The sequence below is a fragment of the Kitasatospora sp. NPDC028961 genome (assembly GCF_055564815.1).
On record NZ_JBVHVO010000010.1, the window covers coordinates 156764 to 206526 of the forward strand.

At 73.4% G+C, this 49763-nt stretch carries 39 protein-coding genes; 22 read left to right on the plus strand and 17 right to left on the minus strand.

Translation table 11 applies throughout. From position 1 onward, the window contains the following. Nucleotides 1-113: 113 nt before the first annotated feature. A complete protein-coding gene (locus ACZ4UX_RS20190) occupies nt 114-1136 on the minus strand; it encodes an alcohol dehydrogenase (protein ID WP_465707642.1) in 1023 nt (340 codons plus the stop codon). A gap of 347 nt (nt 1137-1483) precedes the next feature. On the opposite strand from ACZ4UX_RS20190, the gene ACZ4UX_RS20195 reads away from it, so the two are divergent. Together ACZ4UX_RS20195 and ACZ4UX_RS20200 are read left to right on the plus strand one after the other, a co-directional pair. Further along, complete coding sequence (locus ACZ4UX_RS20195; protein WP_465707643.1) at nt 1484-2668, plus strand: zinc-dependent alcohol dehydrogenase; 1185 nt, start codon at nt 1484-1486, stop codon at nt 2666-2668. A gap of 80 nt (nt 2669-2748) precedes the next feature. Further along, entirely contained in the window at nt 2749-3738 is a 990-nt protein-coding gene (locus tag ACZ4UX_RS20200) for an SDR family NAD(P)-dependent oxidoreductase (protein WP_465707644.1), read from the plus strand. A gap of 127 nt (nt 3739-3865) precedes the next feature. On the opposite strand, the gene ACZ4UX_RS20205 is transcribed toward ACZ4UX_RS20200, so the two are convergent. The 6 genes from ACZ4UX_RS20205 to ACZ4UX_RS20230 form a co-directional block, all read right to left on the minus strand. Then, a complete protein-coding gene (locus ACZ4UX_RS20205; protein WP_465707645.1) occupies nt 3866-5035 on the minus strand; it encodes a hypothetical protein in 1170 nt (389 codons plus the stop codon). Between the two features lie 169 nt (nt 5036-5204). After that, the gene (locus tag ACZ4UX_RS20210) at nt 5205-5693 is read right to left on the minus strand and encodes a GNAT family N-acetyltransferase (protein WP_359808530.1); all 489 of its coding nucleotides are present in this window, start codon (nt 5691-5693) and stop codon (nt 5205-5207) included. A gap of 116 nt (nt 5694-5809) precedes the next feature. Then, nucleotides 5810-6169: a nucleoside triphosphate pyrophosphohydrolase family protein gene (locus ACZ4UX_RS20215; protein ID WP_465707646.1), complete on the minus strand. Its 360-nt coding sequence runs from the start codon at nt 6167-6169 to the stop codon at nt 5810-5812. Between the two features lie 239 nt (nt 6170-6408). After that, nucleotides 6409-7284 (minus strand): hypothetical protein, encoded by an 876-nt coding sequence (locus ACZ4UX_RS20220; RefSeq protein ID WP_465707647.1) that lies wholly within the window; start codon nt 7282-7284, stop codon nt 6409-6411. Nucleotides 7285-7294: 10 nt separating this feature from the next. Next, nucleotides 7295-7858, minus strand: a complete 564-nt coding sequence (locus ACZ4UX_RS20225; protein WP_329485435.1) for a papain-like cysteine protease family protein — start codon at nt 7856-7858, stop codon at nt 7295-7297. A gap of 456 nt (nt 7859-8314) precedes the next feature. Then, nucleotides 8315-8800 carry an NUDIX domain-containing protein gene (locus ACZ4UX_RS20230; protein ID WP_465707648.1) on the minus strand — a complete coding sequence of 162 codons (486 nt, stop codon included), beginning with the start codon at nt 8798-8800 and terminating at the stop codon, nt 8315-8317. Between the two features lie 786 nt (nt 8801-9586). Between ACZ4UX_RS20230 and ACZ4UX_RS20235 the strand changes: the two genes are divergently transcribed. After that, nucleotides 9587-12286: an SdrD B-like domain-containing protein gene (locus tag ACZ4UX_RS20235; protein WP_465707649.1), complete on the plus strand. Its 2700-nt coding sequence runs from the start codon at nt 9587-9589 to the stop codon at nt 12284-12286. Nucleotides 12287-12411: 125 nt separating this feature from the next. Continuing rightward, on the plus strand, nt 12412-13320 hold the full coding sequence (locus ACZ4UX_RS20240) for a hypothetical protein (RefSeq protein WP_465707650.1): 909 nt from the start codon (nt 12412-12414) through the stop codon (nt 13318-13320). 92 nt (nt 13321-13412) lie between these two features. On the opposite strand, the gene ACZ4UX_RS20245 is transcribed toward ACZ4UX_RS20240, so the two are convergent. After that, nucleotides 13413-14582, minus strand: a complete 1170-nt coding sequence (locus tag ACZ4UX_RS20245) for a right-handed parallel beta-helix repeat-containing protein (protein WP_465707651.1) — start codon at nt 14580-14582, stop codon at nt 13413-13415. A gap of 289 nt (nt 14583-14871) precedes the next feature. On the opposite strand from ACZ4UX_RS20245, the gene ACZ4UX_RS20250 reads away from it, so the two are divergent. Further along, a complete protein-coding gene (locus ACZ4UX_RS20250; protein WP_465707652.1) occupies nt 14872-16029 on the plus strand; it encodes a Dyp-type peroxidase in 1158 nt (385 codons plus the stop codon). A gap of 161 nt (nt 16030-16190) precedes the next feature. Here the strand turns inward: ACZ4UX_RS20250 and ACZ4UX_RS20255 are convergent, their stop codons facing one another. From ACZ4UX_RS20255 to ACZ4UX_RS20265, 3 genes are all read right to left on the minus strand, one after another. Continuing rightward, nucleotides 16191-18116 (minus strand): family 20 glycosylhydrolase, encoded by a 1926-nt coding sequence (locus tag ACZ4UX_RS20255; protein WP_465707653.1) that lies wholly within the window; start codon nt 18114-18116, stop codon nt 16191-16193. A 278-nt stretch (nt 18117-18394) separates the two neighbouring features. After that, nucleotides 18395-20200, minus strand: coding sequence for a hypothetical protein (locus tag ACZ4UX_RS20260; RefSeq protein WP_465707654.1), 1806 nt, complete (start codon nt 20198-20200; stop codon nt 18395-18397). Between the two features lie 232 nt (nt 20201-20432). Beyond that, a complete protein-coding gene (locus ACZ4UX_RS20265; protein WP_329485424.1) occupies nt 20433-21182 on the minus strand; it encodes a FadR/GntR family transcriptional regulator in 750 nt (249 codons plus the stop codon). A 225-nt stretch (nt 21183-21407) separates the two neighbouring features. Between ACZ4UX_RS20265 and ACZ4UX_RS20270 the strand changes: the two genes are divergently transcribed. From ACZ4UX_RS20270 to ACZ4UX_RS20305, 8 genes are all read left to right on the plus strand, one after another. Next, nucleotides 21408-22982 (plus strand): amino acid permease, encoded by a 1575-nt coding sequence (locus ACZ4UX_RS20270; RefSeq protein WP_465707655.1) that lies wholly within the window; start codon nt 21408-21410, stop codon nt 22980-22982. After that, nucleotides 22979-24334: a glutamine synthetase family protein gene (locus ACZ4UX_RS20275; protein ID WP_465707656.1), complete on the plus strand. Its 1356-nt coding sequence runs from the start codon at nt 22979-22981 to the stop codon at nt 24332-24334. Before ACZ4UX_RS20270 ends, ACZ4UX_RS20275 begins: the two co-directional genes overlap by 4 nt. Nucleotides 24335-24455: 121 nt before the next feature. Further along, on the plus strand, nt 24456-25193 hold the full coding sequence (locus tag ACZ4UX_RS20280) for a gamma-glutamyl-gamma-aminobutyrate hydrolase family protein (RefSeq protein WP_465707657.1): 738 nt from the start codon (nt 24456-24458) through the stop codon (nt 25191-25193). Then, a complete protein-coding gene (locus ACZ4UX_RS20285) occupies nt 25190-26563 on the plus strand; it encodes an aldehyde dehydrogenase family protein (protein ID WP_465707658.1) in 1374 nt (457 codons plus the stop codon). The genes ACZ4UX_RS20280 and ACZ4UX_RS20285 overlap by 4 nt, the downstream gene beginning before the upstream one ends. Then, complete coding sequence (locus ACZ4UX_RS20290; RefSeq protein WP_465707659.1) at nt 26560-27336, plus strand: 3-oxoacyl-ACP reductase; 777 nt, start codon at nt 26560-26562, stop codon at nt 27334-27336. Before ACZ4UX_RS20285 ends, ACZ4UX_RS20290 begins: the two co-directional genes overlap by 4 nt. 528 nt (nt 27337-27864) lie before the next feature. Continuing rightward, a complete protein-coding gene (locus ACZ4UX_RS20295) occupies nt 27865-29955 on the plus strand; it encodes a transglycosylase domain-containing protein (RefSeq protein ID WP_465707660.1) in 2091 nt (696 codons plus the stop codon). 125 nt (nt 29956-30080) lie between these two features. After that, nucleotides 30081-30698: a hypothetical protein gene (locus tag ACZ4UX_RS20300; RefSeq protein WP_465707661.1), complete on the plus strand. Its 618-nt coding sequence runs from the start codon at nt 30081-30083 to the stop codon at nt 30696-30698. Next, nucleotides 30695-31462: an isocitrate lyase/PEP mutase family protein gene (locus ACZ4UX_RS20305; RefSeq protein ID WP_465707662.1), complete on the plus strand. Its 768-nt coding sequence runs from the start codon at nt 30695-30697 to the stop codon at nt 31460-31462. Before ACZ4UX_RS20300 ends, ACZ4UX_RS20305 begins: the two co-directional genes overlap by 4 nt. A gap of 75 nt (nt 31463-31537) precedes the next feature. On the opposite strand, the gene ACZ4UX_RS20310 is transcribed toward ACZ4UX_RS20305, so the two are convergent. Beyond that, nucleotides 31538-32797: a pyroglutamyl peptidase gene (locus ACZ4UX_RS20310; RefSeq protein ID WP_465707663.1), complete on the minus strand. Its 1260-nt coding sequence runs from the start codon at nt 32795-32797 to the stop codon at nt 31538-31540. A 165-nt stretch (nt 32798-32962) separates the two neighbouring features. On the opposite strand from ACZ4UX_RS20310, the gene ACZ4UX_RS20315 reads away from it, so the two are divergent. Further along, on the plus strand, nt 32963-34186 hold the full coding sequence (locus tag ACZ4UX_RS20315; protein WP_465707664.1) for a saccharopine dehydrogenase family protein: 1224 nt from the start codon (nt 32963-32965) through the stop codon (nt 34184-34186). Between the two features lie 59 nt (nt 34187-34245). Here the strand turns inward: ACZ4UX_RS20315 and rph are convergent, their stop codons facing one another. Further along, nucleotides 34246-36843, minus strand: a complete 2598-nt coding sequence (rph, locus tag ACZ4UX_RS20320; protein ID WP_465707665.1) for a rifamycin-inactivating phosphotransferase — start codon at nt 36841-36843, stop codon at nt 34246-34248. Between the two features lie 781 nt (nt 36844-37624). Between rph and ACZ4UX_RS20325 the strand changes: the two genes are divergently transcribed. Then, nucleotides 37625-37855 (plus strand): hypothetical protein, encoded by a 231-nt coding sequence (locus ACZ4UX_RS20325; RefSeq protein WP_465707666.1) that lies wholly within the window; start codon nt 37625-37627, stop codon nt 37853-37855. A 134-nt stretch (nt 37856-37989) separates the two neighbouring features. On the opposite strand, the gene ACZ4UX_RS20330 is transcribed toward ACZ4UX_RS20325, so the two are convergent. From ACZ4UX_RS20330 to ACZ4UX_RS20340, 3 genes are all read right to left on the minus strand, one after another. After that, nucleotides 37990-40179, minus strand: coding sequence for an alpha-N-acetylglucosaminidase (locus tag ACZ4UX_RS20330; protein WP_465707667.1), 2190 nt, complete (start codon nt 40177-40179; stop codon nt 37990-37992). A gap of 200 nt (nt 40180-40379) precedes the next feature. Then, nucleotides 40380-41300: an HD domain-containing protein gene (locus ACZ4UX_RS20335; RefSeq protein WP_465707668.1), complete on the minus strand. Its 921-nt coding sequence runs from the start codon at nt 41298-41300 to the stop codon at nt 40380-40382. Between the two features lie 155 nt (nt 41301-41455). Continuing rightward, nucleotides 41456-42391: an oxidoreductase gene (locus ACZ4UX_RS20340; protein WP_465707669.1), complete on the minus strand. Its 936-nt coding sequence runs from the start codon at nt 42389-42391 to the stop codon at nt 41456-41458. 161 nt (nt 42392-42552) lie between these two features. On the opposite strand from ACZ4UX_RS20340, the gene ACZ4UX_RS20345 reads away from it, so the two are divergent. The 6 genes from ACZ4UX_RS20345 to ACZ4UX_RS20370 all read left to right on the plus strand — a co-directional run bounded on the left by ACZ4UX_RS20345 (nt 42553) and on the right by ACZ4UX_RS20370 (nt 47183). Continuing rightward, nucleotides 42553-43167, plus strand: a complete 615-nt coding sequence (locus tag ACZ4UX_RS20345) for a TetR family transcriptional regulator (protein ID WP_359808940.1) — start codon at nt 42553-42555, stop codon at nt 43165-43167. A gap of 84 nt (nt 43168-43251) precedes the next feature. After that, nucleotides 43252-43944 carry an HAD family hydrolase gene (locus ACZ4UX_RS20350; RefSeq protein ID WP_465707670.1) on the plus strand — a complete coding sequence of 231 codons (693 nt, stop codon included), beginning with the start codon at nt 43252-43254 and terminating at the stop codon, nt 43942-43944. Between the two features lie 323 nt (nt 43945-44267). Continuing rightward, nucleotides 44268-44975: a response regulator transcription factor gene (locus ACZ4UX_RS20355; RefSeq protein WP_465707671.1), complete on the plus strand. Its 708-nt coding sequence runs from the start codon at nt 44268-44270 to the stop codon at nt 44973-44975. Then, a complete protein-coding gene (locus tag ACZ4UX_RS20360; protein ID WP_465707672.1) occupies nt 44972-46414 on the plus strand; it encodes a sensor histidine kinase in 1443 nt (480 codons plus the stop codon). Before ACZ4UX_RS20355 ends, ACZ4UX_RS20360 begins: the two co-directional genes overlap by 4 nt. A 95-nt stretch (nt 46415-46509) precedes the next feature. Further along, the gene (locus ACZ4UX_RS20365) at nt 46510-46911 is read left to right on the plus strand and encodes a hypothetical protein (RefSeq protein ID WP_465707673.1); all 402 of its coding nucleotides are present in this window, start codon (nt 46510-46512) and stop codon (nt 46909-46911) included. A gap of 11 nt (nt 46912-46922) precedes the next feature. Beyond that, on the plus strand, nt 46923-47183 hold the full coding sequence (locus ACZ4UX_RS20370) for a hypothetical protein (protein ID WP_465707674.1): 261 nt from the start codon (nt 46923-46925) through the stop codon (nt 47181-47183). Nucleotides 47184-47355: 172 nt separating this feature from the next. Here ACZ4UX_RS20370 and ACZ4UX_RS20375 read toward each other — a convergent pair whose 3' ends face one another. Continuing rightward, entirely contained in the window at nt 47356-48585 is a 1230-nt protein-coding gene (locus ACZ4UX_RS20375) for a serine hydrolase domain-containing protein (protein WP_465707675.1), read from the minus strand. Between the two features lie 556 nt (nt 48586-49141). Between ACZ4UX_RS20375 and ACZ4UX_RS20380 the strand changes: the two genes are divergently transcribed. Then, a complete protein-coding gene (locus ACZ4UX_RS20380; RefSeq protein WP_329485404.1) occupies nt 49142-49570 on the plus strand; it encodes a peptidase inhibitor family I36 protein in 429 nt (142 codons plus the stop codon). Nucleotides 49571-49763: the final 193 nt, after the last annotated feature.

Below are 49763 nucleotides of genomic sequence, written 5' to 3' on the forward strand. Positions count from 1 at the left end.
ACCCCCCCCCCCCCCCCCCCCCCCCCCCCCCCCCCCCCCCCCCCCCCCTCCCCCCTCCTCCCCCCCCCCCCCCCCCCCCCCCCCCCCCCCCCCCCCCACGCGGGCGCCACGGGTCAGCCGGTGGTGACGACCATCCGGAAGCGGGCGGCGCCGGCCAGCATCCGCTCGTAGGCCGCGGTGATCCCCTCCAGCGGCACCGTCTCGACCATCGGGCGGATGCCGTGGAGCACGCTGAACTCCATGGTGTCCTGCACGTCCCGCGCGGTGCCCGAGGGATGACCGCGGATGATCTTGCCGCTCATCAGCAGCTGGTTCGGGCTGATGCCCAGCGGTGCGGCGTCCGCGCCGATCACCACCAGCTCGCCCCGGGCCGCCAGACCGTCCACGGTCGCCGTGATGGCCTCGGAGTTGGCGGCCGTGCCCAGGACCACCTGCGCGCCGCCGAGCGCCCGCAGCGCCTCCCCGACGCCGCCGCCCGCCGTGCTGTCGACGTAGTGGTGCGCGCCGAGCTCCTTGGCGAAGTCCGCCTTGGCGGCCCCGCGGGCGATGGCCACGGTCTCGAAGCCCATGGCGACGGCGTACCGCACCGCCAGGTGCCCGAGGCCGCCGATGCCCAGCACCGCGACCAGGTCGCCCGGCTCGGCGGAGCTGCGCCGCAGCCCGTTGAACGTGGTGACGCCCGCACAGCCCAGCGGGGCAGCCTCGGCCGCCGACAGCCCGTCGGGGATCCGGGCCAGGGCGTCCACCGGCACGACCACCGCGTCGGCGTAGCCCCCGTCGTAGGCCCAGCCGGGCACCTTCAGGGTGTCGCAGACGATGAAGTCGCCCTGCCGGCAGCGCCGGCAGTGGCCGCAGCTGCCGCCGAACCAGCCGACCGCGACCCGGTCGCCCACCTGCCAGCCGTCGTGGACGGCCTCGCCCACGGCCTCGACGCGCCCCGCGATCTCGTGGCCCGGCACCAGCGGGAAGCGCACGCCGGGCAGCAGGGCGTCCACGAAGGCGGTGTCGCTGTGGCAGATCCCGCAGGCCTCCACCGCCACCCGGACGTGGCCCGGGCCGGGCTGCGGCACGTCCCGCTCGACGATCTCGAAGCGACCGCCGGCGGCCGGGACCTGCGCGACTCGATAGGAACTCATCCGGACCTCTCCCAAGCACTGGCACGACCGGGTACTGATGCGCACGACCGGGTACGGGCACGACCAGGTACGGGCACGACCGGGTGCGGGTACGGCATCCCGTGCGGAAGGCACATCCGCACCCAGCAGAGCAGTTTCGGCCCGATCGCGCACGGCGGGCGAGGGCGTAGGCGGCGACCCGCACCCCTGCGCGGGGGCGTTTCACCTCCCCGTGCCCGGGCAGGCGCGGGCCGTGCGGGACGGCGGGCAACAGTCGCCTCCCGGTGGGCGCGCACCGGCGATCGCGCGTCCGCGCGGCTCGCGTGCGAGCCGCGGCGCCGAGGGGGGATCCCGTGAGAGGAGTGGCCGTGAAGGCTCTGACCTGGCAAGGAAGGCGGGACGTACGGGTCGAATCGGTGCCCGATCCCGTGGTCGAGGACCCGACCGACGTCATCGTGAAGATCACCACCACCGGACTGTGCGGATCGGACCTCCACCTCTACGAGGTCCTCGGCCCGTTCCTGGATCCGGGCGACATCCTCGGCCACGAACCGATGGGCGTGGTCCAGGAGGTCGGCCCCGAGGTGACCGCCGTCCGGCCCGGCGACCGGGTCGTGGTGCCCTTCAACGTCTCCTGCGGCACCTGCTTCACCTGCGCGCAGGGTCTGCACTCGCAGTGCGAGACGACCCAGGTCCACGAGTACGGCACCGGGGCGTCACTGTTCGGGTACACGAAGCTCTACGGCCAGGTGCCCGGTGGGCAGGCCGAGCTCCTGCGCGTACCGTTCGGCAACACGCTGCCCATCAAGGTGCCGCAGGGCCCACCCGACGACCGGTACGTCCTGCTCTCCGACGTCCTCCCGACCGCCTGGCAGGCCGTGGAGTACGCCGACGTGCCCGACGGCGGCAGCCTGGTCGTCCTGGGTCTCGGGCCGATCGGCGACATGTGCACCCGGATCGCCGCCCACCGCGGCGCCGGCCAGGTGATCGGGGTGGACCTCGTACCGGAACGCCTGGAGCGGGTCCGCGCCCGCGGGACCACCGTCCTCGACCTCGACCGGCACGGCAAGGGCCTGGCCGACACGATCCGTGAGATGACCGAGGGCCGCGGCCCGCACGCCGTCATCGATGCCGTCGGCATGGAGGCGCACGGATCGCCGGCCGCGACCCTCGCCCAGCAGTCCACGGCCCTGCTGCCGAGCGCCCTGGCCGCCCGGCTCATGCAGCACGTCGGAGTGGACCGCCTCCACGCCCTCCACCTCGCCATCGACATCGTCCGCCGCGGCGGCACCATCTCCCTGTCCGGGGTCTACGGCGGCATGACCGATCCGCTCCCGATGCTCACCCTGTTCGACAAGCAGATCCAGCTGCGCATGGGCCAGGCCAACGTCCACCGCTGGTCCGACGACATCCTCCCGCTGCTCTCCGACGACGACCCGCTGGGCGTGGAGGCCTTCGCCACCCACCATCTCCCGCTCGCCGAGGCGCCCGACGCCTATCGCCTCTTCCAGAAGAAGCAGGACGGTGCCGTCAAGATCCTCTTCAACCCCTGATCCCCACTCCCGCTGATCCCCGTCCCCGACTGATCCCCGTCCCCGACGCCGCACCGGCGTGACCGCTCCCGGGAGCCCCCATGTCCCGAACGCCGCACCGCTTCGCCGACCGGACCGCCCTGGTCACGGGCTCGTCGCGAGGCCTCGGCCTGCTCATCGCCCAGGAACTCGCCCGGCGCGGCTGCCGGGTGATGCTCTGCGCCCGCGACCCGCGCGAGCTCGGATTCGCCGAGAGCCGTCTGCGTGCCGAGGGCGCCGAGGTGGCGTCCGTGGTCTGCGACATCACCGACGAGTCCGCCCCGCGCGCGTTGCTGGACGCGGTGCACGACCGCTTCGGGCCCCTGGACGTCCTGGTCAACAACGCCGGCATCATCCAGGTCGGCCCCTTGGACGCGTTGCGGGAGGAGGACTTCCGCGAGGCGATGGAGACGATGCTCTTCGCCCCCTTGCGGCTGACCCTCGCGGCCCTGCCCGACCTGCGGGCCGGTACGGCCGGCACGCTGGTGAACATCTCCTCCGTCGGCGGACGCATCGCCGCACCCCACCTGCTCCCGTACGCCACCGCGAAGTTCGCCGCGGCCGGTCTGTCGCAGGGACTGCGGGCCGAACTCGCCGGAGCGGGAGCCGGAGCCGGAGCGGGCAAGGGGGCCGGGGTCAGTGTCACCACCGTGCTGCCCGGCCTGATGCGAACCGGCTCGCACGCCGCGGCCCGCTTCCACGGCAGGCCCGGCGCCGAGTACAGCTGGTTCGCCGCGGCCGCGTCGCTCCCCCTGCTGTCCATGGACGCGGAGCGCGCCGCCCGCGCCATCGTCCGGGCCGCCGAGCGCCGCAGGCCCGAACTCGTCCTCACCCCGGCGGCCAAGGTGGGCGTCCGGCTCCAGGGCCTCGCTCCCGCCACCACGACCCGCCTGCTCGGCCTCGCCGCACGGATCCTGCCGGGGCCGGGGCAGGACCCGCGCCGCAACGTCCGCGGGTCCCGGGCCGCGGTCGACTCGCCGCTCCCCGCAGCCGTCACCGTGCTCGGCGACCGCGCGGGGCGCCGCTACGGCGAACCCGGACCCGGCCGCTGACGAGCTCCGGGCGGCCCGCCGATCCCGGCGGCGTGTCTGGTCCGTCGCCGCCGGCCCGCGCCGGCCCGCGCCGGGTCGCGCCGGCGGGGCGGCCGCCGCCGGTGGCGGTTCGGCGGCGGCTGCGGCGTCAGACCAGCCGGTCGCGATCGCGGGCGGCGACGGCGCGCACCCGGGCGGCGAACTGACCACGGCTGCGCTGCTGGTGCAACTCCTCCGCGGCCTCCTCGTCGTCCTCGTGGGCGGGGGTCTCCGGGGTCGCGTCCTCGTCGTGGTCGGCGTCGGTGTACTGGTCGTGGAGGAGCCAGCAGCCGTGGATGCCGGCGAGGAGGTCTTCGAGGAGGTCGCGGGCGGGGCGCCGCGGGTCGAGGGGGGTCAGGCGCACGCCGGCGTCCTCCGGGTCGAGGCCCCCGTCGCCGTCGTCCTCCGAGTACTCGGCGAGGGCCTCCTCGAAGTCGTTGAGCTGGTCCCGCAGGGCGGTGGGGTCGGGCAGCAGACCGTCGGCCACCTGCAGGGCGTGCCGGACGAGCCCGGCGACGGCGTCGTGCGGGGACGCTCCGGCGTCGATGAGTTCGAGGACGAGGGTGGGGGTCTCGTGGGCGAGGGCCTCGATGGCGTCGGCTTCGAGCACGACGGTGGCGCGGTCGTGGCCGGAGGCCTCGGCGGCGATCTCGGCGGCGGCGGTGAGCCAGTGGGCCGCGGCGACGGCCGCGGCGGTGGGGTCGATGCCGGAGAAGAGCTCAGCCGGGCCGAACGGGTCCTGACGGAAGAGGTGGTCGGCGGCGGCGACCTGGGCGGGCGAGGCGTCCTCGCGGCTGAGCAGGACGGCCTGCTGGGCGCGGCCGGAGAGGTCGCCGAGTTCGGCGCTCTCCACGGCGGCGAGCTCCTGGGCGGCCTCGGCCAGGACGGTCGCGGTGAGTTCCGGGTCGCCCAGGGCCACCAGGGCACGGCCGATCCGGTTCGCGGACTCCACCAGGGGGCTGTAGGAGACGGTCAGCATCCCGCCCTGGGGCAGGTTGGGGCGGGCGACGGCGGCGGCGACCTCGGCGAAAGCCTCGCGCTCCCGCTCGCGCCGCCACCCCTCGCTGCCGGACTCCAGGGAGTCGGCGGCGCTGGCCGGGTGGGTGTAGGTGCGCCAGGCCGCCTCGGACAGCTGGGTGAGCGTGCCGGCCAGGCGCAGCAGCGCGGCGGTGTCGGCCTCGGCGGGAAGGACGGCGACGCGGGCGGAGAGGTCGCCGCCGCCGGTTCCCCAGGCGGCGATCAGCTCGTGCCGGGCGGGGTCGACACTGTAGCGGGTCATGGCGGCGCTCCTTCGGATCGTGTCGGCGCACCGACTGGCCTGAGGTGATTCTGGCGTGCGCCGCGGCCGGGGGTGAGCTTTTCCGCCCGGTGACGCACCGCACGAGGACGGGGTACTTCGGCGGAGCCTGCGGCACCCAGCCGACTTCGTCGGTGCAGCCCGCCCTCGGCTACGTCAGGTCCTTGCGCATCAACGTGCACACGGTCTCGTACCGTTCGACCGAGCCCTCCGCAGTCTCCACCTCCCAGGAGTCCGGTTCGCGGCCGTAGGCCCGGTAGCCGAGCCGCTCGTAGAGGGCGCGGGCCCTGGGGTTGCCCTCCTCCACGCCCAGTTCGGCCACCGTCAGGCCCCGGGCGGTGATCCGGGCCTCCGCGGAGGCGATCAGCAGGGTGCCGATGCCGCACGACCGGAGCGCCGGATGGACGCCGAGCTGCCAGAGCGTGCCGGCACCGCTCCGGACCGTGTAGTCGACGCCGCCGATCGCCACCGGCAGGCCGGCGGGCCCGTGCACGGCCAGGTAGTCGACCTCACCGCGCTCGGCCCGCCGCACCTGGTCGGCGAGCCGGCGCACGTGCAGGGCGGAGCCCGCCCAGCCGCACGAGGGCAGGTCCTCGTGGGTGAGATCGCGCACGGACAGCGAGACCCTGATGTCGGTCACCTGGACCACCTCCAGCCTGAGAGGCTCCACCACATGGCGGCGAGGCGCAACACCATTCGAGGCATCCAACCCGGGGCGGGGCGTTCGTCGCTCGTGCCGCGTGGCGCCCGGCTGGGTCAGGGCGCGGCGGGAGGCGGCGTCGCTCCCGTGGTGAGCTGCGCGCGGACCCGGGCGGCGAGAGCGGACATGTCGGCCGGGAACCGGGCTTCGAGGTCGATGCCGGTCTCCTCGGCGATCACCAGGAGGGAGAACAGGCAGTCCGACAGCTCGTGGGCGAGCAGCTCGCGGCCGCCCGCCACGTCGGTGCGGTGGCCCTCGTGGGCCATCACCAGCTTCGCTAGGTCGCCCACGTCGCCCACGAAACCGAGCGCGTAGTCGGTGAGGTCCCACCGGCGGCCGAGCCGCTGCTCGTTCAGCCGGTCGTAGGACTCGCGGACTTCGCGCACCGCGTCGTGCAGCCGCTCCCGCTCGGACATGGCCGGCTCCCGTAGGACGGCGCCGGGCATGCGTCGTCATCACGTCGACGCGCGCCCGGCGATTCACCTGGGTTGCTGTCAGCCGCCTGTTATATGACGCCCCATCAGTTCTGGCAAGTCGGTTCCCGGCCGAACCTCTCCCGAGGGATTCACCCTGCGGTACGTCGGGCAGTCCCATGGCATCGCGGGTTTCGCCCCGACCCCGGTCGGCGGCGGGGTCGGGGCGACGGTGGCCGCGTTCAGGCGACGCTGTCGCGCCGACGGCGGCGGAGGAGGGCGAAGGCGCCACCCGCGAGCGCCAGTGCCACGCCCGAACCGCCGACGAGCACGGGTGTCGAGGAAGGGGCGGCTGCCGACTTCTTCGCTACGCCGTAGCCGCTGGACATGCCCGCGGTGTCGTACACCGAGCCGGGCAGCTTGTCGGCGTACCGGGCCTTGACCAGCTTCTGGTAGGTGCTCAGCGAGACCGCCGACTGGCCGTCCAGCCCCTGCCGCGCCTGGTCGTTGAGCGGTTCGACCGTGGTGAGCTTCAGCTGGTACCAGCCGCGGATCTGCGGCTCGGAGAACACCAGCGTCCCCACCGTGGCCCTGCCCGCGAACGTGGCGTCGCTGTCGCCCTCGCGCACGGCCGCCAGGTGCCACCCGCCGCCCTGCGTGGGGGCGAGCATGACGGTGGCGTTCCGCCCGTTGACCGGGGCGTTCAGCGCGGAGACCAGATAGCTCAGCTTGACCGCCTCGGTGGCGATCGGCAGGGACGTCCCCGCGGCGAAGCCGGGAGTGATCTCGTTCAGCGCCAACGGGTCCTTGACGGTGAACGCCGGCAGGCCCTCGCACGGGTCGGCCTTGTCGGGGATCGCCTGCGGTGCGCCGACCGCGTCCCCCTGGGGCACCGGCACGCTGAGGAAGCGGCAGACGGTGGCGCGGACGTCGGCCGACTTCACCAGGTCGAGGGCGGCCTGGTAGTCCGGGATGTCCGCCGGGAGCGGGTCCATGGGCGCGGTCGCGTGGGCGGGGCCTGCGACTGTCAGCAGCGCAGCTGCGCTCAGTACCAGGCCGGTGGTCAGGCGGGAGCGGCGGGATGCCGCCCGCTTGCTGGACATTCTTGCTCGGTGCATGCCGCCTGCCTTAACGGGAGATGCCGATCCGGGAGTGGGTCCACTTGAACGAGCTGTTGCTGACGTAGTCGTTGTAGTTCCACCACGTGTAGGTGGCGGTGTCCGGCCACGGGTCGGCGACGCCGATGGTGTTGTTCGACGTGTCGAAGCCGTAGACGACGTTCATGTGGCCACCGCCGGACGTCCACCCGATGCGGGCGGCGACCGGGCGGGCCGCCTTGACGTCGGTGTAGACCTGGTTGAACGTGGCCGCGCTGTTCAGGCCCGAGCCGGGGTGGGCCATGCCGAGGCTGTTCCAGCCCCTGGCCATGTCGTCGAGTGTGGCGGGCTGGTTGTTGCAGCCGTAGGAGGGCTGGGCCCGGGTGCAGAAGTCCGTCTGTGTGCTGCCGTAGCCCTGGAACTTGGCGATCGTCAGCCCGGAGGCGACCCAGCACCACTGGGTCTTCTCCTGTTTGTACATGCCGATGTTGTCCTGCCCCGCCTCGGCGTGGGCCGGGCTCCCTACGGCGGCGAGCAACCCCGAAACCGTCAGTGCGACGGCCATCGTCGTGGCCGCGAACGTGGATCTGCCCATCTTCCTGCCTTCCCGCGAAGGTGCGATGCGTGCCGGGGGATCTGGCGCAGCTATGACAGCACGAATTCGCGCTGTCACCCATGGTGTGTATAGAAACTGCACCTACAAGGATGAATCGTCATATATGCAGGGCCGACGACGCCGAGGACCTCACACCGGGGGAGGTGATCCCCGCGGTGCGGTTCCACGGCAGGGCCGGGGCGGGCGCGGGCGTCATCGCGGCTCACCCGGCCGGCGGGAGAGCGGGGGCGGCGGGGGATCGAGGCGGACGAGGTGGTGGTCGACTCCGCCGTCCGGCCGGTGCACCGTCCGGTAGGCGTACGGGGGCGGCGCTGCCGGGGAGGACGGCGACGCCCTCCTCCACGACGTTCTGCTGCCGCGCGATCGCGCGCAGCCGCAGGTCGGCGTCGTCCGGCAGGTGCGGGTCGGGCGGTCGGCGGTGTCGGCCCACCGGTCTCACGCGCCGACGAGCGCACGGGGGTCGGACCCTTCGCCGCCCCAGCCGTGGGTGGAGAAGCCGCGGCCCCCTCCCCGGTAGAGCGTGAGGGCGGCGTGGGCGGTGGCAAACATCGGCAGCGGTGGCGCGTCGACCGGGGACCAGTGGGCGCCGAGGTGCTTGTCCGGCTCGGAGTTCGTCAGTTCACCGCTCCAGGCGGTGGCGAGGAACACCGACAGCAGGAACGGGCCCTCGCCGTCCCAGCCCTGGCGGACCTGGATCGTGTGCACGAGCCGTAGGCCCGCGGGATCGGTGATCAGCCCGGTCTCCTCCCGCAACTCGCGGGCGGCGGCCTCGTCGAGCCGCTCGCCCTCCTCGACCTTGCCGCCGGGGATCGTCCACGCCGGCGTCGCGCGCCAGCCGTGCGCGGCGTAGCGGAGAGTCGCGACCAGATCTCGGTCCTGGTCGTGGACGATGACGGACACGGCCTGGCGAAGGATCTCCACGGTGCTACCTCCGGGACTGCTCGGCTGACGGGGACTCGCGGTGGTCGGCGGGGTGCGGCGGCGGGCCACCCGTGCTCAGGCCGGCCGGCGCGCCGTCTGGCCGGCGGTGAGCGTCAAGTGTGCTATGGGTGTGTCGAGTTCGCGCGGTCACCTCGGGTCGGGTGGCGTCTGATGATGGTGCTGTTCGAGTGCGGCGTTCAAGCGGATTTCCGTCGGGCGTGCCCGGGGCGAACGGGGACTCTTCGAGCACCGTGCGCGCTTCCGGGGACGCCCCGAGGTGGTCGCGAGGGAGTGCGGCGAGGGTGGCGGAGCCCAGCGCACAGGCGGCGAGCGCGCGTTCGAGCGCTGGCGGACCGTGCGGCTTCGCGCCGGTGGCGGGTGCTCGTCGGGTGAGGGGGGTGCGCGGCGGACAGTCGTCGGCGGATTCACCCGTTCGGCTGGCGAGCTGCCCGGGAAGGTTTGGGGCGTCGGCATGTCGGGGTCGGCGGTCGGTCCGCAGACGTACCGCCCGCGGACCTCCGGGTCGCCGCCGAGATCGGGGACAGTCACCTGATGGAGCGTCAAAATGACGATTGTGCCCGCACCTTCCTTACGACACCTTTAAGCTTCCGCTGAATGGCGGGTGCTCCGTCACTCCACACGGCTCCTCACGCGGCCGGGCGCAGGCCCTCGACGATGAGAGTGGGAATGACATCTACAAGTGATCGGTTGAACGGCTCCGCGCGCGGGCCGGGTTGGGGGCGGTCGGGTTCGCCCGGCCGCCGGGCCGTGGCGAGAACCGCGGCAGTGGCACTGGGGATCGCGGGCTGCTCGCTGGCCGTCGCGCCGGCGGCGTTCCCGCAGTCCGGCGACGGGTCGGTGACGGTCCGGGTGGTGCGGGCGGTGGACACGAGCGGGGTCTGGACGCCGGCGCTGGAACCCGGGCTCGCGGGTGTCACGGTGACGCTCACCGATGACGCCGGCACCGCGGTCCAGGGGGCGACGGCGGCGGACGGCACGGTCACCCTCGCCCCGGCGGCGAAGCTGTCCGGCGGCAAGTACCGCGTCCAGGTGGTGAACCCGAAGCCGGGCGTGCTGTACCCGGCCTTCGCCTCCCGGGAGGGACTGGACGGCGCTCCGAACAAGCTGAGCAGCAACGAGGAGTTCGTCGACCTCTCCGGCGGCAAGAACGTCGCGTTCACCACGGGGCTGTGGAACCCCGGTGACTACTGTCAGAAGAACGCACCGCTGGTGACGACCTGTCAGCCCGCCGCGCGCGAGGGCGGCGCCCAGCGCACGCTGGTGTCGTTCCCCTACAGCGCGCGCGGCCAGGACGGCGTGGACGTGAACGCCACGGACATCGCCACCGACGCCGAGACCGGCACGCTCTACGGCATCGGGTGGAACCGGTCCGACCGGCGGGTCTTCTCCTCCGCGCTGGCCAAGCGCACCACCGACTACGGTCCGGGCGGCGCCGGGGCGATCTACGTCACCGACCTCGCCCAGAAGAGGACGACCCTGTTCACCACCGTCCCGGAGGCCGGTGCGACGGTCCACGGCGGTGGCACCGACGACGCCTTCCTCGGCGTGCCGGGCAAGGAGAGCCTGGGCGGCCTCAAGATCACCGACGACGGCCGGGACCTCTTCGTCGTCAACCTCAACGACCGCAGGCTCTACCGCTACGACGCCACCGCGCCCACCGCGGCGGCGCCGAAGGCCTCCTACGCCGTCCCGGATCCGGGCTGCCCGGCGGCTGGGGACTGGCGCCCGTTCGGCCTGGGCCTCCAGGACGGCAAGGGCTACCTCGGCGGGGTGTGCTCCGGCGAGTCCACCGGCAAGGTCGCCGACCTCCGGGCGGTCGTCCTGCCGTTCGACCTCGCCACCGGGGTGTTCGGCAAGCCGGTGCTGGACCAGCCGCTCGACTACCCGCGGCAGTCGACCGTCGGCGGTGGCCCGTGCGACGGCGCGGGCTGGTTCCCGTGGACCAGCACCTACCCGACGTCGCAGAACGGCAACCCGTGCGGCGCCTCCACCATCGCCAACCCCGAGCCCGAGCTGGGCGAGATCGCCTTCGAGACCGACGGCTCGATGCTGCTGGCCTTCCGCGACCGCTTCGGCGACCGCGCCCCGGCCGCCCCCGCACCGGGCTCCGTCGCCGTCGTCATGTCCGGCGGCGACCTGAACAAGGCCTGCCCGGCGGGCGGCACGTTCGTGCTGGACACCAACAACGGCTGCGGGCTGTCCCCCCGGGGCACCCGGTTCTTCGACACCAGCTGGGGCGGCCACCGCAACACGGCGTTCGCCGGCATGGCGCTCTCCAAGGCCGAGAACACCATCGCGGTCTCCGCCTTCGACCCCAACCACACCGCCTTCGGGTACGGCACGTCGTTCCTCCAGCGCGACGGGCAGCAGGACCCGAAGTTCGGCCTGCGGCTCAACCCGCCGGGAACGGTGGCCCCGTTCGGCAAGGGCGCGTCGATGGGCGACCTGGAGGTCCTCTGCGATCAGGCGCCGCTGCAGATCGGCAACCGGGTCTGGTACGACCCGGAGCGCACCGGCGTCCAGCGGCCGGGCCAGCGCCCCGTCCCGGGCGCGACCGTCCACCTCTACGACGAGTCGGGGAAGCTCGTCGGCACGACGAGGACGACCACCCGTGGCGAGTACTACTTCGACGACTCCGACGTGGACGGCGGCCTCAAGCCGCGCACCAAGTACACCATCAGGCTGGACAACCCGGCCGACTACGCCAAGGGCGGCCCCCTGTACCAGTGGGTGCCCACCGACGCGGACGTCGGCGACAACCACTTCATCGACTCCAAGGGCGTCGTCCCCGACGGCGGACGGTTCCCCGAACGGGCGCTGACCACCGGCGGGCCGGGCGAGAACGACCACACCTTCGACTTCGGGTTCCGCCGGCAGGAGGGCGTGCTGCGCCTGGTCAAGCACGACCAGGACGGCAAGCCGCTGGCGGGGGCGAGGTTCCAGCTGTGGCACGAGACGAACGGCACCGACGGGCTGCAGCCCACCGGTGACAAGCCGGACGCGAAGCTGGGGAGCCCGTGCACCACCGGCGCCGACGGCCTGTGCCGGGGCGCCGGTGAGCCGGGGACGTACTACTGGCAGGAGCTCAGCCCGCCCGAGGGCTACGCGGCGCCGGACACCACGGTGTTCGGTCCGCTGGTGCTGACGTCCGAGAACCTCGCGGACGGCGTCTCGGTCACGGCGGTCAACCGGCTGCTGCCCACCCCGTCGCCCACCCCCACGCCGACGACGCCGGCCGCGACGCCGACCCCGACGGAGACGGCCGGCGTCCCGCCCGCGTCGAACCCGCCGGAGCCGCCCGTCGTGCCGGCCGCCGCACCGGGCCCGCCGCGGCCCGCGCCGGGTTCGCCCCTGGCGAGCACCGGCACGGGGCCGCTCGTACCGATGGCCCTCGTCGCCGTGGCGCTCACGGCGCTCGGCGGGGTGCTGGTAGGACTGCGCGGGCGTAGGGCCCGGCACCGGTAACACCCCGGCCCGGCCGTCGGAGCCCGACGGGCCGGCGGCCGGCAGGGGCGGATCGGGCGGGTTCGCGGACCATCGGGTCCGCGAACCCGCCCGAGTGTGTCACCGACGTGAGAGAAGGCACGGTCATGGCCCGGAGCAAGTCCGGCGACAAGACGGCCGGGCGGAAGCCCGGTGACAGCACGGCCGGGACGAAGCCCGGCGACAAGACGGCCGGGAGGAGGCCCGGCGGTTTCACGGCCCGGTGGAAGTCCGGTGGCGCCCGCACGCCGCCGCGGGCCGGCTGGCTCAGGGCACTGCTGGCGGTCGCCGTGTGCGGGGCCGCCACGGGCGGCGTGGTCGTCTACCGGAACGTGTCCGACAGCACCACCAGCCGGCCGGTGACCGTCGACGAGGCATCGCGCATCGCGGTGTCGCGCCTCAACCTGTACCAGGCGAGCCCGGCGACGGTGACCCTCACCGCCGCCGAGGGCGGTGGCGTGGTGGTGCGGGTGGAGGGGGTCGTGGACTACCGCACGCACCGGGCGGCGGGCAGTTACCGGGTCACCGGGCCCACGGGTGAGCTGGACCACGGGCTGATCGTGTGGGACGGCGCCGGCCTGGGGCTGGCGCGGCAGGCGGGTGGTGGCGGCGGCGGGCCGGCCTGGCAGCAGGCCGAGCACATCCCCCGCCCGGGCTGGTCGCCGCGCGGCTACACGGCGGACCCCCTGGACTCCGGCCTCCAACTGCTGATCCAGCTGGGCGCGGACCGGCCCGACAACCCGTTGCTGCTCGCGCAGTCCGGTCCGCGATGGCTGGGCCGCGACCTGATCGACGGCCGGAGCTACGACCGGTTCTCCGGGCCGCGCTCCGGCGACGCCGCGCACGGGGCGGGGGCCGACGGTGAGTTGTCGCCGCTGACCTACTGGATCGACGGTGACGGCGGTCTGCGGCGGGTGACGATGCGGATGCCAGGCCTCGGCACCCCGACGACCGTCGAGATCACCGGGCGCGACGAGGCGGCGAAGCTGCCCGAGGCACCCTGGGCCGCCGGCTGACACGCCGATGCCGGCCGGGCGCCGCCGGGTCCCCCCGGGATCCCCGAACGGCGGGCAGCGCTGTCGGCCGGCCGGGCTCAGGCCGGTCCGGCTCAGTTCGGCTGCGGCATGGCGGCGACGTCGGTCGGCAGCGGGTAGCGGTTCGGATCGACCGGGCCGGGCAGGTCCGTCGCCGGGCGGCCGGGCGCGGTCGGATCGGGCATCGACGGCTGGGCGGGCGGCACGGGCACGGAGTTGAACGGTGTGCCGGGCGGTGGTTCGACGGGGGCCGGCCGCCCGGCCGGGACGGCCTGGCGCGCGGCGGCGCCGCACCCGGCCACATCCTCCAGGCCGTTCGGGCTCTGCGTCGCGGGCGAGTTGCCGGTGAAGCAGTTCGCGGGATCGGTCGAGGCCAGCACGAGGTCGACGCCGTTGGCCGTGGCGTGGTTGCCCTCGACGCGGTTGCCGACGGCGGGGTGCCCGGGCGGGTCGGTGATGACGACCCCGGCCGCGCGGTTGTCCCGGACGAGGTTGCGCAGCACCTGGTTCGCGGTGCCGCCGCCGATGCCGATGCCGATCCCGAAGCCGCCGTCGGCCTGCTCGGGCGAGTCCGCGGCGTTGTTGCCGGCGATCACGTTGCCGGCGATCACCGCGCCGTGCTGCGGGGCGAGGGCCTCCAGGTCGTTGGAGTTGACCGTCACGCCGACGCGGTTGCCGACCACGCGGTTGCCGAGCACCGTCAGGTTGTCCGAGGCGTTGGTGATCTCGATGCCGACCGCGTTGCGTTCGACCGTGTTGCCGCGCACCAGCGTGTCGCAGGGCTTGCACTGGCCGACGTAGATGCCGGAGTCGGCGCCGCCGGAGGCGTAGGAGTCCTCGATGACGCCGCCGCGAGCGTCGAAGGCGTAGATGCCGTAGAGCCCGTTGTTGTACGCCGTCACCCGGGAGGCCCGGAAGCCCTGCACCGGCGGGAAGCGGACGGTGTCCAACGGGTCGTAGGCCGAGCCGCCGGCGCCGTGGCGCTGCAGTTGGTCGTCGGTGACCCCGGTGAACAGGACGCCGTTGGCGAGGTAGCCGCGGACGGTGAGGTTCTCCACCACCGCGCCGGCGCCGGTGACGGTGATGCCGTTGACGAGCCGCACCCCGCCGTCGAGGACCACCGCGTTCCGGTCCGTGCCGCGCACGACCACCCGCGGCACGGTGACCCGCACGCTCTCGCGGTACACCCCCGGCTGGATCAGCACGGTGTCACCCTCGCGCGCGATGTCCACCGCCTGCTGCACCGTGGCGAAGTCCTCCGGTACGCGAACAACGTTCCCGGCCGGATGCGGTTTCCCGGACGGCTCGGAATCCGTCGCCGAGCACCCCGTCGCCGCCACCGCGACCAGGGTGACCAGCACCGACAGGCGTCTCGGCAGCGAAGCCCGGAATGCGGCGGGCCGGGCGGCCCGAGCGGACGACAGGCGCTGAGGAGAGGGGATTTGCATGATACGTGTTCTATCGTCTCCAATATCGGCCATGCATACCGAACCGGGAAATCCGCAGGAACCGGCACGACCAGCCGCGGCCGGTTTGGGACGCAGGGCCGTGCTCGCGGCGGGCGCGGTGCTGGCCGCCGGGATCGGCGCGGCCGCCGAGGCGCTGGTGGGCGACGTCCTGACGCCGGACGACCGGTCGCACCCCGCCGGCCCGCCGCCCGGGTCGGCGGTCCCCTTCCACGGGCCCCGGCAGGCCGGGGTGACGGAGCCTCAACTGCCCGTCGCACAGCTGCTGTCGTTCGGCCTCCCGGCGACCACCGCGGCCGCGGACCGGCAGACCCTCCGCGCCGTCCTCGACGCGCTGACCCGCACCCTCTCCGGCGCGGCCGCCGGTACGCTGCCCGACCCGCGCCTGGGGACGGGCGTGCCGGCCCGGCTCGCCTCCCTGGTCGGCGTGGGTCCCGGACTCGCCTCCCGGCTCGGCCTGAACGTGCCCGCCGGACTGGCCGACCTGCCGCCGTTCCCCGGCGAGCGCCTCGACCCGGCGCGCAGCCACGGCGATCTGGTGGTCCAGCTGTGCGCCGCCGACCGCTGGACCCCGACCGTCGTCGCGGAACTGGCCACCGCCGCCGCGAAGGCCGCCGGCCTCGTCCCCCTCTGGACCCAGTCCGGCTTCCTGCCCCTCACGCCCCGGGGCGTGACACCGCGGAACCTGTTCGGCTTCAAGGACGGCACCGCCAATCCCGACGACGACGCCGCCCGGCAGTGGGTCTGGGGCCCGCCGGGGCCGCACGAGAACGGGACCGTCCTCGTGTACCGCCGGATCCGGATGGACGTCGACGGCTTCGCGGCGCTCCCCGGGGAGCGGCAGGACGCGGTGATGGGCCGCCGCGGCGGCGACGGCGTCCCGCTCACCGGTAACGCCGAGCACGACGACCCGGACATCTACGCCAAGAACCCGGACGGCTCCTACGTCATCCCCGCGTCCGCGCACGTCCGCCTGAGCAGCCCCCGTCTCGACGGCGGCGCCCGGATGCTCCGCCGCAGCTACAGCTACGACGACGGCCTCGACGACCGCGGCCTGCTGTTCTGCGCCTTCATGCGCGATCCCGCCCTGTTCACCCGGGTCCAGAACCGCCTGGCCGAACGCGACGCGCTGGGCCCGTTCGTCGAGCACCGGGCCTCGGCCGTGGCCTATGTGCTCCCCGGCGCCGCACCGGGCGGGACGCTCGGCGAGCAGCTCTGGGCGTAGGGCCGCCGGCGGTCGCGCCCGCCGGGGCCGGGTGAGAGCTCCGGCCCCCGGCACATCGCCGGGAGGACCGGCGACCGGTCCTCCCGGCTCTCGCCCGCCCTGACCCGGCTCCGGGCCCGGAAGAGGCGCAGGGCCGGGACGAGACACCTGACCAACGCCGGCTAGACGCCGCGGACTTCGAACTCCCAGAGGGAGTAGCCCCAGGTGGTCGCGCGCTGGGTGGCGTACATCCGGATGTAGCGGCCGGTGCCGTCGAGTCCGGTGAGGGTGCTGGTTCCACCGGTGCCGGTGGTGGTGGAGTAGACGGTGCGCCAGGTGACGGCGTCGTCGGAGACCTGGATCTGGAAGGCCCGGGCGTAGGCGGCCTCCCAGGTCAGCTTCACCTCGTGGACGGTGCGGGTGGTGCCGAGGTCGACCTGCAGCCACTGGGGGTCCGCGTACTGGCTGGACCACCGGGTGCCGTAGCTGCCGTCGGTGGCGCCGGTGGCCGGCAGGCCCGCCGTCTCGGTGGAGGACGCGGTGGTCGGCCGGTTCAGCGCCAGGTCACCCGGACCGGTGTCGGTGGGCTGCCCGGGAGCACCGCCGACGGCCGCGATCACCTGCTGGAACCCGGTGTAGGAGGCCGCCGGCTTCGGTGATCCCCAGGTCTGCTGGGCCAGGGCCCGCAGGGGGTTCCTGATGCCGGCCGCGATCTGGGTCGTGGTCTCCGCGTCGGGCCGGTCGCACCACACGTGCAGGAGCGACCCGCTGTTGCGCGAGCGGTCGTCGATCGTGCCCCCGTTCTGGAAGATCCCCGGGTTCCACTGCTCGTACATGTAGGTGGTGTTGGGCTTCGCGCCACCGAGGACGTAGTAGGTGGGCGTCCAGGAGCTGTTGACGATCCGGTGGCCGGTGTTCAGCAGTTGCTGGGGGGTCATCCCGAGGTTGTACCAGTAGTCGACGGTGATGTCGGCGTTCACGGGGATGGTGCCGTCGCCGCCGCTGATGCCGTCGTTCCACATGCGTGCCGTTTTGCCGCCGGCGCGCACGATGCCGTCGGCCCACCGCACGAACCCGTAGTAGACGTCCTTGGCCTTGGCGTTCGCGCCGTACTGCTGCCTGGCGTAGGCGAGCAGCTGGGGGTAGGACCCGTAGTCGACGCCGTACTCGTCGGCGCCCAGGTGCCAGGTGCCGTGCGGGAACAGCGGCATGAACTCGGTGATCAGGTCCTTCATCAGGACGTAGGAGGCGGGGTTGGAGAGGTCGATGTCGCTGCCGTCCGGGGTGCTCCCGTTGGCCGCCCGGAGCTTGAGCTCGGGGTGCGCGGCGAGGACGGCGTCCATGTGCCCGGGCATGTCCAGCTCGGGCAGGACGGTCACGTGGTACTTCGCGGCGAACGCGACGAGGTCGGTGATCTCCTGCTTGCTGTAGTGGTCGGCGGAGACGATCTCCGGGTGGGTGGAGCTCTCCAGACGGAAGCCGAACGTGTCGTTGAGGTGCAGGTGCAGGGTGTTGAGCTTGGTGTACGCCATGTCCCTGATCTGGTTCCGCAGCCAGGGGATGGGGAAGAACTTGCGGCCGGTGTCGACCATGAGGCCGCGCTCGGGGTAGGCCGCCCAGTCGCGGGCGGTGCCGGCCGGGATGGTGGGGGAGAGCTTCAGCAGCTGCAGCACCGAGCGGGTGCCGTAGAACGCGCCGCCGTCGGTCGCGGCCTGGATCCGGACGGACGGGCCGACGGTGAGCGAGTAGCCCTCGCTGCCGAGACCGGTGTCGGCGGATCCCAGCGTCAGGAAGATGTCGCCGGCCGCGACCGAGGCGGCCGATCCGGTGGTCCGGGCCACGGGGATGCCGGTCAGCGCGGCGATGTCCTCGGCGAACACGGCGGATTCGTCGGCCAGTTGGGAGGCGTAGGCGCTGTCGGTGACGATCCGCGAGCCGGTGCCGAGCGTGTACGAGGGGCCGGAGCCCGCACTCCACTGCTGGAGCGCGGGGATCGTCTGCGGGGCGGTGCCCGCCGCGACCGCCTGCGGCGGGGTGGTGGCCGTCACCCCCGCGACGAGCAGAGCGAGTACGCCCAGTAAGCGTACCGGGAGTCGAAGACCCTTCATGGGTGATCCTCCTTGGTGGGGCAGGGCGTTGTCACGCCCATGGTCTAGACCAATGGCACGCACCTTGCGTCGGAAGTACAGTGCAAGCTCCTGATCGATGTCAATGGACTACGAGCAACAGTTGGCATTCATTGATCAACATCCGTCATTCGGCTGGTTCTGGTCCATGGGAAGGCCCCCGGTTCCGGCACATGAGGCGCATGAGGCACATGGGACGGCCCCGCCCCCCGAGACCGCGGGGGCGGGGCCTGGCGCCGGTCAGGTGTCGAGAGGGTTCCTCACAGCTCCCGGACCTGCGGCGGGTTGCCGCCGGAGGAGACGGAGAGCGTCCCGTGCTGGATCTGGAGGTTGCTGTTCCTGACCAGCATCCCGTTGCCCTTGGCCATCGAGACGCTGCTGTCGCCGTAGGTGACGGCGATGCCCTGGGCGAAGGTCACCCACTGCGTGAACTCGTTGATCCCGTAGAAGAGGATCCGGTCCGGCATGGTGACGAACATCCGCTCGCCCTCGTGGTAGAGCTTCATCCCCCCGGTGGCGGTGAGCAGGCCCTTCACCCGCACCCCACCGGTGACCCAGGCCTCACCGGAGACGCGGGCCTGCTCGGTGTGCAGCACGCTGAGATCGGCCTCGCCGGCGGTGACGGTGCCGAGTTCGTGGCCGCCGTCGCGCAGGACGCGGACGCCGTTGGCGGGGAATTCTATCCAGCCGTCGGTGGTGCTCCGGCCCTGGACCCACTTGGTGTTGATGCCGTTGAGGTCGGCCTTGTCGGCGGCGATGACGCCCCATTCCTGGCCGCCGTCCTTGTGGACGTCGATGCCGTTCTGCAGGAAGTCGATCCAGCCCTTGCCGCCGTCGCGGTCGCCGACCCACGTGGTGTTCAGGCCGTTCAGCTCGGCCTTGTCGGCGGTGAGGGTGCCGAGGTCCTGGTTGCCGTCCTTGTGGAGGGTGGCGCCGGGCTGGGTGAAGTCGATCCAGCCCTTCCCGCCGGCCCGGCTGCCCGCCCACGTGGTGTTGACGCCCTCCACGTCGGCCCGGGCGGCCGTGAGGACGCCGAGGTCGCTGTTGGTGCCGTGGTACACGTTGACGCCGATGTCCGGGAAGGTGATCCAGCCGGCGCTGTCGGTCCGCCCCTGGACCAGCCGGGTGGTCACGTTGTCCACGTCGACCTTGTTGGCCCGCACCGTCCCCAGGTCGCGCTTGGCGTCGCGGACCTCCAGGCCGCCCGCGGTGAAGGTGACCAGGGCCTTGTTCGCCGTCCCCTCGATCCACGGCGTGCGCGTCCCGCTCTCGAACTCGGGGACGAGCGCGTGGACGGTGGTGGTGAGGAAGTACCCGCGCTGCTGCCCGCCGCCGGGGGCCTTGGCGACCAGGGTGTACGTGGTGCCGCGCTTCGGGGCGGCGGTGGGCCAGCTGTAGTCCCGGTGCGCCCCCGCGGCTCCCTGCACGGCCGGCTCGCGGTGGACCTCGGCCCCCGTCGGATCCAGGATCGCGTAGTCGAGACCGGTCGGCCCGTCCCACTGGAGCACCAGGGTCTCGCCCGCGTCCCCGTTCACCAGGGACCGCTGCGCGCGGAAGTTGCGCGGGACCCTCGGCGTCTGCTTCACCAGGCCCAGGGTGGTGGTGCAGTGGTCCCGCCGCATGGGTTCGTTGGCGTCGCCGCCGCCGGCCTTCTCGCGGATCTCCAGGAGGGTGAGGCCCGCGCCCTCGGAGACCGGGATGTTCTCCAGCTTCAGGATCAGCGCCCCGTGGCTGCTCAGGAGCGCGTTCTTCCTCGTCGGGGGCTGCGCCTGGGAGAGCTGCGCCCGGAAGTGGCCCTGGGCGCTGTCCCAGCGGAACTCCAGCGCGTCGTCGAACGGGCTCTGGTACGTCCGCTCGACGCTCGCGGTGACCGCCGCGGCGTTGTCCGTCAGGTCGGAGGACATGGCGAGCAACGGCATCACCACGTCGATGTACTCCCACTCCACCTGGGACTGGTGCGTGTTGGAGACGATCACGTAGACCGTCCCCAGGGAGGGTTCGTCCTGGAGCGACGCCTGGAGGGACGTCGGATCGGCGACGAGCTCGTAGTGCAGCAAGGATGACACAGCGCGGACTCCCTACCTCGGTGTTCCACACGACGGGGCGGCCGACAGGACGGGTGCCAACCGACCCGTCGACGGTAGGCACCGCCCTGCGGCCCGGGTGTCGCGATTGCCCGGAGCTGGCCCGAACCGGCCGTCGTCTGGCCTGAACTCCCTTGGAAGGCAAGGAGGTTAGGGTGATCGATGGTTCGTCCGGGGTGGGAGCGGAGTCCACTCGGGGCGGTCCGGGCAGCCCCTAGGCCAGGAAGCCCCGGAGCAGGGCGGCCGTCCCGGCGAGGTGCTCCTCGGTGGCGCGGCGGGCGGCCTCGCCGTCGCCGTCCAGGATCGCCCGGACCATCGCCCGGTGCTGGTCGGCGGCGTGCTCGATGTTGCGGTCGAGCATCGGGATGGCGTTCAGCAGGTCGTTGAGGCGCATCCGGGCCTCGGCGATGCCGGTGGCCAGCGTGCGCGAGCCGGTGAGCTCGCCGACGGCGAGGTGGAAGCGCGAGTCCAGCTGGCGGTACCGCTCCGCGGGTGCGCCCTCCAGGTCGGCCAGCCGGCGCTCCAGGTAGGCGCGCTGGTCGGGGGAGAGGGTGCGCCGGGCGGCGGCCTCGGCGGCGCCGGTCTCCAGCACCAGGCGGTAGGTCAGCGCGTCCTCCAGTTCGCCGCCGAGGTCGCGGACGGCGCGGCGCAGCTCCCCGACGTCCGGCGGCGGCATCCGGTAGGTGACGAAGGTGCCGCCGTAGCGGCCGCGGCGCGACTCGACGCAGTCGGCCTCCTGGAGCGTGTGGAGCGCCTCGCGCAGCGTCTCGCGGCTGACCCCGAGCCGGGCGGCGAGGTCGCGTTCGGCGGGCAGGCGGTCGCCGTGCCCGAAGACCCCGAGCTTGATCGCCTGTAGCAGGCGTTCGACGGTCTCCTCGAAGGCGTTGCCGGTCCGGACGGGCCGGAAGATCGCCCCGGCCTGCCAGTCCAGGCGCGCCTGTTCGCGTGCTTCGTCGACGTCCACGCCGGAATCGTACCTATGAGCGCCCTCCGGCACGCACCTTCCGACTCGCGCCCCCGGAGCCCTTGACGCGGCCCTGTCGCTGGGTGAACGATGCTGCTCACCCACCTCAATGGTCTGGTTCCAGACCATTGGAGAGCCGCCCGACCGTCTGACCCGCCGGGAGCCGCGCACCACACCGCCGTGGTCGCGCACGGCCCGGCACACCCTCAACCCCCAGGGGTGCCCATGACCGACGAACGCTCACCCGACCACCCTGCCCCGCCGGTGTTTCCGGACGGCGCACCACCCGTTTCCGCCGACGAACAACGCCTCCGCGAGCTGGGCTACACCCAGGAGCTCGCCCGCTCGATGTCGGGATTCTCCAACTTCGCCGTCTCCTTCTCCATCGTCTCGATCCTGTCCGGCTGCCTCACCCTGTACGGGACGGGGATGAACGCGGGCGGACCCGCCATGATCATCTGGGGCTGGCCGGTGGTCGGCCTGCTGACGCTCTGCGTCGGGCTGGCGATGGCCGAGATCTGCTCCAGCTACCCGACCGCCGGCGGCCTCTACTACTGGTCCGCCAAACTCGCCCGCAGCCGGGGCCCGGCCTGGAGCTGGTTCACCGGCTGGTTCAACTTCCTCGGCCAGGTCGCGGTCACCGCCGGCGTCGACTACGGCGCCGCCTTCTTCACGAACGCCTTCCTCAGCCTCCAGTTCGGCTTCGCGGCCGGCCCCGCTCACACCGTGGAGATCTTCGCCGTCATCCTGGTGCTGCACGGCCTGCTCAACACCCGGGGCGTGCGGCTCGTCGCCTTCCTCAACAACCTGTCCGTCTGGTGGCACCTGGTCGGCGTCGCCGTCATCGTCGGGGTGCTCGTCCTGGTGCCGGACCGGCACGCCTCCGCGTCCTTCGTCCTCACCGAGTTCGTCAACAACACCGGCTTCCACAACCAGCTCTACGTGGCCATGCTCGGTCTGCTCCTCGCCCAGTACACCCTCACCGGCTACGACGCCTCCGCGCACATGACCGAGGAGACCCAGGACGCGGCCCGCTCCGGCCCGCGCGGCATCGTCAACGCCATCACCGTCTCCCTGGTGGCCGGCTGGATCCTGCTGCTCGGCATCACCTTCGCCATCCGCGACTACGACGGCGCGCTGCACAGCGACACCGGGGTGGCGCCCGCCCAGATCTTCATCGACGCGATCGGCACCAACGGCGCCGAGCTGCTCCTGCTGATCGTCATCGGCGCCCAGTTCTTCTGCGGCATGGCCTCCGTCACCGCCAACTCCCGCATGATCTACGCCTTCTCGCGTGACGGCGCACTGCCCGGCTCCGCCCTCTGGCACCGTATCGACCCGCGCACCCAGACCCCCACCAACGCGGTCTGGCTGGCGACCGGCGGCGCGCTCCTGCTCGGCCTGCCCGCGCTCTGGAACTCCACCGCGTACACCGCCGTCACCTCGATCTCGGTCATCGGCCTGTACATCTCCTACGTCATCCCGGTCTACCTGCGGCTGCGCCAGGGCGAGGCCTTCCCGCGCGGCCCGTGGCACCTGGGCCGCTGGAGCCGGGTGATCGGCACCGTCGCGGTCGGCTGGACCGCCGTGATCACCGTCCTGTTCATGCTCCCCACCGTCAGCCCGATCACCGCCGAGAGCTTCAACTACACGCCCGTCGCCGTCACCGTGGTGGTCGGCTTCGCCGGCCTCTGGTGGCTCGCCTCCGCCCGCCACTGGTTCACCGGCCCCCGCATCCACGAGACCCCGCCGGGGCCCGCCGCACCGGACGCCGAAGACGCCGAACTGGAGATCCGTTGAACAGCAGGCTCACCCTCGACGAGCTGCGCGCCCGCGTGGCCGACGGCTCCGTCGACACCGTCGTGCTCGCGATGACCGACATGCAGGGCCGCCTCCAGGGCAAACGCGTCGCCGCCGGCTACTTCCTGACCGATGTCGTCCCGAACGCCGCCGAGGGCTGCGGCTACCTGCTCGCCGTCGACATCGACATGAACACCGTGGACGGCTACGACATCTCCTCCTGGGAGAGCGGCTACGGCGACCTCACCCTGCGCCCCGACCTCGCCACCCTGCGCGCGGTGCCCTGGCACCCGGCCACCGTCATGGTCCAGTGCGACATCACCCAGCACGACGGCACGCCCGTCGCCGTCTCCCCGCGCCAGGTGCTGCGCCGCCAGCTGGACCGGCTGGCCGGGTACGGCTGGCAAGCCCAGGCCGCCACCGAGCTGGAGTTCATCGTCTTCCGGGACACCTACGAACAGGCCTGGGACAAGGACTACACCAAGCTCACCCCGGCCAACCAGTACAACGTGGACTACTCCGTCCTCGGCACCGGCCGGATCGAACCCCTGCTGCGCAGGCTGCGCAACGGCATGGCGGGCGCCGGCCTCACCGTGGAGTCGGCGAAGGGCGAGTGCAACCTCGGCCAGCACGAGATCGCCTTCAAGTACGCCGACGCCCTCACCACCTGCGACGACCACTCCGTCTACAAGACCGGCGCCAAGGAGATCGCCGCGCAGGAGGGCTACAGCCTCACCTTCATGGCCAAGTACGACGAGCGCGAGGGCAACTCCTGCCACATCCACCTCAGCCTCCGCGACGAACAGGGCGCGCCGGTGTTCGCCGGGGACCGGCCGAACGGGTTCTCCCGCACCATGGAGCACTTCCTGGCCGGACAGCTCGCCTGCCTCGCGGACTTCGCGCTGCTGTTCGCCCCCACCGTCAACTCCTACAAGCGGTACGTACCCGGCAGCTTCGCGCCCACCGCGATCGCCTGGGGACGGGACAACCGCACCTGCGCCCTGCGGGTGGTCGGCCACGGCTCCTCGCTGCGCTTCGAGAACCGCGTCCCCGGCGGCGACGTCAACCCCTACCTCGCGGTCGCCGCCCTGATCGCGGCCGGCCTGCACGGCATCGAGCAACAGCTGGAACTCGAACCGGAGTTCACCGGCAACGCCTACGCCTCCGACGCCCCCCGGGTACCGGCCAACCTGCGCGACGCGGTCACCGCCTTCGAGCGGAGCGCCGCCGCGGGCGAGGCCTTCGGCAAGGACGTCGTCCGCCACTACGCCCACGCCGGCCGGGTCGAACTCGCCGCCTACGACCGGGCGGTGACCGACTGGGAGCGCCGCCGCGGCTTCGAACGGCTGTGACCGCGCCCGACGACCCCGCCCGAACCGACCCGACCCCGGGCGCCCGACACCGATGCCCCGCCCGACCCGCCCCCGCCCGACACCGACCCGCCCCCGGCGACCGTGACCACAGAGAGCGACCGTGAACCCTGACCGACGCCCCCTGATCGGCATCACCAGCTACCAGGACGAGGCCGCCTGGTCCGTCTGGCGCCAGCGCGCCAGCCTCGTCCCGCAGACCTACGTCGACTCCGTCGCCGCGGCGGGCGGCACGCCCGTGCTGCTACCGCCGCAGCCCGGCGGCGCCGGCCCCCTGCTGGACGCGCTGGACGGCCTGGTGCTGGCCGGCGGGCCCGACATCGACCCCGCCCGCTACGCCGCCGAGGCCGACCCGCGGACCGGCCCACCGCACCAGGCCCGCGACGACTGGGAGCTGACCCTGCTGCGCGGCGCCCTCGACCGCGACCTGCCGGTGCTCGGCGTCTGCCGCGGCATGCAGCTGCTGAACGTCGCCCTCGGCGGCACCCTCCGGCAGCACCTGCCCGAGCGGAGCCACCAGATCGTCCCGGCCGAGTTCGTCCGCCGCCGCGTCGACGTCGAGGAGGGCAGCCGACTGGCCGCCGTCCTCGGGCCGGCCGCCGAGGTCAACTGCTACCACCACCAGGCCACCGACCGCACCGGCAGCGGGCTGCGCGTCACCGCCCGGGCCGAGGACGGGACGGTCGAAGCACTCGAACTGCCCGGCCACCGCTTCGCGCTGGGTGTCCAGTGGCACCCCGAGACGGACCCGGACGACCCGCGCCTGTTCCGCGCGCTCGTCGAGGCGAGCCGCCTTCCCGCCGATCACGCTTCCGCACGCCCCAGGGAGACGACCCGATGACCGAACCCGACCTCTACCAGGTGGTCAACCCCGCCACCGAGGAGGTGATCAGCACCGTCGAACTGGCCGGCCTCGCCGAGACCGACGCCGCCGTCGCCCGCGCCCGGGCCGCCTTCGACACCTGGCGCCGGGTCGCCCCCGCCGACCGGGCCCGGCTGCTGCGCGCCTTCGCCGCCGCCGTCGACGGCGGCCGGGAGCACCTCGCCGCCCTGGAGGTGGCCAACGCCGGCCACACCATCGGCAACGCCCGCTGGGAGGCCGGCAACGCCCGCGACGTCATCGAGTACTACGCCGCCGCCCCCGAACGGCTCTTCGGCCGGCAGATCCCGGTGGCCGGCGGCCTTGACGTCACCTTCCAGGAACCGCTCGGCGTCGTCGGCGTCATCGTGCCCTGGAACTTCCCGATGCCGATCGCCGCATGGGCCCTGGCCCCGGCGCTGGCCGCCGGCAACACCGTCATCGTCAAGCCCGCCGAACTCACCCCGCTCACCGCCCTGCGGCTGGGCGAACTCGCCCTCGAAGCCGGCCTCCCCGAGGGCGTGCTGCAGATCCTGCCCGGCCGCGGCCCGGTGGTCGGCGCACGCTTCGTCACCCATCCGGACGTGCGCAAGGTGGTGTTCACCGGCTCGACCCGGGTCGGCAAGGAGATCATGGCGGGCTGCGCCGCCCAGGTGAAGCCGGTCACCCTCGAACTCGGCGGCAAGAGCGCCAACCTCGTGTTTGCCGACGCCGACCTCGCCAAGGCCGCCGCCACCGCCCCCTACGCCGTCTTCGACAACGCCGGCCAGGACTGCTGCGCCCGCTCCCGGATCCTCGTCGAGGCCTCCGTCCACGACGAGTTCATGGCGCTGCTGGAGCCGGCCGTGCGGGCCGTGCGGGTCGGCGACCCGGCCGACGAGAAGACCGAGATGGGCCCGCTGATCTCCGCCGCCCACCACGCCCGGGTCGCCTCCTACGTCCGGGACGAGTCGGCGGTCGCGTTCCGGGGCACCGCTCCGGACGGCCCCGGCTTCTGGTTCCCGCCGACGGTGCTGGCGCCCGTCCGGCACGACGACCCGGCGTTCACCGAGGAGATCTTCGGACCGGTCGTCACCGTCGTCCCGTTCCGCGACGAGGAGGACGCGCTGCGGATCGCCAACGCCACCCAGTACGGCCTCTCCGGGTCCATCTGGACCAGGGACGTCGGCCGCGCCCTGCGGGTCTCCCGCGGTGTCGAGGCCGGCAACCTCTCCGTCAACTCGCACTCCTCGGTGCGCTACTCGACGCCCTTCGGCGGCTTCAAGCAGTCCGGGCTCGGCCGCGAGCTCGGCCCGGACGCCCTCGCCGCCTTCACCCAGACCAAGAACGTCTTCATCTCCACGGAGGAATGATCAGCATGAGCGAGCGACTCGACGGCCGGGTGGCCGTCATCACCGGCGCGGGCAGCGGCATCGGTCTGGCCACCGCCCGGCGGTTCGCCGCCGAGGGCGCCAAGGTGGTCTGCGTGGACCTCGACCCGGAGACCGGGTCCAAGGCCGCCAACGAGGTCGGCGGCCTCTTCGTCCAGGCCGACGTCACCGACGAGGACGCCGTCCGCGACCTCTTCCAGCGGGCCGTGGACGAGTACGGGCGGCTCGACATCGCCTTCAACAACGCGGGCATCTCCCCGCCGGACGACGACTCGATCCTCACCACCGGCCTGGACGCCTGGAAGCGGGTCCAGGAGGTCAACCTGACCTCCGTCTACCTCTGCTGCAAGTACGCGATCCCGCACATGCAGCGCCAGGGCAAGGGCTCGATCATCAACACCGCCTCCTTCGTGGCGGTGATGGGCGCCGCCACCTCGCAGATCTCCTACAGCGCCTCCAAGGGCGGGGTGCTGGCGATGTCGCGCGAGCTGGGCGTGCAGTTCGCCCGCGAGGGCATCCGCGTCAACGCCCTCTGCCCGGGGCCGGTCAACACCCCGCTGCTCCAGGAGCTCTTCGCCAAGGACCCGGAGCGCGCCGCCCGCCGCCTCGTCCACATCCCCGTCGGCCGCTTCGCCGAGCCGGAGGAGATCGCCGCGGCGGTCGCCTTCCTGGCCTCCGACGACTCGTCCTTCATGACCGCCAACACCTTCCTCGTCGACGGCGGCATCTCCGGCGCCTACGTCACCCCGCAGTAGTCCCCACCGCACCACCGGGACCGGCCGGCGCACCGCGGGGTGCGCCGGCCGGTCGTGCGTTCCCGACGGCCCGGCCACCGTGCAGCGGAAACCCGGTGTGCGTGCAACCTTTCGACCCGCTCACCGCATCTACCTGATGTCAGGGTGCTGTGAGGGGGAGGGGCGCTTCAGGTGTAGTCACGGACCCGCGGACCAGGGGCGGGTGTCGGCGTCCGGTCGCCGCCGGACCGGTGGTTCGTCAGCGTTCTCCTCATCGGCGGGGTCTTCTCGGGAATTCACCGGAGGCCCTTGTTTTCGCATGCCGTCCGAAGAAATGCGCGGCGGAATTCACGGCCAGGCTCCGGGTATCTGTGACACGGTCGGGACATTGCCGTTCGACTGATCGTTCGATGCGTCAGAAATGGGCGCTAGCATTCCGGCATGGCTTCTCAACTTCCCCCGATATGGAATGCGTCCGACGCCGGAGAGAACCCCCCGGCGCGAAGTTCGCCACTGCGGCTGGTCCGCCACGGTGGGACCTTCCTGGGCGTGAGCGTGGTGTCCGGCGCGCTGCTGGCCGGTGTGGCCCTGCCCGCCGTCGGCGCGTTCGGGCTGACCGCCAAGAGCACGGCGGAGAGCTTCGAGGACATTCCGGGCGAATTCAAGACGCCGCCGCTGACGCAGGCCACGCAGATCTTCGACGCCAAGGGCGGGCTGATCGCCAAGGTCTACGAGCGCGACCGCACCGTCATTCCCGCCGACCAGATGTCCCCGTTCATGCGCCAGGCGCAGGTCGACATCGAGGACGCGCGGTTCTACGAGCACGGCGCCGTGGACCTCAAGGGCGTGCTGCGGGCGGCCAGCAAGAACGCGGAGAGCGGCACCGCCTCGCAGGGTGCCTCGACGCTGACCCAGCAGTACGTGAAGAACGTCAATGTGGAGAAGGCCGGCGAGGACCAGGCGGCCGTCCTGGAGGCGCAGCGCAAGACACTGGGCCGCAAGATCCAGGAGCTGAAGGTCGCCATCAAACTGGAAGAGGAGATGACGAAGGACGAGATCCTCACCAACTACCTGAACATCACCTATTACGGTCACGGCGCGTACGGGGTGGAGGCGGCCTCGCAGCGCTACTTCGGCAAGAGCAACAAGGACCTCACCGTCGCCGAGGCCGCCACGCTGGCCGGCATGGTGCAGAACCCCTCGCTGTACGACCCGGTGCGCTACCCCGAGAACACGGTGAAGCGCCGGAACGTGGTGCTCGACAAGATGGTCGAGAACAAGCACCTCACCGCGGACCAGGCCAAGGAGGCGAAGGCCGCGCCGCTGGGTCTGCAGTACCGGGAGCCGCAGAACGGCTGCATCACCGCCCAGGCGGGCATGGGCTTCTTCTGCGACTACGTCCGGCACGTGGTGAAACAGGACCCGGCGTTCGGCGCGAGTGCCGCCGAGCGGAAGAAGTTCTGGGACCAGGGCGGTCTCAACATCTACACCACCATGGACCCGGACAAGCAGGCCGCCGCCCAGAACGCGGTGACCACCAAGGTGAAGGTCACCGACTCGGTGTCGGCCGCCGCGACCATGATGGAGCCGGGCAGCGGCAAGATCCTGGCGATGGCCCAGACCCGCCCCTACGGCCTGGACGCGCAGAAGAACCAGACCGTCGTCAACCTCAACGTCGACGCGGCGATGGGCGGCGGCAACGGCTTCCAGCCCGGGTCGACCTTCAAGCCGATCGTCGCGGCCGCCGCGATGGAGGCGGGCCTGTCGCCGGTCACCGAGTACTCCTCCCCGAACAAGCTCGAGTACCCGACGATGAAGACCTGTGCGGGCACCTGGAAGAACACGGACAAGCCCAGGACGGTGGTGCCGAACGAGTCCGCCAGTGAGAAGGGCCCCTACCAGCTGAAGGAGGCGATGGCCCGCTCGATCAACACCTACTTCGTGCAGATGGAGCAGGAGATCGGCCTCTGCTCGGTCAAGCAGATGGCGAACAAGCTCGGCATCACCACCCGGGCCAGCGGCAAGCCCCTGGACGAGGTACCGGCGATGGCGCTGGGCGTGGAGGAGATGAGCCCGCTGACCATGGCCAATGTCTACGCGACCTTCGCCGCCGGGGGCAAGTACTGCGCCCCGACCGCGATCAACAAGATCACCACCGTGGACGGCAAGGACATCGCCGTCCCGGCCGCCAACTGCGGCCAGGCGTTCTCCGAGTCGACGGCCCAGGTGCTGAACACCATCCTCAACGGCGTGACCGCGGACGGCACCGGCTCGGCGCTCAACCTGGAGGGCGACCGGCAGATCGCGGGCAAGACCGGCACCTCGGACAAGAAGCGGGCCGCCTGGTTCAGCGGTTACACCCCGCAGCTCGCCACGTCGGTCTGGCTCGGCGGGCCGGCCGGCGGTGTCGAGATGCGCAACATCACCATCGGCGGCAAGCACTTCTCGGAGGTGTTCGGCGCCGACGGCCCCGGCCCGATCTGGCAGCTGGCGATGAACCTGGCCCTTCGCGGGGAGCCGAAGAAGTCCTTGAAGATGGCCGACATCCCCGACCCGGCGCCGAAGACCGACCCCAATGCCAGCGGCTCGACCCCGCCGTCCGCTCCGCCGGCCACCACCCCGGCCGGTCCGCAGCACTGATGCCCGCGGATGGTCGGGGTGCGCGCCCCGACCACCCGCCGTGGTTCTCCCGTCGCCGGGCTGCCGGGCGGCCCGGCGGCCCGCGGCTCAGGGGCGGTGTCGGAGGCGCCCGTTAGCCTGGCGCCATGCCTTTGATGAGTCACGCCGTGCTGACCGACCCGGAGTTCCTCGTCCCACCGGTCCCCGACTCCCCGCCGGGCGGCGTCGCCTGGCTGAGGTCGTCCGTCGCGCGCTTCAGCAGCGGCGCGGCCCACCGCCGCAGACGGGCGCTCGCGGAGGCCGAGCTGGCGTCCCTCGACCCGGACGCGCTTCGGCTGCGGGCGGCCGAGCGGGGGGACGGGCCGGTCGAGGTGCTCGCCGAGGCGCTCGGCCTGCCGCCGGAGGTGGCCGGCGACGTCGCCGTCGTGGCGGCGTCGTACCAGCCGCACACCGCGGTCACGGAGGAGGCGGACCGGGCGCTCGCCCGGCTGGTCGAGGTGTGCGGAGGCGTCGCCGACGAGGCCACGGCCAACCGGATCGGGCTGCTCGTCCAGGCCTGCGACGCGACCAAGGCCCTGGTGGCCCACACGGTGGCGGGGCGCACCGATCCGCCGGTGCCCCTGACCCGCCGGGTGGCGCCGGACGGCACGCTCGTGGAGGTCGGCCTGGCGGACGAACCGTTCGGCGCCGGCCCGCACGCCTGCCCCGGCCGTGCGCACGCGCTCGCCCTCGCGGCCGGCCTGGTGGAGGCGACGTCCCGATGACCACCGCCTTCCACGCCCTGCACCACGCGGACCGGCCGTTGCTGCTGCCCAACGCCTGGGACTTCGCCTCGGCCGCGGCGCTGTCCGCCGCCGGGTTCGCCGCCATCGGCACCACCAGCCTCGGCGTGGCCGCGGCCAACGGCATTCCCGACGCCGCGGGCCTGGCCCGGGAGGAGACCGTGGCACTGGCCGGGCGGCTGGTCCGGCTGCCCTGTCCGGTCACCGTCGACATCGAGGCCGGCTTCAGTACGGACCCGGCCGAAGTGGGCGACCTGGCAGTCGAGTTGGCCGAGCTGGGAGTCGCCGGGGTCAACCTGGAGGACGGCCGCGACGACCACCTGGCCGACCCCGCGGCGCAGGAGGCGCTGGTCCGCGAGGTGAAGCGCCGGGCGCCGGGGATCTTCCTCAACGCCCGCACGGACACCTACTGGCTCGGGGTCGAGGCCTCGGTGCCCGCGACGCTGGACCGGGCACGACGGTACGTGGACGCGGGTGCCGACGGCGTCTTCGTGCCCGGTTTGGCGCGCGAGGAGGACATCGCCGCCGTGACGGCCGCGGTGCCGGTCCCGGTGAACGTCCTGCACCTGCCGGCGCTGGGCCTGGACCGGCTGGCGGAGCTGGGCGTGCGCCGGGTCAGCACCGGCTCCCTGCTGTTCCGTGCGGCCCTGGGCGCCGCGGTCGGCACGGCGGTCGCCGTCCGGGACGGCGGACAGCTGCCCGCCGGCATCCCCGGCTACGCGGAGGTCGACGCGCTCAGCGGCTAGCCCGGGGCCGACCGGCCGGGGTGGCCGACGCCGCCGCACGGGGCCGGCGCCGGACACCCCGGCGGTCCGGGGAGGTCACGGCGTGCCGTGGCGGAGGATGTCGAGGACTTCGTCGGTGATCGCGGCCTCGTTCCGTTCCAGGTCCGGGCCGGTGAGCCGGTCGGCGTGCTCGGGGAGGCCGGTGAGCACGGGGGTGTGGAGGTGGCCGCCGGGCAGCCGCGGGGCGAGTTCCAGCCGCAGTCGGTTGGAGCGGTAGGCCACCTCGTTGGACAGGTACCCGCCGCCCCCGCCCTCGACGGCCCGGGAGCCCGGGGTGGGACCGTCCGCGCGGTCGACCGGCGCGTCGCCCCCGGCGGGGATCTCGGTGACCACGGTGTTCAGCTGGACGGGGTACGGCTGCTGCACGGCGGTCATCGCCCCGGCGGGCAGGGTGGTGGCGATGAACTCGGCACCGGGCCCCATGCCCGGGGCGGTCACCGGGTGCTCCCGGGTGCCGCCGGAGAGCGTGCCGGTGTTGTCCGGGTACGGGTCGGCGGAGCGGGCGCGGCCGGCCCAGGCCTCGACGGTGAACAGCCCGGGGTAGCCCTGGCTGATGGTGGTGATCTGGTCGGCGGACCGCGGGCCGGGGGAGAGGCGCGGACCGAAGGCGCGCTCGACGATGCCGTGGTCGAAGTCGGCGTAGCGGACGGGGAGCAGTACGGCCCGGATCTCGGCCCGGGTGCCGTCCGCCAGGGTCATCCGCAGACCGTTCAGCCGCAGGGCGGCGGCGCCGGAGGGGTTGGCGCGGCGGAGCTCGCCGTCCAGGCCGAAGGGGTCGAAGCCGCTGACGAACACCCGGCGCAGGCCCGGCGTCCCGCTGAACTCGTTGTCCAGCAGCCCGCGGGAGGCGTCCTCGAACCGCGAGCGGAGGTCGGCGGTGTCGACGGCGAAGGCGGGCTGCCACTGGGCGAGCCGGACGGTCATGGCCAGCCGCGTCCAGTAGAGCGGGCGGTCGTCCCGGGCGGGCAGGTCGCCGCCGCGCCGCCGGTCCTGGGCGCGGTCCACCGCCGCCCGCCAGAGCGCCCGGCCCCAGGCGTCCACGAGCTCCCGGGCCTCGGCGGCGTTCCGCGCGGAGCACAGGGCGGCGGGGAACCTCCCGACGAAGTCACCGAGCCCGGCCCGCTCGGTGAAGGCGGCCGCCCTCGGATCCGCCAGCCGTGCCTGTTCGGCGTCGACCGGGGGCGCGGCGGCGGTGCGACAGGCGGGCTGGGCCTGGGCCGCCGCGCTGGTCGGGAACAGGGGGAGGGCGAGCGCGCCGACGAGGCTCGCGGCCAGGAGATAGCGGGTGCATGTCATGAAGTGTGACATTACATCGATCTGCTGACGCTCCGCCAGATCGTCCCGGGGCCGCCTGCCCCGCTGCTGCCGGCGGCGCCGGGCCCCGGCGTGGACGGTTGACACCGCCGTGCCCCGATCCCTAGCGTGAGGCGCTCCGTCATTACCGGCCGGTAGGGAACGCTCATGGATGCCGAACGCCCGTACGACCTGGTCCTGTTCGGTGCCACCGGCTTCACCGGCGCGCTGACGGCCGAGTACCTGGCCCGGAACGCGCCGGCCGGCTGCCGCTGGGCGCTGGCCGGCCGCAACCGGGGCAAGCTGGAGGCGCTGCGCGCGCACCTCGCCACCCTGGAGCCGGGCTGCGCCGACCTCCCGCTGCTCATCGCGGACTCCACCGACCCCGGCTCGCTGCGGGAGGTGGCGGCCGCGGCCCGGGTGGTGGTCTCCACCGTCGGCCCCTACCTCAGCCACGGGGAGCCGCTGGTGGCCGCCTGCGCGGACGCCGGCACCGACTACGTCGACCTCACCGGCGAACCCGAGTTCGTCGACCGGATGTACCTGCTGCACCACCGCCGGGCCGTCGAGACCGGCGCCCGGCTGGTGCACTCCTGCGGCTTCGACTCGGTGCCGCACGACCTGGGAGTGCTCTTCACCCTGGAGCGGATGCGCGAACTCGGCGCCCTGCCCGACGGCGCCGCGGTCTCGGTACGGGGCTTCGTCCGGGCCGGCGGGACGTTCTCCGGCGGCACCTTCGCCTCCGCGCTGACCGTGATGTCCCGCCCCCGCGCGGCCGCCCGGGCCGCGCGGGAGCGCCGCGCCGCCGACCCCCATCCGGCCGGCCGCAGGATCAGCGCCAAGGCCGGCCCGGTCCGGCGGTCGGCCGAGGCACGCGCCTGGGCGGTGCCGATGCCCACCATCGATCCGCTGGTGGTCGCCCGCTCGGCCGCCGCGCGGCCGGACTACGGCCCGGTCTTCCGCTACGGCCACTACGCGGCGGTCCGGCGGCTCCCGGTGCTGCTGGCCGGCGGCGCCGGACTCGCCCTGCTGGCGCTCGCCGCCCAACTGCCGCCGCTGCGAAGGGCGCTGACCGGCCTGCGCAAGCCCGGCGCGGGGCCCAGCGCCGAGCAGCGCGCGGCCTCCTGGTTCACCGTCCGCTTCGTCGGCGAGACCGGCCCCGGGCACCGGGTCTTCACCGAGGTGTCCGGGGGCGACCCGGGCTACACGGAGACCGCCAAGATGCTCGCCGAGTCGGCGCTCAGCCTCGCCTACGACGAACTGCCGCCCACCGCCGGCCAGGTCACCCCGGCGGTGGCGATGGGCAGCGCGCTGATCGACCGCCTGACCGCGGCCGGTCTGCGCTTCACCGTCCTGGACGCTCCGCCGGCCACCGCCCCGAGCCGGGGGTAGCGCCGGGCACCACGACGGCAGGGCCCCGGCGCCCCGGCCCGGCCGGGCCGGGGCGCCGGTCAGGACAGGATCTCGATGAACCCGTCGGTCCCGTGCACGCGGATCCGCTGCCCGTCCCGGATCAGCCGGGTGGCCCGCTCGACGCCGACGACGGCCGGCAGGCCGTACTCCCGGGCGATCACCGCGCCGTGGGTCATCAGGCCGCCCACCTCCGTCACCAGCCCCGCGATGCCGACGAACACCGGCGACCAGCTGGGGTCCGTGAAGGCCGTGACCAGGATGTCGCCCGCTTCGAGATCGGCCTTCGCCATGTCGAGGACGACACGGGCCCTTCCCTCGACCGTCCCGGCGGACACCGGTACGCCGACCAGGGCCCCGGCCGGCACGTCGTCGCGCCGGTACGACCCGGTGAGGGCCTCACCGTCCGAGGTGAGCACCCGGGGCGGCGTGAGCGCGTGGTACGAGCGGAACGCGTCCTTGCGCCGCCGGAGGAGCCCGGCGTCCACCCGGTGCGTTCGTACGACGGTGTGGAGTTCCTGGAACGTGAGGTGGAAGGCGTCCTCCCGCTCGGTCAGCACCCCGGCCTCCACCAGGCGTTCGGCCTCCCGGAGCAGGGCCTGCTTGTAGACGGCGTAGCGGCTGATGATGCCGTACTTGGGGTACTCCCGGTACCCGATGAAGGTGCGGACCCGGTCGATCATCGCCTTGGTCTCGGCGGCCTTGAGGTCCCCCTCCGGCAGGGCCCGCAGGCGGGTGAGCACGTCCTGTTCCTTCTGCTCGGCCTTCCGCCGCCCCTGCTCGAAGCGCCGTGCGGCGGCGCCCGGCTCGAAGTTCCGGACGTGGTCGAGGATCACGGGCACCAGCGTGTCGGGGCGTTCGCGCCACCGCGGCCTGGTGATGTCGATCTCGCCGACGCAGCGCATGCCGTACCGGTCGAGGTAGGCCTCGATGGCGTCCCGCGCCTCGGTCCCGCCCGCGAGCTTCGCCAGGTCGTCCAGGAAGTCCTCGTCCTTGACGCCCCGCAGGAACGCCACCACCTCCGGGTGCGGGCGGATCACGTCCGCGACGTCGAGCAGCGCCAGCCCCATCTCCGACGTGACGTTGTCGGGGGCGGACAGCGTCAGGGTGTCGGCCGCGTTCTTCTCGCCCAGCCACTCCCGTAGCTTGTCGTTGAGCCACCAGGTGGCCTCCATCCCCGCCATGATCGCCTGGAGGCTCAGCGGGTCGCTGAGCACCCGCTTGTGCTCCTCGAAGGCCTCCAGCAGGAAGTCGAACAGCGCCGGTCCGGTCTTCGTCCGGATGTCGCGCTCCAGAGCGGCGACGGACGCCCGGCTGCGTTCGATCAGCCCGGTGACGATCGCCGGATCGGTCGCGATCGGGGTGGGCGCGCCACCGGCCGGCGGGCCGGCGGGCGCCGTGTCCGGGACCGTCGGGACGAAGTCGCCGCGGTCCAGGACGGTCTCCAGCGCGTCCCTGACCAGCGGATCGCCCCTCCCGATGAGGTCCAGGAGGGCGACCCGGCCGGTGGGCGAGGCGAGGCGCGGGGTGACGTCGACGAACAGCCTGCCGCCGGCCTCGTGCATCGCCACCATGGCCGTCAGCTGCCACATGGAGTACCCCAGCGGCTTCATGGGGTCGGTCATCATCTGACCGTGACCGACGGAGACGTAGACGTGGTTCTCCCGGTCGCCGCGCTCGGGGACCGGGAACAGCGTCGTGACCGGCCGGCTCTGCACGATCCGGAAGCCGTCGTCGACCAGGCACCACTCGATGTCCTGCGGGGTGCCGAAGTGCGCCTCGATCCGCCGCCCGAGCCGCACGAGCCGGAGGACCTGCGCATCCGTCAGCGCGGGCTGCTCGCGGCGCCGCGGCTCGATCGCGACCTCCCGCGTACCGCCGCCCGGCAGGGCGTACAGGGCGCGCTGCTTGGCGGCGATCGTCCGGACGACGACCTCGTCGCCGCGCACCTTGAAGACGTCCGGGTTCACCAGCCCGGAGACCAGGGCCTCGCCGAGGCCGAAACCGGCGTCCACGGTGGCGACCGTCCGGTCGCCCGTGACGGGGTCGGCCGTGAACAGGATGCCGGCCGCCTCCGGGAGGACCATCCGCTGCACGACCACGGCCATCCGGACCGTACGGTCGTCGATGCCGTTGCGCCGGCGGTAGACCACCGCCCGCTCGGTGAACAGCGAGGCCCAGCACAGGCTGACGTGCCGGAGGACCGCCGCCGGCCCCACGACGTTCAGATAGGTGTCCTGCTGGCCGGCGAAGGAGGCCGTCGGCAGGTCCTCCGCCGTCGCGCTGGAGCGGACGGCGTAGGCGGCCCGCTCGCCGAACCGGGCGAGTGCGCCGGTGATCTCCGCCGCGAGGTCGTGGGGGAGGGCGATCTCCTCGACGGCCCGACGGATCCGCGCGCTGAGGGTGCGGACCCCCTCCCGGTCGTCCGGGTCCAGGAGCGAAAGTCGGTCGAGCAGACCGTCGATCGACGGAGCCTCCGCCATGATCCGCCGGAAGGCGTCCGTCGTCACGCAGAAGCCGTCCGGCACGTGGACGCCTTCGATCCGCGAGGGCGCGCCCAGGTGCGCACCCTTGCCGCCGACGATCGCGCTCCGGCTCTCGTCCACCTCATGAAGATCCCGCACGTACTGCTCATTCATTGCCGTACCTCCGGGGCAGCCGTCTTCCCTTGCGCTGCGGCGGCCGGTCGGATCACCGGCGCCCGCGATTTCGTCGAACTTCCTGTCGAGCACGTTCCTCATTCCCGCCGGCCGTTCCGCCGGCGCGTCGGCCGGGGCACGCCCCACGCATCCGCATCGGGCGCCCGCGACTCCACGGCTGGTCCTGCCGCTGGTCCCGCCACTGGGCCTGCCACTGATTCGACGCCACCGTGCCCGCCGTGCGTCGACAGCGACACACGGCCGGCGCACCCCGATTTCCGCGGGTGGTGGCTTCGGCCGACGATTCTGCACCGTGCCGGGGGCCTTGCGGCAAGCCCCCCGCTGCGCTATATCTTGATAACGGCAAGGAGATTCTTCTCCTTGCCTTCGCCATTTCCGGGCCCATTCCCGTCCGATGGAATGACGAGCTTCTCGCGACGTATGGGCGCACCGCCGTCCGCCGGATCCGGGCGTGGAGCGGGTGGGGCGGGTGGGGCGGGCGGGGTGGTTCGCCCGGCGTGGTGCGTGAGGTGGGCAGGTGCCGGGTCCGCACCAGCGGTGCTGCTGTTTTCGGCCGAGCCGCGTCGGACCCGGGTGGGTTGTGCAGGAGTTTTCACAGGTGGCGGCGCCGGTTCCGGTTTGCGGTGCTCCATGATCCGATGGCTTCCGGCCGAACTTCCCGAGGCCCATTGCCGCAGGTGCCGGGACTGGTGGAGGCTCCCCTTCAGACAGCGAGGGTGCGGCCTCCAGGTGTTCCTCTACGAGATTGGACTACACCATCATGGCGATTCGCAGAGTGGTCTCCTCCGTGGCCCTGGCCGGCGTCCTGGCCGGCGGCGCGCTCCTGGCGGCCCCGGCCGCCCAGGCGACCGGCTTCACCTACATCGGGATGTACCCGAGCGCTGCCGCGTGCGAGACCGCGGGCAAGGCCTACGTGTCGTCGGGCCAGGCGGTCACCTACTTCTGTGACACGGCCCCCAACACGGCCCGCCTCTCCGTCTGGTTCTACTGATCCGCCAGCTGTACTGACCCGCGGGGCCGGTACCCGGAAGGGTGCCGGCCCCGCGGCCCGCCGAGGGGGCATGTCACCGGTAGGGTCCCGCCGTTGTCGGAGCCGCGTGGAACGGGTGGCGCTCACCGCCCCGTTCAGCTCGGCAGGGCCTTCGCGACCTCCCGCGCCAGGTCCACCTGGTCCCCCGAGGGAGAGGTCGGAAGCGGCGCGGTCTGCCGCGACCATGCGTCGTCCATGGCGAACCAGTCGATCGCCGCCGGCGGCGCGCCGCTCGTCAGAGCCTCGTCCAGCGACGAGAAGTAGGAGCTCCACCGCCGGGCGTAGAGGCCGGCGACCAGGCCCGCCCACTCCCGGTTCGCGTAGTCGTGCAGCCCGTGGACGTCGCTCGGGCCGCGGCCGCTCCAGTTCGCCAGGACCGACCGTGCGTCGTACTCCAGCCGGTCGCCCTCCGCCGCGTCGGCGCCCCACGAGCGGGCGGCGGCGATCCACGGCCCGACCATGGACCGCGCGTCGGTCCCGGACAGGCGGTCGACCAGCGCGAGGTCGGCCTCCCACTCGCGCACCAGCGACCGGAACAGCGTCCGGTTCCGCGCGTGGTAGGCGCTCGCGATCTGCGGCAGCAGCGCTCGCGCCCGGTTGTCCAGCGCCTGCCGGGCGACGTTCACCAGGTCGAACCGGTACGCGTCGCAGGACCGCAACGCCGGTGACACCAGCAGCAGTTCGTCGAGCGCGGCGCGCACCCGTGCCGGGTCGTAACGCATCGCCGGAGGGCTCCACGTCGCGGCGGTCGCCACGGTCAGGCTCGGGCGCGCCGCGAACAGGCTGTCCTGCGCCTCGCTCCACCGGCCGGACGGCATGCTGTACGGGCCCTGCCGAAGGGCCTCCCACGCCGCCGCCGCATGGGGGTCGGCCGCGCCGTAGCGGCGCGCCGCGTAGGCGGTGAACCACGCGGCCTGATCGATCCCGGCGGGCTCCCAGGCGAGCCGGCCGAACAGCTCGAACGCCGCAGGATCCGTCCCCACCGCCTCCGGCAGGTACGCGATGCCCTGCAGTGCGCTGCCCGGCTTGGTCCGCCACTGCTGGAACCGCCGCACCCACACGGCCGAGTTCGCCCCCGGCGAGGTGTGGCCGCCGAAGTTCGGGATCGTCCCGAAGGCGTACGGGGCGCCCTGCCACTGCGGCTCACGGTCGAGCCCGTCGTAGCGGTCGGCCAGGCCGTCCAGGATCAGCATCCGGCCGCGGTCCACCCCCGACAGCACGGCGCCCGACGGGTTGCTCTCCCAGCCCAGGATCGCCCAGGTGGCCTGCGGGTGCGCCGCCAGCAGGGCCCGCTGCACGGCCCCGGCCGCAGCGCTCACGTCCACCGGCCCCGCGGTGCCGCCCTCGTGCAGCAGGTCCATCTTGTACATCGCGCTGTCGCCGAACGCCTCGCGCTGAGCGCGGTAGTAGGCGGCCGCGAGCCTCGGGAAGGCCGCGCTCGTCGGGTCGAGCCAGTCGGGACGGTCGAGCCCCACCCAGGTGCCCTGCGGTACCACCCTGGCGTCGGCGTTCCTCGCCGCGAAGCCGGGGGGAACGGTGCCGAAGAAGCCGGGCAGCACCGGTGTCATCCCCAGACCGCGGAGGTGGTCCGCGATCCGTCGGCCCAGGGCCGCCCGGGCGGTGAGCAACCGCTCGGACTCCGGCCCGCCGACCCCGCTCAGGTTCTGCAGCAGCCACCAGCTCTGGTGCGCGGGGGCCGGGATCCACGACCGCAGCTCGGCGGCGCTGTAGCCCAAGCCCTGGAGCGCCTGGTAGTAGGGGAGTTCGGCGCCGGTCTGGACGAACACCTCGTTGAAGCCGTGGAGCGCCAGGACGTCCGCCTCGTGCTGGTACGCGGCGAAGTCCCGGTAGGCGCCCGAGTAGCCGGCGTCGGTGTCGTTGAGCGCGTAACGGTGCGGGACGACGGCGGTGCGGCCGACCGGGGAGCCGACGCCGGGCAGGACGGCGGGCAGCGCGCCCAGCGAGTCTCCCGGCAGGCCGATGTCCACGTGGGCGACGTTCTCCAGGTACCAGCCGGCTCCGGTCAGCAGACTCGCCGGCGACGTCCCGGACACCGTGACGGCCCCTGCCGTGCCGGACACCGAGAACGAGTCCCCGCCCGCCCCCTTGGCGGCCGGGACCAGCGTGAACTGGTCGTGCTGCGCCGGCAGCAGACGTGCCAGAGCGGCGGCCGCCGGACCGGGATCGAACGCCGGCCCGGCGGCCGCTTCGGCGGGAGCCCCGGCGAGCGCCCCGGACACGGCCAGCGCGAGCGCCAGCCCCGACCGCCCTACCGTGGAAGCCATGGTCACCGGGATCTCCCATCGAGTGCGGGGCGGGTCCAGTCCTCCTCGAATATGGCGGCCGAGGGGCCGCTGCCGGATGTTCTACCGGCCGGTTCGGCGGCGAGGGGCGCGGCGTTCACCCGTTCGACGCACCCGGGGCGGAAGCCGAGCTGCCCCGGCGCGGGCGCCACGGGTAGGCGGCCCCGCCCCCGTCCGCGCGGTCAGGCGTCGGTGCCGGGGTCGGCCCGGTCGAGGGCGGACGCGAGGACGTCGTGCAGCTCCTGAGCGGTCGTCAGGTCCCGGTGCTCGGGGCGGTTGTCGCCGGTGTCGAGGTCCACGTCGTCGAGTTCGGTCTCGCCGCTGCTCCAGACGGTGATCATGATGGCCCGGCGGCCGGCTTCGAGGGTCAGCCAGGCGCTGTTCTTGAGCCGGCCGTCGTCCGGGGAGTGCCCCAGTTCGGTGGCGATCCCGCGTGCGCGGACAGCCGACTCGTTCGCGGCGAACCAGTCGGCGAGGGCGTGGGTGAGGTCCGGCAGCCGTGGGCTGCCCCCCGCCGTGGGGTGGGCGAGCTGGAAGGCGAGCCGTTCGTCGGCCCGGTCGCCGATGCGGGTGAGCACGGTGTCCAGGTCGATGAACTCCTCCCAGGCCGACCTCCCGCTCGCCGCGACGAGCCTGGCGACGACGAGGTCTTCGAGCCCGGGGACGCGCTTGTTCTTCCAGCTCGTGTCGGCCAGGCTGACCAGGAGGTCCTCCGTCCCGGCCGCCTCGGTCGTCCAGGCTGCGTGCGTCGCGGCGAAGCGTGCCCGGTCGGCATCGACGCCCCGGGCGAGGAGGAGGTCCCGGCCGGCCTCCTCGTGCCGTGCGCCCGGACCGGACAGCTCGGCGGGGTGCAGCGTCTTGCCGATGTCGTGCGTGGCGGCGCCGAACAGGACGGCATCCGGGTCGATCCCCAGATCGAGGCCGCGGGTGGCGAGCCATTCGAGGAGTTGCCCCGCGACGTCGTGGACCACGCGGAGATGGGCGACCAGACGTGGCGGCGCGTCGACATCGTGCAGCAGTTCGGCTGCTTCGATCGGCAGCGGCCGCAGCCGGGGCCGGTCGGTGTCCTGGAGGGCGATCGACAGTACTCGGGAGGTCGTCACCGCGACAGGGTAGCCGGTGGTATCGGACGATTCAGGGGGTTTGCCGTGACGCTCCTCCCGGCCCCCCGGCCCCCAGTCCTCGGTCGAGGTGTCCGGAGGTCCACCATGGAGCCCCTTCGTCGACCAGCAGCCCTGTCAGGGGTGCTGACGACCCTTCAACCGGCGTCCGGGAGCCCGTACCGGACCTCGGTCAGCCGCTCGGACAGCTCCCAGAGCCGGCGCCCGGTCTCGGCGTCGGCCGCGGCGGGTGCGAGTGCGACCCGAACCGGGGCGCCGCGCAGTTCGCCGGGGCCGCTCGGGCCGATGAACTCGCCGCTCGCCAGTCCCGGCCGGGTCGCCGCGTAGAGCTGGGGGAGTGCGCCGCGGTCGGGGTGCTGGCCGAGTGGCCGGGCCAGCCGGCCGAAGAGGAAGCGGTACAGGGCGGTCGGTGTGCCGGTGACGATGTCGGTGGCGCTGAAGCCGGGGTGGGCGAGCAGGCTGCGCACCGGGCTCCCGGCGGCGGTCAGCCGCAAATGCAGTTGCCGGCCGAAGACCGCGTTGGCGAGCTTGGACTGGTTGTAGAAGGCCATCGGCGCGTAGTGCCGCTCACCGGTCAGGTCGTCGAAGCGGATCCGCCCGCGCCGGTGGTTGAGGGAGGTGACGGTGACCACCCGGGGGTCGCGGCCCTCGGCGAGCAGGTCGAGCAGCAGCCCGGTGAGGGCGAAGTGGCCGAGGTGATGGGCGGCGAACTGCAGCTCGTGGCCCTGGGCGCTCAAGGTGCGTGGCGGCGCCATGACGCCGGCGTTGTTGACGAGGACGTCCAGCCGGCCGTGGTCGGCGCGCAGGCCGGCGGCGAAGGCGCGGACCGAGGCGAGGTCGGCGAGGTCGAGCCGGCGCACCTCCAGTCGTGCGCCGGGCTGGTCGGCGCGCAGCTCCGCGACCACCCGCCGGCCCTTCTCCTCGTCGCGCACCGCCAGCACGACGTGGCCACCGCGGTGGGACAGCGCGCGGGCGGTGGCGAGGCCGAGGCCGCTGGTGGCGCCGGTGACGACGAAGAGCCTCCCGGTCTGGTCCGGAATCTGCTCGGCGGTCCACTTCTGATGTTCAGTCATGCGGCACATGCTGACGTTGCTGTCACTCGGTGTCAAGATGCGCCCGAGTGTCGCCCAGGGCATCGCGCTACCATGACCCGATGACCTCCCGCCCCGCTCCGGACCGTCCTGCTCCGGACCGTCCCGAACCGACCCGGCCCGCCGGCCGCCCCGGTCTGACCATGGCCGAGCGCAAACGCCGGCTCGTCGCCGCCGAGTTGGCCGAGGCGGCTCTGCTCCTGCTGGCGGAGAAGGGCTTCGAGGCCGTCACGATCGACGAGATCGCGGTCACCGCCGGGGTGTCCAAGCGGACGTTCTTCCGCTACTTCGCCTCGAAGGAGGACGTGGTCGTCCAGGTGCTGGCCGATCTCGGCCCCGGGATGTGCGCCGAACTCGCCGCCCGCCCCGCCGCGGAACCGCCCTCCGTGGCGCTCCGTCACGCGGTCTGGACCACGCTCGCCGCCTGCGCCGACGGCCCGGACCACGCCGGCCACGGTGACCGCGCCCTGCGCGTGGTGCAGCTGATCGTGCGGACGCCCGCGCTGCTCGGCCGCTTCCTGGAACGGCAGGCGCAGTGGCGCGACGAGCTGGCGGCCGAGCTGGCCGCCCGACTCGGGCTCGATCCCGCCACCGCGATGTACCCGCCCCTCGCGGCGGGGATGGCACTGTCCGCCTTCGACACGGTGCTCCGCCGATGGAGCGACAGCGACGGCACCGAGGACCCGGCCGCGCTGATCGACCACGCCTTCGCCGTCCTGGCCCCGGCCCTCGACGCGGTCGGGGCTTCGCGGGCGTGACGACGTCCGGACCGCGACGGTCGCGGTGCCCGGGCGTGCCCACGGGCTTGCGTCCGGCCCGCGGGTGCGGCGAGGATCGCGGGCATGATCAAGGGTGTCATGTTCGACTTCTCCGGGACGCTCTTCCGGATCGAGCCGACCGCGGAGTGGCTGCGCGCGGTGGTGACGGAGGCCGGGTACGAGCCGGCGGAGGGCGAACTCGCCCTCTGCGCGGACCGCCTGGAGGCGGCCGGGGCCCAGCCGGGAGGGCCCGCGCCGCGCCGTCTGCCGTCCGAGCTGGAGGTGCTGTGGAGTGAGCGGGACCTGAGCGCGGAGAAGCACCGCGCCGCCTACACCGCCCTCACGCGGCAGGCCTCGCTGCCGTACCCGGACCTGGTCGACGCGCTGTACGACCGCCACCGCGTCCCCGCCGCGTGGCGGCCCTACCCCGACACCGAGGACACCCTCAAGGAGCTCCGGAGCAGGGGCGTCCCGGTCGCCGTCGTCAGCAACATCGGCTGGGACCTGCGCCCGGTCTTCCGCGACCACGGGGTGGAGCACCTCGTCGACGCCTACTTCCTCTCCTACGAGCGCGGGATCCAGAAGCCGGACCCGGCGCTCTTCCGGGCCGCCTGCGACCGGCTCGGGCTGCCGCCCGGCGACGTCCTGATGGTCGGTGACGACCGCGTCGCGGACGGTGGCGCCGCGGCCCTGGGCTGCCCGGTCCACCTGGTCGACCCCCTGCCCGTGGACCGACGCCCGAGCGCGCTGACGGAGGTACTCGACCTGCTCGACTGAGGCGCGCGGCCTCGGCGAGTCCGGGGGTATGCGCTCCCGGTCGTGCCACCACTGCCCCTGGGGGGCTCGACCGTCGGTCCCGCGCCGGGGCCGTGTGCGCGACCGCCCGCGCTACCCGGCCCCGCGGGTGCCGCTCACAGCCCCGACCACGCCGGCCCGCGTCGTGGCCGATCGCCGGCCCGCCCTCCGCCGCACCACGCGAGAGCCGCGCCGCCGGAGAGCCGCACCGCAGAACGCCTTCGCCGGCCCCCGGGCCACCCCGGCCCCCCGGCGCCCGGGCGCGCGTGAGAGAGTCGTCGGCCCACAGGGGCGAGGAGGTAGCGATGAGCGGCGCAGGCGGCCGGGTGCTGGTGGTGGACGACGACGCGGCGATCCGGCGGTCGCTGGAGCGCGGGCTGCGGCTGAGCGGCTTCGCCGTCCAGGTCGCGCCGGACGGCGAGAGCGCACTGGCCTTGATGGGCGGCCCGACGGCACCGGACGTCCTGGTGCTGGACGTCTCCATGCCCGGGCTCGACGGAACGGGCGTCTGCCGGGCGCTGCGGGCCGTCGGCGACGAGACCCCGGTGCTGATGCTCTCCGCCCTGGACGAGCTCGCCGACCGGGTCGCAGGCCTCCAGGCCGGGGCCGACGACTACCTGATGAAGCCCTTCGCGCTGGAGGAACTGGTGCTGCGGCTGCGGGCCCTGCTGCGCCGGCGGCCGGCCCCGCCGCCCGACGTGCTGCGGGCCGGCCCGCTGTCGCTCTCGCCCGCGACCCGCCAGGCGCACTGGGAGGAGACCGAGATCCACCTGACCCGGCGCGAGTTCGAACTGCTCGCCCAGCTCGTTCGCAACACCGGCCTCGTGCTCAGCCGCGACCAGTTGCTGGACCGGGTCTGGGGCTACGACTTCGAGGTGCGCAGTGACGCCGTCGACACCTTCGTCAGCTACCTGCGGCGCAAGCTGGAGGACGGGGGGCGGCCGCGTCTGGTGCACACGGTGCGCGGCGTCGGGTTCGTGCTGCGACCGCCGGCCGACGGGGGGCGGCCGTGAGGCTCTCCACCCGGATCGCGCTCTCGGTGACCGTGCTCGTGCCGGTCGTCGTGCTGGCGGCGGGCCTCCTGCTGCTGGGGCTCGTCCACCGCGACCTCTCCCACCAGCAGGACGCGGTGCTGCGCCTGCGGGCCGCCGCGGTGCTGCCGAATGTCCGTACGCTGCTCGCCGCGGACAGCAAGGGCCGGCCCCGGGCCGAGCAGAACCAGCAGCGCAAGGTCCTCGACGGTGCGCTGGACTCGGGGGTGCGGCTGGCCGGTGAGGACGGCACCGTGCTGCTGGCGGTCGGCCCGCAACCGGACATCCCGCTGCCGGTCGGTGCCGACGCGCCGGCCACCGTCCGGGACGGCGGCCTGGCGTGGCGGGTGCTGTCCGTCCGGGTGGACGGCGCGGCGCCCGGCACGCTCTGGCTGGTGTCGCCGTCGTCCGCGGTGGATCCGCAGGTCGCGGCCGTGCGGCGGCGGGTGCTGCTGGTCGCGCTGCTGGCCGCACCGGTGGCGGGCCTGCTCGCGTTCGCTCTGGCGGGCCGGGCCACCGCCTCGCTGCGGCGCCTGAGTGCCCGGGCCGCCGCGCTGGATCCGGGCAGCGGGGCGACGGCGCTCGCGCACACCCCGAGCCGGGTTCTCGAGGTCGACGAACTGGCTTCCGCGCTGGGCCTGTTGCTGGCCCGTTACGACGAGCAGGCGGGCCGTACCGCGCAGGCCCTCGACACCGCGCGGTCGTTCTCGTCCGCGGCCTCGCACGAGTTGCGGACCCCGTTGACCGCGATGCGCACAAACCTGGAGGTCCTGGCCGCCCATCCCGACCTGCTGGCCGTCGAGCGGGCCGAGGTGGTCGCCGAGCTGTCGCAGGACCGTGCCCGGCTGGAGGAACTGCTCACGGCGCTGCGGACGCTGGCCGGCGGCGACCTGGTCGAGGTCTCGGCCTTCAGTGCCCTGGATCTGGGCGAGTTGGTCGAGAGCACGGTCGCGGAGGCGGCGCGCCGCCATCCGACGGCCGTGATCGACGTCGAGGCCGCGCCCGGGATCCGGGTGTTCGGCTGGGACGCGGGCCTGCGGATCGTGCTCGCCAACGTGGTCGGCAACGCCGTGGTGCACGGCCGTCCGCCCGACGGCGGGTCGGCCAGGATCACGGTCCGGCTGCGTACGGGGCGCGGCGATACGGCGATGCTGACCGTTGACGACACCGGGCCGGGTGTGCCGCCGGCCGACCGGGTGACGGTCCTCCACCGCTTCCACCGGCGCCCGGACAGCCCGGGGTCGGGCCTGGGGCTGACCCTGGTGGCCCAGCAGGCGGCGCTCCACCGCGGCACGGTGGTCATCGGCGACGCGCCCGCGACAGGTGGCTGCCGGGTCGAGGTGCGGCTGCCGCTGCTGCGACCGGAGGCGCCGACCCTGCAGCTGCCGGCCCAGCGGGACTGGATCTCCGGCGGCCGGTGAGCCCGAGCGGTGCCCGTCCGAAGCCACAGGGATTCCACAAGAAGCCGTCCTACGCTCCCCGAGTCCGACCACCCCGGTACCGGAGGAGAACCGCCGTGCACATCAACCGCAAGGCCGCCGCCGTCGGCGCACTCGCCCTCGCAGGCACGCTGATGGCCGCCGTCCCCGCTCAGGCCGACTCCGCGCCGAAGAACGACGGCGCGAAGTCGGTCTGCGAGCGCCTGCCGAAGATCAAGGAGCACGTCGACAAGGCCATCGAGCGGCTCAACGGCGATGCCACCGTCACCGGGTCGGTGGCCCGCCTGCAGCAGCGGGTGACCGACGCCAAGAGCGCCGGGCACAACGAGATCTACACCTACCTCAACGACCGGCTGACGTTCCGCAGGAGCCTGCTGCCGACGCTGCAGACCCGCCAGACCGACCTGAAGGCGGTCGCCACCTGGTGCGCCGGCCAGCCTCAGCCCTCGTCGTCGCCCTCGTCGTCGGCGAGCAAATGAGGGCCCGCTCGGTGCGCCACCGGGTCGGCGCCACCGCCGTGCTCGCCGCGGCCGCCGCCCTGCTGCTGACCGGCTGTGGGCCGGGCGCGGCCGCTCCGGGCAAGGCCGCGGCGACCGCGGATCCGGCGGGCCGGGCACCAGCGACCGCAGGCTCGCCCGGCAGGGCCGCCGCCACGGCGAACGACGGCCGGGCCCAGGAGATGCAGCAGAAGGTGGATGCCGCCGAGAGCGCCGTCGCGCAGGCCGACTCCGACGCGGCGCAGAACAACTGACGTCCCCGCACACTGTCGTGGGCGTTCCACCTGGTAGGGCGAAGGGCCTGCCCCTCTCTCCGGAGGGACGGGCCCTTCGCCCTACCCGCGGTCATCCGGTCGCCCGTCGAACCCCGGACCGCGGACGGTCGCCCACCCGGGCCGGCGCGCGCCGGTGGACCGCTGCCCGTTCTCAGCCGAAGTCGGGGATGGGGTGGTCGGGGGCGAGTGCGGCGGCGATGCGCTGGGCGATGGTGTGGGCGCTGTGGCCGCCGGGGGCGGTGGGGCCGTCGGTGGTGGAGACGGCGATGGCCAGGTGCTCGCACGGGAGGTAGTTCTGCGAGGCGGAGTAGCCGAAGAACAGCGGGTGCTGGGAGATCCATTCGTTCAGCACGAGCACGCCCATCCCGTAGTGGGTGGCCGGGGTCTGCGCGATGCAGACCGTGGCGGGGCACTTCTCGGTCGGCGTGCCCAGGCCCACCGTCCCCGGGTTGAGGAACTCCCGGTAGGAGGACGGGGAGAGCAGTTCGCCCGAGCCGAGGCCGACGGCCGAGCGGGCCAGGTCGCAGATGTCGGTGGTCTCCACCGCGCCGGGCGCGGTGGTCCACGAGGGGTTCCAGAAGGTGGACTCCTCGTAGGTGCCGCGATCGGAGGTGAAGGCGTGCAGGACGGGTGTCGGGATGTCGGGCGTGAAGCTGTTGCTGGTCTCGTGCAGTCCGAGCGGGCCCGTGACCAGCTGCTGGAGCAGGACGTCCAGCCGGGTACCGGTGATCTTCTCCAGCGCGGCGCCGAGCAGGACGAAGTTGGCGTGCGAGTAGCTCCAGTTGGTCCCCGGCTCGTACCAGAGGTCCTGGCCGGTGGAGATGCCCACCAGTTCCTCGGGGGTCCACTGGCGGAACGGGTCCGCGTAGACCGTCTCGCCGAAGCCGGGGCTGGTGACGTAGTCGACGAGGCCGGTGGTGGAGGCGCCGAGCATCCGCAGGGTCATCCGGTCGCCGTAGTCGTGCGGGAGGTCGGGCAGCCAGCGGCCGATCGGGTCGTCGAGGCGGACCTTGCCGTCGTCGACCAGCCGCAGGAGTGCGGTGCCCAGGTAGCTGATCGCGATGTTGCCGTTGCGGAAGTGCATCGCGGGCTCGGCGGGGACCCCGGTCATCGACTCGCCGAGGGCAGTGGTGAGGAGTTCGCGGCCGTCCACGGTGACCCGCAGGATCACGGACTTGAGGTCCATCTCCGTCCTGGCCTGCTCGGCGATCCGCAGCACGTCGAGCGCGGCGCCCTCGGTGGGGGCGGCGGAGCTGACGCACGGTCGGTGGTGGCCGGCGGTTCCGGCCGCACCACTGGCGGTCGTGACCGGGGCGCTGAGGGCGATGAGCGCGGTGGCTGCGGCGAGGCACAGCAGGGAGGTCCGGCGGGAGGGTCTCATCCCCGCAGTATCGGCACGGGAGCCCCGGTGCCCCGCCCTATCGGCCCCCGACCCGCGCGGGCGTCACCCGTCGGGCCCGCCGCCGGCGTCCTCCCCGCGTACGTGCGGCACCGCCCACCGGTACCGCTGCCTTGTCCGCGGCCAATCCGGGTTGTCCGCCGCCCAGCTGCCGGTTGCCGCCTTCCTGTAGATGGACAATCACATCGGGTCGCAGGGTGGGGCCACCACCGGTTCTTCGGACGGGGTGGTGGGTCCCGTGGCGCAGCCGTTCCTGCCGAGGAGCACGGCCGGCACACGTCGCGGCATCCGCCGGCTCCGGCGATCGGTCGGCAACGGCGCCGCACCCGGGGACTGCTCCGGTCCACGCAGCGCGGGACGGCCGGCACCGGCAGCACGAGGTCCCCGGGGCGTGAGCCCGTTCGGCAGGGGGCGCCGGTGGTCCCAGTACCGCCGGTCGTCCGAGCACCGCCGGGTGTCCCCAGCACCGCCGGTCGTCCGAGTACCGCGCACGGAGAGCACGGCAAACCGCACGATCCACGAGGAAGAGGAAGCACACATGGTGAAGCACTTCGCCCTGGCCACGGCCGGTGCCGTCCTGATGATCGCCTCCGCGGCCGGCACCGCCGCCGCCCAGGCCCCCGCCGGCGAGGCCGGCGCCGCTCCCGCCGTGATCCAGCCGATCGCCGTCGGCGCCGACTCCCTGGCGACGGTGTGGGACAACTGTCTGCACGGCCAGGCGTGCCTGTTCTCGGACACCAACGGCGGCGGCCAGCTCTGGGTGGTGCCCAGCGCCGGGTCCTTCAAGCTCGCCAACTTCGGGATGAACGACAGGACGAGCGCCTTCTGGAACAGGAGCGGCGGCACCCTGAGCCTGTTCGACGGCTCCGGCTACACCGGGTACCTGATCGGCTCCGGGCCCTACGGCGCACCGGTGAACGTCCCGTGGGGGGTCAACGACAAGGCGAGCTCCGTCACGCTCTACTAGAGGTCGCCGCGTACCGGCCGCCCGGGCCGTCCGAGCTGTCCGGGCCGTCCGGGGCCTCGGTGTCCTGACTGCGGCGGGGGGGGGGGGGGGGGGGGGGGGGGGGGGGGGGGGGGGGGGGGGGGAGGGGAGCAATCCACCTCCCACTACTCCTTGCTAAGCGCCGAGCAACAAACACACTGAATTAATCAATCCT

Excerpts from the sequence above, each read along its gene's own strand:
- ACZ4UX_RS20270 (WP_465707655.1), top strand. The coding sequence starts at position 21,408 with ATGACCGACGAACGCTCACCCGACCACCCTGCCCCGCCGGTGTTTCCG.
- ACZ4UX_RS20220 (WP_465707647.1), bottom strand. The coding sequence starts at position 7,284 with ATGCACCGAGCAAGAATGTCCAGCAAGCGGGCGGCATCCCGCCGCTCC.
- ACZ4UX_RS20215 (WP_465707646.1), bottom strand. The coding sequence starts at position 6,169 with ATGTCCGAGCGGGAGCGGCTGCACGACGCGGTGCGCGAAGTCCGCGAG.
- ACZ4UX_RS20200 (WP_465707644.1), top strand. The coding sequence starts at position 2,749 with ATGTCCCGAACGCCGCACCGCTTCGCCGACCGGACCGCCCTGGTCACG.
- ACZ4UX_RS20330 (WP_465707667.1), bottom strand. The coding sequence starts at position 40,179 with ATGGCTTCCACGGTAGGGCGGTCGGGGCTGGCGCTCGCGCTGGCCGTG.
- ACZ4UX_RS20225 (WP_329485435.1), bottom strand. The coding sequence starts at position 7,858 with ATGGGCAGATCCACGTTCGCGGCCACGACGATGGCCGTCGCACTGACG.
- ACZ4UX_RS20255 (WP_465707653.1), bottom strand. The coding sequence starts at position 18,116 with ATGAAGGGTCTTCGACTCCCGGTACGCTTACTGGGCGTACTCGCTCTG.
- ACZ4UX_RS20300 (WP_465707661.1), top strand. The coding sequence starts at position 30,081 with ATGCCTTTGATGAGTCACGCCGTGCTGACCGACCCGGAGTTCCTCGTC.
- ACZ4UX_RS20190 (WP_465707642.1), bottom strand. The coding sequence starts at position 1,136 with ATGAGTTCCTATCGAGTCGCGCAGGTCCCGGCCGCCGGCGGTCGCTTC.
- ACZ4UX_RS20315 (WP_465707664.1), top strand. The coding sequence starts at position 32,963 with ATGGATGCCGAACGCCCGTACGACCTGGTCCTGTTCGGTGCCACCGGC.
- ACZ4UX_RS20240 (WP_465707650.1), top strand. The coding sequence starts at position 12,412 with ATGGCCCGGAGCAAGTCCGGCGACAAGACGGCCGGGCGGAAGCCCGGT.
- rph (WP_465707665.1), bottom strand. The coding sequence starts at position 36,843 with ATGAATGAGCAGTACGTGCGGGATCTTCATGAGGTGGACGAGAGCCGG.
- ACZ4UX_RS20380 (WP_329485404.1), top strand. The coding sequence starts at position 49,142 with ATGGTGAAGCACTTCGCCCTGGCCACGGCCGGTGCCGTCCTGATGATC.
- ACZ4UX_RS20285 (WP_465707658.1), top strand. The coding sequence starts at position 25,190 with ATGACCGAACCCGACCTCTACCAGGTGGTCAACCCCGCCACCGAGGAG.
- ACZ4UX_RS20325 (WP_465707666.1), top strand. The coding sequence starts at position 37,625 with ATGGCGATTCGCAGAGTGGTCTCCTCCGTGGCCCTGGCCGGCGTCCTG.
- ACZ4UX_RS20290 (WP_465707659.1), top strand. The coding sequence starts at position 26,560 with ATGATCAGCATGAGCGAGCGACTCGACGGCCGGGTGGCCGTCATCACC.
- ACZ4UX_RS20375 (WP_465707675.1), bottom strand. The coding sequence starts at position 48,585 with ATGAGACCCTCCCGCCGGACCTCCCTGCTGTGCCTCGCCGCAGCCACC.
- ACZ4UX_RS20345 (WP_359808940.1), top strand. The coding sequence starts at position 42,553 with ATGGCCGAGCGCAAACGCCGGCTCGTCGCCGCCGAGTTGGCCGAGGCG.
- ACZ4UX_RS20305 (WP_465707662.1), top strand. The coding sequence starts at position 30,695 with ATGACCACCGCCTTCCACGCCCTGCACCACGCGGACCGGCCGTTGCTG.
- ACZ4UX_RS20205 (WP_465707645.1), bottom strand. The coding sequence starts at position 5,035 with ATGACCCGCTACAGTGTCGACCCCGCCCGGCACGAGCTGATCGCCGCC.
- ACZ4UX_RS20355 (WP_465707671.1), top strand. The coding sequence starts at position 44,268 with ATGAGCGGCGCAGGCGGCCGGGTGCTGGTGGTGGACGACGACGCGGCG.
- ACZ4UX_RS20340 (WP_465707669.1), bottom strand. The coding sequence starts at position 42,391 with ATGACTGAACATCAGAAGTGGACCGCCGAGCAGATTCCGGACCAGACC.
- ACZ4UX_RS20350 (WP_465707670.1), top strand. The coding sequence starts at position 43,252 with ATGATCAAGGGTGTCATGTTCGACTTCTCCGGGACGCTCTTCCGGATC.
- ACZ4UX_RS20310 (WP_465707663.1), bottom strand. The coding sequence starts at position 32,797 with ATGACATGCACCCGCTATCTCCTGGCCGCGAGCCTCGTCGGCGCGCTC.